The following is a 56080-nucleotide window of genomic DNA, read 5'->3' on the forward strand; positions in this document are numbered from 1 at the left end:
CTGACGCCGGTCTTGCCGGTCAAACGACCGTAGGTGGCAGCCATGAAACCTGCAGACTGCTCATGACGGGTCAGTACCAGCTTGATCTTCGACTTGCGCAGGGATTCGAGCAGGTCGAGGTTTTCCTCACCGGGGATGCCGAATACATACTCGACACCTTCATTTTCCAGGCATTGCACAACGACATCGGCGGCCTTGGCCATTTGGGGTACTACCTCAAAATCTTTGTGGGATTGCAGATTTATTAAGCTGCGTGACTGAGATGTTGCAGGATGTCTCAGTGGCGCGCATCGTAGGCCCTCTGGTTAATAATAATAAATATATTGTTATGATGCTTAGCATCACATTTCGTTATGAATGCATCCCGCATGAAAGGTAGCACCCCTCAATGAACCTCAAGGCATTGCGTTGCTGTGTCGAAATCGTCCGCCAAGGCAGCTTCACCAAGGCCGCGCAGCACCTGCACATCGCCCAGCCAGCGCTGAGCATGGCCGTTACCCGGCTGGAAGAAGAACTGGGGGTCACCCTGTTCAACCGCACCACGCGCAAAGTGATCCTCACGGCAGAGGGCGAGCAGTTCTTGCCGCGAATTGCCTCCGCCCTGCGCGAAATGGACATTGCCCGGCAAGAACTGCGCGACATGGCCGATCTCAAGCGTGGTGAAGTTCGCCTGGGTATTCCGCCGATGTTCGGCCTGCACTACGTCCCCGGGTTGATGAACGCCTTCCGCCAGTTGTACCCGGGCATTGCCATGACCGTGTTCGAAGGCAGTGCCGAAGACATTGGCCACCGCCTGGAGCAACGGGAAATCGACCTGGCGCTGCTGGAGTCCCGGCGTGTGCCGCCCGACAAGGAGTCGATCCTGCTGGGCAGCGACGAGATGCTGGCGTGCATGCACCCTGATCATCCCTATGCCGGCAAAGCCTTCCTCACCGCCGAAGACCTGCGCAATACCGACATGGTGGTGTTCGATCGCACCTTCGTTCAACGCCATCTTCTGGATGCGTTCTTCGCCGAACATGGGATCACTTACCAGGTGGCGCTACAGAGCAACTTCGTCTCGCTGGTGGTGCAGGCCGCGCTGGACAACATGGGGGTGGCGACCCTGTTGCGCTCAGTGCAGCAACGTACGCCAGGTATCGTCGGTGTGCCCTTCCGGCCGGCACAGCAAATGAGTTTCCGCTTGTGCTGGCGCTCGGGGGAATACCTGTCGCTGGCGAGCAAGCGGTTCATCGACTTTGCTGCACAGACGCATTACCTGGAGCGCTGAGGGCCAATCGGGGGCTGCATCCTCGACGTTGCAGCCATCGATTGACTATTATCCCGCCTTGAACGTTTCAGCATGTTTCAATAGGGATACAGATGTCAGTCCAGGAACGCCCCCCGCTACCCAGTAAAAGCACCGTCGCCAAGATGGAAGCTGCCATGGCACTGGGCAGCTTTGCCATCGGCACCGGCGAATTCGCCATCATGGGCCTGATGCCCGACATTGCCAGCAATTTGCAGTTGAGCGAGCCGCAGGTGGGTCATGCCATCAGCGCTTATGCGCTGGGGGTGATGGTTGGCGCTCCGACACTGGCCATTCTCGGTGCCAAACTGCTGCGCAAGCACATGCTGCTGCTGTTGATGCTGCTGTATGCCGTGGGCAACCTGGCCACTGCCTTTGCCCCCTCGTTCGGTGGCCTGGTCACATTTCGTTTCATCAGCGGCCTGCCCCACGGTGCCTACTTCGGCATTGCCGCAGTGGTGGCCTCGAGCATGGTGGCCAAGGATCAGCGCGCGGGGGCCGTTGCCCGGGTGATGATGGGCCTGACCTTGGCCATGTTGCTCGGCAACCCGGTTGCCACCTTCCTGGGCCAGTACTTCGGTTGGCGTTCGGCATTCGTGCTGGTCGGCGCGATCGCCCTGTGCACCATCGCCCTGGTCTGGCGTTTCGTGCCCCAGCGCCACGACGAAACACGCAGCGATCCGCGCAAGGAGCTACAGGCCTTTGCCCTCCCACAGGTCTGGATGGCGCTGGCCATTGCTTCGATCGGTTTTGCCGGCATGTTCTGCGTGTTCAGCTACCTGGCACCGACCATGCTGCAAGTGACCCAGGTGTCGCCACAGTGGATTCCGTTCGGGCTGGCGGCGTTCGGCGTGGGCGGCATCGTCGGCAACATCGCGGGCGGCAAGCTGTTCGACCGCCTGCAGTTCCGCGCCGTGGGGCTGGTACTGATGTGGTCGATTGCCGTATTGCTGTTCTTTACCTTCGCCGCCCAGGCGCTGTGGAGCCTGCTACTCGGCATCGGCCTGGTGGGTACCATGATCGCCCTGGCGGCACCACTACAAATTCGCCTCATGGACATTGCCCATGAAGCGCCAAGCCTGGCAGCGGCGTCGAACCATGCGGCGTTCAACCTGGCCAATGCCCTGGGGCCATGGCTGGGAGGCATGGCGATTACTGCGGGTATGGGCTGGACCAGCACCGGGTACATCGGCGCCGCGACTGCGCTGGTTGGTCTGGGCATCTACCTGGTGGCGCGGCGGATGAAAGGCGGGCATTGAAGCCGGCCTGGTCATAAAGGGTTACCCTACCCCGTTATGCACCCGCCACTGCCGAGTCATTCATGTTCGATTGGGAAGACCTGCGCCATTTCTCCGCCTTCAGCTCGGCCGGCTCGCTGTCGGCCGCCGCCAAGACCCTGGGTGTCGACCACGCCACCGTGGCTCGGCGCATCGCCTCGCTCGAAGCTTCGCTCAAGCTCAAGCTGGTCGACCGGCGCCCCCGCGCCTATGCCCTCACCCACGAAGGCCAGCGTGTGGCGGAACTGGCCGAGCAGATGGCCATGTCCTCTTTTGCCCTGGAGCATTTCGCCAGCGCCGGCCAACAGGCAGTGGAAGGCGAAGTGGTGCTCTCGGCACCACCGGCGCTGCTGGGCAGTATCGTCGCCCGACGCCTGGGCGAACTGTACCAGCGCTACCCACAACTGCGCCTGAAGCTGGTAGGCAGCAAATCCAGGGCATCCCTGGCCCGCCGCGAAGCTGACATCAGCATCGCCCTGGCCAGGCCGACAGAGCCAACCCTGGTGGTCAGCCTGCTGGGGCACCTGGATTACCGGCTGTACGCGTCGCCCGGTTACCTGGCCAGCGCAACGGCAAGGCGCTACATCGGCTACGACGAGTCCCAGGCCCGTTCACCACAACAGCAATGGCTCAACCTCCAGGCCGGCCAGCAGCCGTTCGCATTGCACAGCAATGACCTGCGCATCCAGGCCCAAGCCTGTGCCGGCGGCATCGGTATCGCCTGCCTCCCCGCGTTCATGGCACAGGAACACGGCCTGAAGCAAGCAGGCAGCGCCGAACAGACCATGAGCATCGAAATCTGGCTGGCCGTGCATGAAGACGTACGCGCCACACCGCGGATCAAGGCGGTTACCGACTTCCTCCAGCAGCAGGTCCGGCCGCTGCTGCGCTTGTGAATTCTTGCAGATGGCAAATGCATCAATACGGAATTTTCGCCCAAGCCTGCCAACGTTAGGCTAACTCCATCACTCACGCCTTTGAAGGAGACGACGATGCAGTACGTAAAGCTGGGTAGCACCGGGCTGGACATTTCAAGGCTGTGCCTGGGCTGCATGACCTTCGGCGAACCCGACGCCGGCACTCATCCCTGGACCTTGGGCGAAGACGCCAGCCGGCCAATCATTCGCCACGCCGTCGAGCAAGGCATCAACTTCTTCGACACTGCCAACAGCTATTCCGCCGGCACCTCGGAAATCATCCTCGGCAAACTCCTGAAGGAGTTTACCCGCCGCGAAGAAACCGTGATCGCCACCAAGGTGTTCTTCCCTGCCAACATGTGGGAAGGCGCCAGCCGGCCCAATGAGCAAGGCTTGTCACGCAAGGCGATCATGGCCAACATCGACGCCAGCCTCAGCCGCCTGGGCACAGACTACGTCGACCTGTACCAGATCCACCGCTGGGACTACCACACTCCCATCGAGGAAACCATGGAAGCCCTGCATGATGTGGTCAAGGCCGGAAAGGCGCGCTACATCGGCGCATCGTCGATGTATGCCTGGCAGTTCGCCAAGGCCCAGCAGGTAGCCGCCAGCCACGGCTGGAGCCGCTTCGTGTCGATGCAGAACTACCTCAACCTGATCTACCGCGAAGAAGAGCGAGAGATGATTCCGCTGTGCCTGGATCAAGGCATCGGCCTGATGCCCTGGAGCCCGATGGCGCGCGGCCGCCTGACCCGGCCGCATGGGCAGCAGACCGAGCGCACGCGCACCGATGTGTCCGGGCAGTCGTTCTATGAAAAGACCGAGGTGGAGGATGGCCGGGTAATCGATGTGGTCGAACAGATCGCCAGCGAACGGGGGGTGCCGATGGCCCAGGTTGCTCTGGCCTGGGTGCTGGGTAAGGCCGGTGTTAGCGCCCCTATCGTCGGCGCCTCGAAGCCCGCCCACCTGGACGATGCCCTGGGTGCACTGTCACTGCAGCTGAGCGAAGACGAGGTGGTGCGCTTGCAGGCCCCTTACGTTCCCCACGCGGTCACCGGCTTCAAGTAGCGCGGGCTTGCGGCAGTTGGTATGGGTCCGCGAGCTGGTCAGCCTCGCGGAAACCATTACAATGCGCGGCCCAACCTGAAATATGTTTTCCCCATGAAATCACTGCTTTACGCCATAACCTTATTATTTTCCTTTACCCTCCCCGCCTTGGCCAACCCGCCGGCCACCTTCACCGAAGCCAAGGTGGTGGCCAAGCAGAAGGTTTATCTGGACCAGGCCAGCAGTGCCATGGGTGACCTGTACTGCGGTTGCAAATGGACCTGGGTGGGCAAGTCTGGCGGGCGCATCGATGCCGCCTCGTGTGGTTACCAGACGCGCAAGCAGCAGAACCGCGCCGAGCGCACCGAGTGGGAACACATCGTGCCCGCCCACACCTTCGGCAACCAGCGCCAGTGCTGGAAGAACGGCGGCCGTGAGCACTGCGTGGACAACGACCCGGTGTTCCGCGCAATGGAGGCCGACCTGTTCAACCTTTATCCCGCCGTGGGTGAGGTCAACGGTGACCGCAGCAACTTCAACTACGGCATGGTCACTGGCAATGCCGGCGAATACGGCCAATGCACCACCAAGGTCGATTTCGTCCAGCGCACCGCCGAACCGCGTGACGAAGTCAAAGGCCTGGTGGCCCGCACCACCTTCTACATGTTCGACCGCTACAAGCTGAACATGTCGCGCCAACAGCAACAGTTGCTGATGGCCTGGGACAAGCAACACCCGGTGTCGGCCTGGGAGAAAGAACGCGACCGGCGCATTGCCGCGATCATGGGCCATGGCAACCCGTTTGTAAGCGGCGAACGCAAGTGGACTGCCGGCTACAAGCCGGTTGGCAGCGGCGTGGCACAGACGGTGCCGGTAAAAGCGGCCAAGCCTGAGGCCAAACCAAGCCTGGCCAGCGCCGGTTCGGTCGGCGCCGTGCTTGGCAACCGCAACAGCCACGTCTATCACCTGTCAGTCGGCTGCCCGAGCTACAACCAGGTTGCAGCGAAGAATCAGGTCACCTTCGCTAACGAAGGTGAAGCGCAGGCAGCAGGCTATCGCAAGGCAGGTAACTGCCGCTGATCGTTTCAAAGGCTGCGCGGCCCCTGTGGGAACGGGGTCGCGTCAGCCGTTGACCAGGTTTACCGGCCGCTCACCGGCCAGCGCGCTGAGCAGGTTGTCCACCGCGCAACGCGCCATGGCCTGGCGGGTGTCCTCGGTCGCCGAGCCGATGTGCGGGGTCGCTACCACGTTATCCAGCTGCAACAGCGGCGAGTCGGCCGGCAGCGGCTCATGCACGAACACGTCCAGCCCCGCACCGCGGATGCGCCTGGCCCGCAGCGCATCGATCAGCGCCTGCTCATCCACCACGCGACCGCGTGAGATGTTCACCAGAATTGCCTCTGGCTTCATCAACGCAAGTTCCCGTGCGCCTATCAGCCCTTCGGTGCTGGCGCTCAACGGCACCGTCAGGCAAACGAAATCTGCCTGCTGCAACAGCTTATCCAGGCTGCACTGGCATGCGCCATAGCGTGCTTCCACCTCGGGCTTGGCACGCTGGCTGTGATACAGCACGCGCATGCCAAAGCCCGCGGCCGCGCGCCGGGCCAGGGCCTCGCCAATGCGGCCCATGCCGACGATGCCCAGCGTCTTGCCGTGTACATCACTGCCAAAATGCGCTGGCCCCAGGTTGGCCTGCCAGCGGCCGTCACGCACCCAGTTCGCCAGCTCCACCACCCGCCTGGCGGTAGCCAGGATCAAGGCAAAGCCTGTGTCCGCGGTGGTTTCGGTCAACACGTCGGGCGTGTTGGTGAGCATCACACCACGCCTGCTGAGTTCAGCAATGTCGTAGTTGTCCACGCCTACCGAAACGCTCGACACCACTTCCAGTTGCGGGGCAAGGTCGAGCAGGCTGGCATCCAGGCGCAGGCTGGCCCCCAGCAACCCGTGCGCCCCCGGTAACGCATCGCGCAGGCGGGCCAGGCCATCGGGCTGGGTAGTATCCACCCAGGTCACCTCGACGCGATCTTGCAGGCGTGCCATCAGGTCGCCGGACAGGCGTTTATACAGGACGATTCGCTTCTTCATTGCGGGTTTCCTAATGGTTCATGGCCAGACGCGAGCTATCGCGCTTTGCCCGGCCAGAGGTCTGGGAAGTATTGAGCGCAGCGGTAAGCGCCACTGCCGTCAGCAGCGCACCGCACATGAACAGATAAGAGGCGCCGGGCCCGCCCGTAGCCCCATTGAGGTAACCCACCAGCCACGAACCGCCAAACGAGCCCAGCGCCCCCATGCTGTTGATCAGCGCCATGGCGCCGCCTGCGACGTTGGCCGGCAGGATTTCGGGCACGATCGCGAAGAACGGGCCATAAGGTGCGTACATGCAGGCACCAGCAAGCACCAGCAATGCATAAGACAGCCAGAAATGCTCGCTGCCCAAGGCGTAAGAGCTATAGAACGCCACGGCGGCAATCAGCAGCGGCGGCCAGACGAAGCGCTTGCGCTTTTGCAGGCGGTCCGACGCCCAGGACACGCCCACCATCGCCAGCACCGCCGCCAGGTAGGGCACCGAGGCCAGCCAGCCGGCCTGCACGATATCGACGTTCGCCGCCTGCTTGAGAATCGATGGCAGCCACAGCACGAAGCCATACACGCCGATGCTCCAGCAGAAGTACTGCAGCGCCAGGATGATCACCTGCGGCGAGCGAAACGCTTCGCGGTAGTTCTTCACAGGCTTGATACCCTGCTGCTCGGCAGCCAGCGCCTGCGCCAGGGCGGCCTTCTCCTGCTCGCTCAGCCACTTCACCTGGGCCGGGCGGTCATCCACCAGGCGCCACCAGAAGAACGCCCAGATCACAGCGGGCAAGCCTTCGATGATGAACATCCAGCGCCAGTCGTAATGCTTGATCAGGTAACCCGACACCACCGACATCCACAGAATGGTCACCGGGTTGCCCAGCATCAGGAAAGTGTTGGCGCGCGAACGCTCGGCCCGGGTGAACCAATGGCACAGGTACACCAGCATGGCCGGCATGACCGCAGCCTCCACCACCCCGAGCAGGAAGCGGATGCCAATCAGCATGTAGACGTTGCTGACCATGCCGGTAAGCGTGGCAAGGCCGCCCCACAGGATCAGGCAGACGAAGATGAGCTTCTTCACGCTGCGCTTTTCAGCGTAGATGGCACCAGGCACCTGGAAGAAGAAGTAACCGAGAAAGAACAGCGCCCCCAACAGCGAAGACATCACCGGGGTGATATGCAGGTCTTCGGCCATGCCGGAGGCAGCGGCGAAGCCGTAATTGGCGCGGTCCAGGTACGCCAGGCTGTAGGTGACGAACACAATCGGGATGATGTACCACCAGCGGCGAGGTGCCAGGCTTTGGCTTTGCATGGTTTGTTTCTCCTGAGCTTGTTGTTTTTGTTGCAACAGGTGATTCGGGGTCGGCTCATGCGCTTCTGCGCAGGTCGTAGGCCTCCAGTTCATGGCGCAGCGGCAACCCTTCCATGTCGCCCCGCGATTGCACGGCACGGCTGCCGCACCAGTTGCCACGCGCTACCGCCTCGACTATCGGACGGCCCTCCAGTAGCGCGCTAAGCACACCGACGGCAAAGGCATCACCTGCACCGACGGTGTCCACCACGCGGCTGACTGGCACGGCGGCTACCTGCCCTTCGCCCTTGGCGCTGCGGAAGTAGGCGCCAGCGTCGCCCAGCTTGATCACCACGAGCTCCACCCCTTGGTCCAGATAGAACGCGGCGATATCAGCCGGGGTGTGCTGACCGGTCAACAACCGCCCCTCTTCCAACCCCGGTAAAACCCAGTCGGTCTTGGCCGCCAGGGCATTGATTTCACGCACCATGCTGCTTTGATCGGGCCACAGCGAGGGACGCAGGTTGGGGTCGAACGATAGGCTTCGCCCGGCTGCGCGCATCTCGTCCAGCAGCGCGTGGGAAAGCGCCCGACAGCTGTCCGACAACGCCAGCGGAATACCGGTAGCGTGCACGTGGCGAGCCTGCAGCCAAACGGGGCTCAACATCGCAGGTGACAGCCTGCTGGCCGCCGAACCGCGGCGAAAGTACTCCACTGCCGGGTCGCTGCCATCATCGCTGCGGGCCTTGAGCTGAAAACCCGTCGGGTAGTTGGCATCCACCTCGACGCCGGAACAGTCCAGGCCTTCGCCGCGCAAGCTGTCGAGCACGAAACGGCCCAGCGAATCGTCACCAACCCGGCTCAGCCAGCGTACCTTGAAACCCAGCCGCGCCAGGCCGATCGCCACGTTGCTGTCGGCGCCGGCGATGCGTTTGCCGAACTGGCCGACAGCGGCCAGGTCGCCGGCCTGCTCGGCAACGAACATGGCCATGGTCTCGCCAAAACACAGCACGTCATGTTCATGCATGGTCCAACTCCTGCGCCGCGCCCAGTGCAGACAGGTGACGTACCTGGACCCGGGTCAGCGCCAGCAGGTCGTCGCCCACCAGTGGGTACTCGACAGCGCGCACCACGCCCGGCGCGAACTCGGCCATCAGCGCTGCCCACTCCTGCAGGTCCGCCGCTTGCGGCGGTATGGCAACCAGACGGCCATCGGCCCGACGTTGCACGGCCTTGCAATGCACATAGCGCACCCAACGGCCTAGCTGCCTTGCAGCTTGCCGCGCAGGCTCACCCTGCCACTGCCAGTTACCGATATCGAACGTCATACCCAGGCGCAGCCCAAGCGGGTCGACGCGCTGGAAGAACTGCAGCATCGGTTCGAGCCTGCCACCTTGTGCGGTCTGATCGTTTTCCACCAGCAACAGAGGCCCATGCGCAGGCAGCAGCGACGCCAGGGCCGTCACATCGCAGTGCTCATCGAAGTGCCCCAGGGAAACCTTCAGCGCCACCGCGCCAAGCGACCGGGCAATTTCCAGCTTCTGCACCAGTAGCGGGTCGGGCACGCCTTGCGCGGTCCACAGTTCAAGGGGGGTGGAGTACAGGCATTCCAGGCGCAGCGCGGCAATGACCCTACCCAGCGCAGCGGCGTCCGGTGCACTGGCGAACAATTCTTCGCGCAGTTCGACGCGGCTGACGCCAGCGGCGGCCAGCAGGTCCAGAAACTGCTCCTGGCCACGTTGGCGCACAAAGTCGGCGCCGTAGCTGGAGAGACTGATGGAAACGGGGTTCGCGTGCATTGTTCTTGTCCTTATGAAACCGGTTTCATTTTTTGATCAACAGCAGCAGGCACAAACCTGCTGTTTCTTACTGGGGTTGGGTTGAACCGCGAATGATCAGGTTGGCTTTGAAGTCGATGCGCCGGGCTGCGCCGCTATCGCCGCGCAAGCGACCGAGCAGGCTTTCGAATGCCGCCACGCCGATACGCTCGGTGGGCTGGGCCAGTGCGGTAATGCCTTTGCCAACCAAGGGGTACCAGTCGAGGTCGTCGAGGGCGATCAGCCCGACATCGGCAACCAGGTTGCGCCCGGCCTCGAGCAGGGCCCGGGTCACCGCCAAGGTGGCAACGCCGTTGAAGGTGAAGATGGCTTGCGGACCATGGCCACTGTGGGCAAGAAACGAAGCCAACTGGCCCTGCAGCCCAGCGCTGATTTCAAGTACCTGCTGACGCATGCCTGGCCGGCGGCTGATCGACGCGCCGAACGCCTGCACCCGCTCCAGGCGTGAACTGGTGCCATCGAGGGGTTCGCTGACCGCCAGGATGTCGCGGTAGCCCTGGGCCTGCAGGTGGTCGAGGGCCTGCTCGACTGCGTCGGCATTGTCCAGGCCGACAAGGTCCACATTCAGCTCGGGCAATTGGCGGTCGACCAGCACCATGGGGATGTCACGCTGCAGGTTGAGCAGTTCGCCGGGGTGGTGACCGAGCGTGTTCACGATCAACCCTTCGACGTTGTAGCTCTGCAGGGCCACCAGGTGGTGACGCTCCTGCTCGTCGTCGCGGTTGGTGTTGCACACCACCAGGCTGTAACCATGTTGACGGCAGGCGGTTTCCACGCCGTGCATCACGGCCACTGAATAGGGGTTGAGGATATCGGCCACCAGCATGCCGATCAGTCGCGTCTGGCCGCGCTTGAGGCCGCGAGCCATCTGGTTGGGGCGATAGCCGAGGCGTTCGATGACCTCTTCCAGCCGCTTGGCCGTGGCTTCGGCCAGCAATTGGCGGTCGCCACCAATGTAACGGGAGACGGTGGCTTTGGAAACGCCAGCAACACGCGCCACTTCGCTGATGGTGACCCGTTCGCGGGTATGGGCAGGCGCGTCGGTCATGGGTTTTCCTTATGATTGTTTTAATGGGGATGAAACCGGTTTCAATACAGCAAAAATGCGCGGGTTCGTCAACAGGCCGTTGGTCGGGCGCGAATTCAGTAAATGTTAAATCGCATTAATAATATTGCATAAATTATTGATATTTTTAGATTTATATCTATGGAACAGGGCTTACCCTGGAATCTGATTACGTTAGGGGATGGCACGGGCTTCGCCCGTGTTCGCGGGTAAACCCGCTCCTACGGGCGAGGGCGCAGAAAAACACGTCAGCGAAGCGACTTCACGTCACCGGCCGTGACGGCACTGCCTTGGTTACCCCAACTGCTGCGAATGAAATTCACCACCTCGGCAACCTCCTGGTCGCTCAGGCGCCAGCCGAAAGCCGGCATGGTGAAGTTCGACGGCGCAGTGTGCGTTGCCGGTACCGTGCCACCGGCAAGCACCACATGGATCAGCGACGTGGCATCCGCCGTCTGCACCACCGGGTTGCCGGCCAAGGCCGGGAACACGCGGGTGTAGCCCTGCCCGTCGGTGCGGTGGCAGGCCGCGCAGTTGTCGATGTACACCGCCGCCCCAGGCTTGCTGTCGTCACCCTTCCATAGCGCATCCGCGACCTGCTTGTCGTAGACATGCGGCTGGTCATCCGGATTGCTCGGCGGCAGGGTTTTCAGGTAGCGGGCGATCGCGGTCAAGTCGGCATCACTCATGTGCTGCATGCTGTGCTCGACCACATCGCTCATGCCGCCGAACACGGCGCTGCGATCACTGCGCCCAGTCTTGAGAAACTGCACCAACTGCGCTTCGCTCCAACTGCCCAGGCCGTCCTTGTGATCGCCACGCAGGTTCTTGGCAACCCAGCCTTCCAGCGGCGCGCTGCCGGCCAGAAACTGCTCGCCATCGGCCGCGCTCAGGGCCTTTTCCTGCATGGTCAGTGCCCGCGGCGTATGACAAGCGCCACAATGCCCAAGGCCCTCGACCAGGTACGCCCCGCGGTTCACCACAGGGTCGGCTGTCGCGGATGCCTGCCAGGGCTTGGCCTCTGGCGCGAACAGACCGCGCCAGATTGCCAGCGGCCAGCGCATGCTCAGCGGCCAGGGAATGTCAGAGGCCTTGTTCGCCTGCTCGACAGGCTCCACGCCCTTCATGAAATAGGCGTAGAGCGCCTGCATGTCCTGCTCGCTGACCCGCGCATACGACGGGTATGGCATGGCCGGATAGAGCGTACTGCCGTCCTTGCCGATCCCCCTGCGCACGGCCTTGTCGAAGTCTTCGAAGCTGTACTGGCCAATGCCACTGGCCGCCGGGGTGATGTTGGTGGAGTACACCGTGCCAATCGGCGTTTCCATCGGCAACCCGCCGGCAAAGGGTTTTCCGCCTTTGGCGGTATGGCAGGCCACGCAGTCACCGGCGCGGGCCAGGTACTCGCCCAGGCGTACCTGCGCATCGTCATTCGCTACGGCCTGTGCAGCCGCACCGGCACCCAGCACCAGGGTGGCGATCAACAGTGTCTTCATGCTCATCGCTCCTCAAGCCTGGACCAACGGACCGGGGTTTTTCAGGTACTGCTCACGGATGGCGCGGGCCGACCAGTACGTGAGCGCGGCCACCAACCCGGTCGGGTTGTAACCCAGCCCCTGCGGGAACGCCGAAGCCCCCGGAACGAACACGTTGTGTACGTCCCAGCTTTGCAGGTAGCGATTCAGTGCACTGGTTTTGGGGTCGGTGCCCATGATTGCCCCGCCGTTCAGGTGGGTGGTCTGGTAACGGGTGGTGTTGAAGTGGTCCTTGACCTGCTTGCCCAGCACGGCAATGGCCTTGGGGTTCATCGCTTGGGCGATCTTGCTCAGCTTGTCGACCATGAACTGGTTCATCTTGATGTCGTTTTCCTGCCAGTCGAACGTCATGCGCAGCAGCGGCTGGCCGTAGGCATCGCGGTAGGTGGGGTCCAGGTCCAGGTAATTGCCACGGTAGGACTGATGGGCGCCGTGGGCGTCCATTGACACCTGGTGGGTGTAGTAATCGGCCGTGGCTTTCTTCCAGGCACTGCCCCAGGCCGGTGTGCCCGGCGGGTTGGAGGTACCGGCAATCGGCCGGCTGCCGGCCTGGTTCACCCACATTGGCGAACCGCCGACGAAGCCGTGCGGGCCATGGTCGAAGTTGTCGGCGTTGAAATCGTCGATGGCAATGCCATTGCCACCCGCGCCGATGAAGTTGTTGGTGTAGGTGTCCTTGTCGAAGAACGCCTTGACTGTCCCCATGTTCTGATAGGCGAAGTTACGCCCGACCACACCCTCGTTCTTCACCGGATCATAAGGTTTGCCAATGCCGGAAAGCAGCATCAGACGCACGTTGTTGAACTGGAAAGCCGCCAGAATCACCAGCTCTGCCGGCTGCTCCACCTCGCGCCCCTGGGCATCGATGTAGGTCACGCCGGTGGCCTTGCGCTTGCGGTCGTCCAGGTTCACCCGCAGCACATGGGCATTGGGCCGCAACTCGAAGTTGGGCACCTGACGCAGCGCCGGCAGGATGTTCACGTTGGGCGAGGCCTTGGAGTACATGTAGCACACGTAGCCACTGCAAAAACCGCAGAAGTTGCACGGCCCCATCTGCGCCCCGTAGGGGTTGGTGTATGGCCCTGAGGTGTTGGCTGACGGCAGGTTGTAAGGTTTGTAGCCCAGGTTGGTGGCAGCCTTTTCAAACAGCCTTGCCGATACAACGTTCTTCTGCGCGGGCAGCGGGAACGGGTTGGAACGGTCCGGCGCATAGGGGTTGCCGCCCTTCCCTTCACCGACCACCTGGCCTTTGACGGTCCAGGCCTGGCCTGAAGTGCCAAAGACCTTTTCGGCAAAGTCAAAATAGGGCTCCAGCTCTTCATAACTGACGCCGAAGTCCTGGATGGTCATGCCTTCGGGAATGAACGTACGCCCGTAGCGCTCTTCATAGTGGCTGCGCAGGCGCAGCTCGACGGGGTCGACCCGGAAGTGCACACCCGACCAGTGCAGGCCCGCGCCCCCCACGCCCTTGCCCGGCAGGAATGCGCCCAGCTGGCGATTGGGCAATGCCACATCATGCACGCTATGACGGACAGTGACGGTTTCTTTCGATACATCGACGAACAGCTTCTTGCGCACGCTATAGGTCAGCTCATCGATCACCTGCGGGTAGCTGCCTTCGGGGTAGGTATCCTGCATCGGCCCCCGCTCCAGGGCTACCACGTGCAGCCCGGCCTCGGTCAGCTCCTTGGCCATGATCGCACCGGCCCAGCCGAAGCCGACGATCACCGCATCCACTTTGTTCAACACAGTCGCCATGCCTCAGGCCCTCTCGCCGCGAATCGATACAGCCGGGAACGGGTAAGGCTCGTTGCGCTCGACCCAGTCCATGAAGTCGGCGCGGGCGCCGGGGAAGCCGATCTGGGTCCAGCCGACCATGCCTTTGTTGCCGCCATGAATCGGGTCGCAGAAGAACCCTTCGCGCGTGTTTTGCACCAGCAGGCTGAAGAACACCTTGGCCGGAACGGTTTCGAAAACCACCTCTCCTGCCTCCAACGTACTGAGAATGCGGTCCTGGGTAGCGCTATCTTGCGCAGCAAAAACCTGTCCGCCATTGGCCTTGCACCAGCCGTCCACGGCAGCGATGCCCAGGCGGTAGATTTGTTGCGGGCTGAGCTGCAACTGGTAGCCCAGCTCGGGCGGGGCGTCGGCGTTGAACGGCCCTTGCATGTACCACTGTGCGCCAGTCGCGTAGGGGGTGTTCATTTGCCTGTCGATAAATTCGGCGGCGCCCGCTTCGAGTGCCCCTGGGCCAAGCTCATCGGCCGGGATGATGCGGGAAACGGCAGCTTGTAAAAAAGCCCATTCTTCGGCGCTGAAGAATGTCGGTTGATAGTTGCCCGCAGGCGGCGTGGCCGGCACTTTCGGTTGCTGATGCGGTTGCGGGGCCGCAAGCAGTTGGCTGGCGCCCACGCCAAGCCCTGTACTGGCCACTGTAACGACAGGGATCAGGGTCAAGGTCTTGCGCAGAAAATCCCTGCGCGGGTTGTCTGGGGCATGCTCAGGCATTGCGAATCCTCATCGGCTTTGGGGTGGCCTTGATAAGCGCCATCTGATTTTCAATTGAGAGGTGATCTTGATAGGCCATCAAGAAGACAGCCGAATAATCTAGCGCGTTCAGAAAGGTTTTGAAACCGGTTTCATTCTTACCTTCCCACCCGGCTTAACCTCCAAGGACGCGGTTCCAGATTGCAAGAATAACCGGCCGCGCCTACTGCATGATCTGAGTTCAGAACTCGACTTTGCGCCGCAAATCGGGTTGAAATTACCGCCCCCCAATCCCCCAACCTTGGGGGAACGCAGCCCACCGCCAGCCGCTCGCAAAATCCCCAGCTGAGAGGTTCGAACCCTTGCCCCACAAGGCCTGCAACGCAGACCTCAGATATTGGCACAGCTCTTGCCGATCTCCTCCCAGACGCCCCAAGTCCATGGGCCCGTTTGCAGGAGGAATTGACTCATGCACCGACCGATACCCCACCCGCTGGCAGTGGCGATTTTCGCCAGCATGCTCCAGCTCCCGGCGCAGGCCGCCTTGAACGCTGTCGATCCAGGCGCTTACGTTCCTGCCAACGGCGGCTTCCCCGCCTGGTACCAGGACAGCCACGGTCGAACCCTCGACCTGTGCCTGACCAAGGCCGTCAGCTCCCGGGTCGCCGGCGCGCCTGACGCACCCTCATACATGTGCACGCTGCTGCCCACGCCTGGTGTGTTCGACGATACCCAACCCATCGTCTTCCCCACCAACTTCCCTGACGAAGCGTTCTGGTTCACTGCCGACGCTGCAATCGTCGACGCCGCCCGTGGCATCGACCTCAGCTACGGCACGGCGATCGAAGCGGCATTCGCCGCCGAGGAACCTGTCGAGGGTGACCAGGTCAGCTTTGCCCGAGTCCGTATTCGGGTCGACGTCCCCACCGCGGGCACCTACGTGGTCACCCACCCCTATGGCGTTGAAGTGTTCGATGTACCCGCTGCAGGACGCCGGGCGATCAACATGACCCGCGACATCGGCATCGCCGGCGCAGGCGACTTCACCGGCGCACTCAAGGGCGATGTCGGGCCGTTCCTGCGCAGTGTCAACGGCCCCTACACCGAAGGCAACGAGCGCTTCATCGGCGACCCGAACCTGGAAGAGCAGGTCACCGGCAGCCCATTCAACACCAATTACGTACGCATCGAAGGCCCTGGTGGCATCGACCTGCGCACCGAGCTGTTCGCTGTCTCCGGCAAGCTTTCCGAAGTGGCCCTGCCAACCCCGCTGATGCCACAACGCAGCACTTACTCAAGGCATACCGAGAACGGCGACCTGATCGCCCAGCAAGACATATTCGTGTTGGCCCCGCCGCCACCGGCAAGCGTCACCCTGACCAGCCAAACGCCCAACCTTGGCCTCACCGAGGCCAACGGCACCGGCGCCTGGTACGCACAGTCAGCCCTCAACCCGGCGGCCGGAACCATCGTGACACTGTCCGCTGACAACAGCGTGGCGGTCCCCACCAGCAGCCTGACCACCAGCAACATGCCACTGACCGACCTGGTCACCATCACACAGGCCCAGTACCGCTTGTCCACCGGCGAGCTGACCTTGGTGGCCAACACGAGTGACGAAACCACCCCTCCAGTACTTACCGCACATACCGGCAACGGCACGTTGATCGGCAACCTGGGCGGTACCGGCGCCGTGAAGACGTTGAGCATGACCTTCTCGCCCATTCCGCCGGCCAAGGTGCAGGTCACCAGCGCCAACGGTGGCAGCGACACCGAAGACGTGGTGCTGGTGCCATGAACAGACAAAGGCTCAGCCTTCAAGGAGGCAGCATGAACACTTGGTCGCGCCGTGCGCTGTTGGCCGCCGGTTTCTCTCTTACCGTTACCAGCGCCGCATTCGCCGCGCTGTCTGATGTCGACCCGGGGCCCTACACCTTCGCCACAGGTGGCTATCCGATGTGGTACAAGGACAGCCTCGACCAATCCCTGGAGCTGTGCCAGTCACGTGCCACCAGCACCCGTGCGCCAGGCGCGCCAGGGGCGCCGGCCTACATGTGCACCTTGTTGCCCGAGCCCGGTGTCTATGACGATGCCCTGCCGCTGGTATTTCCAGATAACTGGCCACCGGAGATGTTCTGGTTCCTGGCCGAAACCTCGATACCACAAGTAGGTAACAGCGGTTATGAGCTGGAGGTCTACGTTGCCGGTTTAGAGGCAGCCTTCGCTGCTGAAAACCCGGTAGACGGTGATCAGCAAAGTTTCGCGCGCATCCGTATCCGTGCTTCGGTCCCACGCACCGGCACCTACACCATCACGCACCCTTACGGGGTGGAGACGGTCAACGTCACCACGGCAGGACGTCGCGCGATCAACATCACGCGGGACATAGGCATTGGCGCTCCGGGCAACTTCCAGGGGGCGCTGGAGGGTGCGATCGGCCCTTGGCTGAAGGGGGTTGGCGGGCCGTATACAGAGGTCAACCCTGACACTGGTACCACCGAAACCTACATCGGCGACCCCAATATCACCGAAGCGGTAACCGGTAGCCCCTTCAATACCAACTTCGTGCGCATCGAAGGGCCCGCTGGCACCATTCAGACCAACACGTTCACAGTGTCTGGCAAGGTGCTGGACCAGCGGGCACAAACCCCGGTCACCCTGGAGCGAGCCACGTACTCGCGCAACGGCAGCGGCACCCGCGTGGAAGTGTTCGCCAAGGCCCCGAATGAGGCCAGCCTGTGTATGCGCAATGGCCTGGCACTGATCGGCACGCCGCCTTCGCCGTGTCAGTTCACCCTGACTTCGGACAACAACGGTTTGTTCTTCAGCCAGCAGTTCAACCAGTCGGTGCCGCCAGCGGTGGTGGTTGTCACCGCCAGCAATGCAGTCGGCGGCACCCAGCCGACTGCACTCTCGAGCAAGCTCAGCGACGTGGTCAAAGTCAGCACCGCACGCTATGACTGGGCCAACAAACGTCTGTTGATCGAGGCCAGCTCCAGTGATGAAGTCGTGGTCCCCGACCTGCTCGCCCAAGGCTACGGCCGCATGTCGAAATCGGGCACGCTGCAAAGCATCACGGTCAACGACCTGGCTCAACCGCCCGCCACCGTCACGGTCAAGTCTGCCCATGGCGGTAGCGATGTGGAGCCGGTGATCGTGGTCGGCAACGCCCCGGTCGAGGCCGCCAACCAGCCACCGCTGGCCCAGGCCGATGTCGGCAACACCAGTGTCGGTGTCCCGATCACACTCAACCTGCTACTGAACGACAGCGACCCGGATGGCGACGTGCCGCTGACCATCAGCGACCTGACCCAACCCGGGACCGGCCTTGGCGGCGTCGTGATGAACGGCACCACCTCGGTGACCTACACGCCGCCGAGCGGGGCCACACAACCGCTGGTAGCCACCTTCAGCTACCGGGCGATGGATGCCAAGGGCCTGAAGTCGGAACCGGCCACGGTCACCATCAACGTCGCGCCTAACCAGGCACCGACTGCCAACCCGGAGACCGTCGCCACCCTGGGCGTGCCATTGACCATCAACGTGCTGGCCAACGACACCGACCCGGAAGGCAACGTACCGCTGAGCGTGGCCAACATCACCCAGCCAGCCGCCGGCCGCGGCACGGTCAGCACCGACGGCACGACCGTAACCTATACCCCACCGGCCACTGTAACCACAGCCTTCACCACCACCTTCACCTACCAGGCACGTGACTCGCTGGGGGGGCTGTCCACCCCAGGTACGGTCACCGTCAACGTGTCGCCTCGGCCTGCCGCTGAAACCTTCGCTGTCACGACAGCCACAGTAACGGCGCGCTCCAACAACCGTTACAACTGGGACATCAGTGGCACCTCGTCGGTGACTACCGGCAATACCGTGACCGTGCAGGTAACCACAACTACCGGTGTCCAGACCTTGGGTACGGCCACGGTAGCGCTGACCGGGCGCTGGCGCCTGGTGGTCAGCAATAGCACCACGATCATCCCGACTGCGGCACCGACGGCGACGATCACCACCAGCCAAGGCACCACGCGCACCGTCAACGTCATCGTGCAGTAAAAGCCGGAGGCTTCGATGAAACGGCTGTACTCCCTGTTGCTCTGCCTGGCCCTGGCGGGCCAGGCCTGCTGGGCAGAGGACCTGATGGACAATGCCGACCTCGCACCCGGCAACGACCTCGGTGAACCAGTGATCATCCGCCTGCTGCCGGCCGGTGCCGGCCAGGCTGCGGTGATCGAGCAACAAGGGTCAGGCAACCGCGCCGCCCTCGACCAGAACGGTCAGGCTCTGCTGGGCCGTATCGTCCAGTCTGGCGGTGCTCAGGAAGCGTACATCTTGCAGGAAGGCAGTGACCTGATGGCCATCATCAGCCAACAGGGAAATGGCAACAGCGCGTCGATTCGCCAGAGCGGCAGCAGCAACAGCGCCGCCATCGAGCAGATCGGCAACGACAACAGCGCCAGCATCGTGCAGTCCGGCTCGGGGCTCAACAGCTCCGTTACCCAGGCTGGCAATGGCCAGCATGTTCAGATCACCCAATACCGATAGACCTGGAGGCACCACCATGTACAAGCTCGCTCCGCTCAGTGCCGCTATCGTCCTGGCCCTCGCAGGTCAGGCCATGGCTGCTGACAGCACCTCGTCCCAGACCCAGGACGGCAAGGAAAACATCGCCGAAGTCTTTCAGGCTCAGGCCCCCTTCGCCTCGGCCACCCAGCACCAGACTGGCAAGGGCCACAACCACCTCGCCGTGCAAGCCGAAAGCACCAGCGATATTCAGCAGAGCGCCACCGGCCAGTACAACGCCGGCTACGCTGAGCAACTGTTCGAGAACGGCAGCCAGATCACCCAGCAGGCCGCAGGCAGTTACAACGATGCCTTCGCCAGCCAGTCGATAGGGGCGAACAACGAATCGCTGCAAACCCAGCAAGGCGTCGGCAATAGATCCACCGTGTGGCAGGACAGCCAGGAAGGCAGCAAAGCCACCAGCTGGCAATCCGGCCAGCGCAATGAGGCGTTCATCGAGCAGACCTTCGGTGGCAGCAACAATCGCAGCACCGTCAACCAGACCGGCCAGGACAACTATGGCACCACCGAGCACCTGAACCATGTCGATGGCGATATCCAGATCTACCAGGATGGCCACGACAACTGGGCCTATGGCGACCAGCGTGACGGCACCGGTGGCACCATTGCCATTGGTCAATACGGGGGTGGCAACTCGGTGGAAGTGTGGCAGGACACACAGGTGGGTAGCCAGGCCTCCGTGGTCCAGACCGGCCAGCTGAACGAAGGCTATATCGACCAGAGCTTCGGCGTCAGCAACAAGGTCAGCCTGTCGCAGCAAGGCAATGCCAACGCCAGTTGGTCGGACCAGTTCGAGACCAACAATTCAACCACCAGCATCACCCAGACCGGCAACAACAACCTGCATTTCACCTATCAGAATGGTGAAAACCTCAACCTCACCATCAACACCCAAGGCAATGGCAACAGCATCACCGCCAGTAACTGGAAAGGCGCCAAGATGGGTGGCCAGTTCGGTACCAACCAGAACGCCACCATCAACCAGACCGGCAATGGCAACGGCGTAAACCTGACCCAGAAGGGCGCTGACCAGCTGGCCACGCTGACCCAGACAGGTAAAGGCAACCAGATGTCGACCAAGCAGGATGACGTCAGCAACGAGCTGTACTTCGAACAGAACGGCACTGACAACATTCTGATCGCCGACCAGCGTGGTACCGACAACTATGCCTACGGCAGCAGCCAGGGCACCGGCAATACCATCACCCTCGACCAGTCCGGCTATAGCAACCAGAGCTACACCAACCAACTTTACGGAAGCGGCAACGAAGCCACCATCAAACAGACTGACAACATCAACGTCGCCTACGTGACCCAGGGAGGCCAGGGCAACATGGCGTTCGTCGACCAGAGCGGTGTCGCCCAATCCGCCACCATCACCCAGCTGGGCAGCGCGAACCTGGCCACTGTGACCCAGCAGTAAACCGCTCCCCCTTGAACCGCGGTGCTCCTCTCCCTGGTGCCGCGGTTCCTTTTTCTGTTGCCCCTCCCTCTGCAGTCTTTCGATCCGGTCGGCATGTGCAAGCCCTTGGAGTGTATCTGTCGGGGTACAATGGCAAACCGATCAAAGATGTGCAGCAGCATGATCCAGTCCGACCTCGACCTGTTCGGCCCCCAGCCGCAACGCCTGGCCAGCCATACCGTGCTGCTGCCCGGCTTCGCCCTGGCCGAAACCGAGGCGCTGCTCGATGCCCTGCGCCCGGTGCTACGTGCCGCGCCGTTCCGGCACATGTACACCCCAGGAGGGCTGCGCATGGCGGTAGGGCTGACCAACTGCGGTACGTTGGGGTGGGTGAGTGATCAACACGGCTACCGATACAGCCCCAGCGACCCACTCAGTGGCCAGCCCTGGCCTGCCCTGCCCCCGGTCCTGCTCGCCTTGGCCGCCCACGCGGCAGCCATAGCCGGGTTTGACGGTTTCGAGCCGGATGCCTGCCTGGTCAACCATTACCTGCCAGGCACACGCCTGAGCCTCCACCAGGACCGCGACGAGCAGGATTTCGGCCAACCGATCGTGTCGGTGTCGCTGGGTTTACCGGCGGTGTTCCTGTTTGGCGGCCTGCAGCGTGCCGACAAGGCTCAGCGCATTGCACTGAGCCACGGCGATGTGCTGGTCTGGGGCGGCGAAGACCGCTTGCGCTTCCACGGCGTGCTACCGATCAAGCCCGGTGTTCATCCGCGCCTGGGCGAACGGCGGATCAACCTGACCTTGCGTAAGGCAGGTGCCTGAACAGGGTCAGTCCTCTGCCGCCCAGTGCAGAACAAGATGAACCCACATGAAACACATTGAACATCTTGGCCAGGCAAGCTTCGAATGATAAGCCGCCTACTTCTGTCTGGAGCCTGCCATGCCAAACCCGCCTGGTTCTTCGAGCCGTTGCACCGGAGCCATGTACCGATGAAGATGCCTGGCCGCGCCCCCAATGCCTCGCTGCAGCTCGATTACGTACGCGACACCCTGTTCGGCCCCGTGGCGCAAAGTGTGGAATGCCAATGCCAGCTGGCCGCCCTCAACCTGCAAGGCCGCCCAGGGCTGCGCTTGCACATTTGCCCCCCACTGCCCGACAAGATCGACCGCGCTCACAGTGTGGCCTTTGTCTGGGATGGGCAGAGTTACCATGGCGTGGTCCGCGACAAGGGTAAATGCGGCGACGGTGGCCTGAACCTGCTGCTGGAACTGCAATAAGCCGATCAGCGGCAGCTGCGGCCGCACTTAAGGCTGCCAGGGCTGATACCTGCGCATTGCTAGTCAGCGGCTAGAATGCATGAACCCGGCCAGCCTGGGCTGACCGGGGCACGACAGGTGCGCTCAGGCAATCGCCTTGAGCGGCGCCGGGTGGCTGTCACGCAGCGCATGCAGCTGCTCCACCAGGTTGACCAGATCACGACAACTGTTGAGATTTTGCAGGGCGACCCCGCTGAGGGTCACGCCTTGATCGAGATCCTGGCCCTGGCCCAGGCGGATGGTCAGGTTGGCGCCGTCCGGGCAGCTGACCTCACAGCGATCTGGCAAGCAGGCCTGTTCGATCATTTGCCGCATCTCTAGTATCGAAACGCCTATCAACGACATGGTACGACCCTCTCTGTGGGATGGCCTGTTGTTTGGAAGTACGCCTTTGTCGGGCGGGGCGCCAATTGATATTGCGCATGCTCGGGCAGCAGTCCATGCGCCCGGGCAATGAGCTTGCGGGGAATCCTCTAGCACCTTAGTGGAAGATTCCCTGCGTGGGCCGAGCGTTCGAATGCATTAGCAGACTTGACGACGAGTGGTCTTGGACAGCAAGGCCACCCAATCAACAGGATCAGTGCGCGGCACCTCCCCTCTCATTCTGCATCTGCCCAAACCGCCCGGCATGGAAATCATCGAACGATTCGGCAATCTCCGCCTGGCTGTTCATCACGAACGGACCGTAGCCGACGATCGGCTCATCGATTGGCTCACCGCTGAGCAGCAGCACACTGGCGCCTTCCAGCGCCTCGACCGCTACGTCTACACCCTCCCGGTCGAGCAGCACCAGGCTGGACGGACCTGCTTCGCGTTCGCTGTTGATTCGAACGTTTCCACGCAACACCACCAGCGCCGCAGTGCGACCGGCAGCAATGGGCAACTGCAAGACAGCGCCGGCGTTGAGCCGCAGATCCCACACATCCATCACGGTGAAGGTCCGAGCCGGCCCCTGGTGCCCATGATAGTCACCGGCAATTACCCGCAAGCTCCCGGCATCACCGTCCAGCGCTAGCACCGGAATGTCGCCGGCCAGCAGCGTCTGGTAGCCGGCCGCTGCACGCTTGTCCCGCGCCGGCAGGTTCACCCACAGCTGGACCATTTCCAGTGTGCCACCACTGCGTGCAAAGTCCGGGGAATGAAACTCCTCATGGAGGATGCCGTTGGCAGCCGTCATCCACTGCACGTCACCTGGGCCGATCAAGCCGCCGGCACCCGTGGAGTCGCGGTGCTCCAGCTCACCTTGGTAGACGATGGTCACGGTTTCGAAGCCGCGATGCGGATGCTGGCCTACGCCGCGTCGTGCTGGGGTCGGGGCGAAATCATGCGGCCCGGCGTAGTCCAGCAGCAGGAATGGGCTGATCCGGCTGGCCAGGTTGTCGTAGGTGAACAGGCTGCGCACCGGGAAACCATCCCCCACCCAATGGGCGTGAGGGCTGTGGTGGATACCCAGAATCTTTTTCATGAGAAGGCTCCTCTCTTGGTTGAGATAACCTTATCAATGATGCCAATCAAGCGGTAGACGGCTGAAATGGCATGCATCGTCCCACCTGCAGAACAGTCAGCCCTGCAAGAAACCGAGCACCTGCTCGGCCGCCATGGCCGGGTCTTCCTGCATGAAACAGTGCCCACCGGGCACTTGCAGTGCGGTCACATTGCGGTTTAGCAGCGCCAGGCGATTCACCGAATGAGGCACAAAGGGATAGGTGTCTTCTCCATACAAGACCCGTGTCGGCGTCCTGATTGCGGCCAGACTGGCCCACATGCGTTTAGGGAATGAACTGAAGATCTCCACTTCACGGCTGGGCCGGCACTTGAGCACCACGGCCTCGCCACAATCCCCGATGGCATGCTCGACATAGGCCTGCAGCGCCGCATGGGTCCAGCCTTTGAAGATGCCACGCCCTTGCAGCGAGGCCAACGCTGACTCGCGATCGGGCCAGTGGCTGCGACGACTGGCAGCCTTGCGGGCCAGGGCGTGGCGCTGATGCAGGCCGACCAAGGCTGCTGCCCCCATCACGCCGATCATGCGTCGGCTGAACAACACCGGGTCGAGCAGCACGGCGCGTGCAAACAGTTGCGGTTCACTGCTCAGGATCAGCCCTGTGAGCACGCCACCAAAGCTGTGCCCTGCGGCAAACCGCTGTACGTCGCCATACTCGCCACGTCCGCCCTGAAAGGCCTCCACCGCCAAGGCGGCGGTGCGGTTCCAGCCGCGAAACACCCCGCCATGGTCACTGTCGCCATGGCCTTGAACGTCGCAGAGCCACAAGTCGAAATGCTTGCCCAGGTGCATCAACAGCGGTTGGTAGGTCAGGCAACAGAAGCCATTGCCATGCAGGAAGTGCAGCAGCGGTTTGCCACTGGCCGGGGTTCGCCAGCCACGCAGGGTGAAACCTTCGGCGCATTCGTGGGACCAGGGAATCAACTGCATCGGCTTACTGTACTCTCGGGGTCAGGAAAACGCTGATTCTACAAACAGCAGCGGGTACAGTGAAATCACCAGCAACAGGGCCATCACGACATTGAACAGCATCAGCCAGCGTGAATGCTGCAACAGGTTGCGCAGGGCGCTGCCGAACATCACCCATACCCCCACGCTCGGCAAGTTGACCAAAGCGAACAAGGCCGCAATGACGATCACGTTGGTTACATAACCTTGCGCGGGCGTGTAGGTGGTAATCGCCCCCACCGCCATCACCCAGGCCTTGGGGTTGACCCACTGGAACGCCGCTGCTCCCCAGAAGCCCAGCGGTTTGCGGGCACTGGACGAGGCCGTGCCGACCGGCCCGGAAGTGGCGATCTTCCAGGCCAGGTACAGCAGGTAGGCGGCGCCAGTGTAGCGCAGGACCGTATACAGTGGTGGCCAGGCCTTGAATACCTCACCCAGCCCCAGGCCGACGGCCAGCACCATCATCATGAAACCAAAGCTGATACCCAAGGCATGAGGGACCGAGCGGCGCACGCCGAAGTTCACCCCCGAGGCCAGCAACATGGTGTTGTTGGGGCCAGGCGTGATGGAAGACACGAAGGCAAACAGCACAAAGGCGGTCAGCAGGTCGGCAGAGGCAAGCATGGCGGGCATTCCACTTTCTTTATAGGTGCTGTCACACTACCGGAGTCGCCTTCCCCAGCGACCGGTACAGTTTGATTAAATTATGCAGATACACATCACTGTATCGCCAATCCGGACCAAGGAAGCTGTCACCATGAGCCTCACCATTCGCCCTGCCGTGCGTACCGATGCCGAGCAGATCCTCACCTTCGTCACCGAACTGGCCGAGTACGAACGCGCCCGCCACGAGGTGGTCGCTACCCTTGCCGACATCGAGCACAGCCTGTTCGACGAAGGCAGCACCGTGCGCGCCCTGATGTGCGAGCGTGATGGCCGTGCAATCGGCTTTGCCGTGTACTTCTACAGCTACTCGACCTGGCTCGGGCGCAATGGCATCTATCTGGAAGACCTGTACGTGACCCCCGAACAACGCGGCGATGGCGCCGGCCGGCAGTTGTTGCAGCACATTGCCCGCGAAGCGGTGGCGAACAACTGCGGGCGCCTGGAATGGAGCGTGCTGGACTGGAACGAGCCAGCGATCGGCTTCTACCAGAAGCTAGGGGCCGAAGCACAGGATGAGTGGGTGCGCTACCGGCTGGATGGCGACAAGCTGGCGGCATTCGCCCGCGGGTGATCGCCCGGCGCCTGCACTTCTGCCTGCTGGACGAACACCGCAGGCGCGAGGCGGTGGTACCTGCTGTTCGACAGCCTCGCGCTCTGTATGACATTGACGCCAAGCCCGCCCCATGCTCTCCTTATGCCTCGCGTTCAGGTGCCCCTCAGGGGGTGAAACGGGAAACCGGTGCGTCCCAGGCCCTTCAGCAGGGCCGGACAATGCCGGTGCTGCCCCCGCAACGGTAAGCGAGTGAAGCGTCTGTACCACTGTGCCTTGTAGTACGGCATGGGAAGGTGACGCGTTCCAGGAGCCCAGCTCTTCCTCGCAAGCCCGGAGACCGGCCTGACGTTCATGAACACCCCGCGGTGGGCGGGCGCTGTTGCATTCCCTTGGGCGGCCACGCCCGGGGCTGCCGCGCTCGCCCATTGCCCACAAGAAGCAGAGGACCGCGTCATGCCCGTCACCAGCGCCAAACAACACAGCCTTGCGACCCCCGTTACCCTCAGCCAGCGTGTAACCATCGCCATCGGTGCCAGCTTGCTGGGCCTGTGCCTGGTGTACTTTGCCGGTTTCTCGCACATCGAGGCCGTGCACAACGCCGCCCACGACACCCGCCACAGCGCCGCCTTCCCCTGCCACTGAGTACGCCTGATGATCACGCGCATTGCCCGTACTGCGGGCTTCAGCGGGCTTCTTGCAGCCCTGTTGCTGACCTTGCTGCAAAGCTTCTGGGTTGCCCCGCTGATTCTTGAGGCGGAAACCTACGAGTCCTCGGCCCCGGCCGCACACCACGAACACGGTAGCGAAGTGGTCGCTCATGAACACAGCGCCGAAGCCTGGTCGCCGGAAGACGGCTGGCAACGCGTGCTGTCCACCACAGGCGGCAATCTGGTGGTCGCGGTCGGCTTCGCCCTGATCCTCGCCGCCCTGTACAGCCTTCGCGAGCCCAAACGCGCCGCCACTGGCGCATTGTGGGGGTTGGCTGGCTTCGCCGTGTTCTGCCTGGCCCCAACCCTGGGCTTGCCACCAGAACTGCCAGGTACTGCAGCCGCCGACCTGGGGCAACGCCAGACCTGGTGGGTCGGTACAGCCAGTGCCACAGCGCTGGGCCTGGCCTTGCTGGTGTTCGCTCGCCACTGGCTGCTGAAGGCACTGGGCGCCGTGCTGCTGGTCATTCCTCATGTGATCGGTGCACCGCAACCTGAGGTGCACGAAAGCCTCGCCCCCGAAGCACTGGAAACCCAGTTCAAAGTAGCCTCCTGGCTGACCAACGCCGCCTTCTGGCTGGCCTTGGGCCTGCTCAGCGCCTGGCTGTTCCGCCGTTCCAGCCAGGCTTGATGCCTGCCTTCTACGCCGGTTTTGGCTGCCGCCGGGGTTGCCCGGCGGATACCTTGCAACGCTTGCTGTGCCAGGCACTGGACAACCAGGGCCTGGCGTTGGCCGACCTGCGCGGCATCGCAAGCATCAGCCTGAAGGCCGACGAACCGGGTTTGCAACAACTGGCAGAGCACCTCGGCTTGCCCTTGGTGCTGTACCATGGCGCGCAACTGCAACCCTATGAACCACTGCTCAGCCACCGTTCCGCCGCTGCCCACCAACACAGTGGCTGCTGGGGCGTCGCCGAGAGCGCGGCACTGGCCCTGGCCAGCCAGCGGCAGGGTACGGCCAGGTTGCTGCTGACGCGCCAGGTACTGGGCCCGGCGACGCTCGCCCTGGCCTGCTGAGCGTTTCGTACCCTCTTTCTTGCCAGGACTTAGCATGACCATCTACTTTATCGGTGCCGGCCCCGGCGACCCGGAACTGATCACGGTCAAGGGCCAACGGCTGATTCGTCAGTGCCCGGTGATCATTTATGCCGGTTCACTGGTACCCGCCGCCGTGCTCGAAGGCCACCAGGCCGAAACCGTGATCAACAGCGCCGAACTGCATCTGGAGCAGATCATCGCCGCCATGCGCAGCGCGCACGAACAAGGGCAGGATGTGGCGCGGGTGCACAGCGGCGACCCCAGCCTTTACGGTGCCATCGGTGAGCAGATCCGCCACCTGCAGGCGCTGGGCATCGATTACCAGATCATCCCCGGCGTTACCGCCACGGCAGCGAGCGCCGCCCTGCTCGGCTGTGAGCTGACCTTGCCTCAAGTGGCGCAGACGGTGATCCTCACCCGCTATGGCGACAGCTCGCCCATGCCGCCTGGTGAGCAGTTGGATGACCTGGCGCGCCATGGCAGCACCCTGGCAATCCATCTGGGGGTCAAGCACCTGTCGCGCATTGTCGATGAGTTGGTGCCGCACTACGGCGCGAGCTGCCCGGTTGCGGTGGTGCATCGGGCCACCTGGCCAGACCAGGACTGGGTGCGCGGCAACCTCGGTGATATTGTCGAACGCGTAGCGGCCAAGGATTTCCGCCGCACGGCGCTGATCCTGGTAGGCCACGTACTGGGGGATACGCCGTTCGCCGAGTCGGCCTTGTACCGAGCCGGGCATGCCCACCTGTACCGTCCTGGCGACTGAGCATTGCCAGCCTTGCCTCGGGCATAGCAGACTCCGGGTTCCCGCCTGCGAACAGGAGCCATGCCCATGCTGGAGTTACGCCCCAACTGCGAGTGCTGTGATGCCGACCTGCCGGGTGACAGCCCCGACGCCCTGATCTGCTCCTTCGAATGCACGTTCTGCCGTGCCTGTGCCGAAACCCGCTTTCAAGGCCGCTGCCCGAATTGTACCGGGCAGTTGGTGGCCCGCCCGACGCGGGTCGGGCAGGCATTGACCAACAACCCTGCCTCCACACTGCGTATACACAAACCGCACGCTGCCTGCGCCTGAATAACTGCAAAGAACCGGCATCACCGCTGTTTCAGGGTGATGCCTTTCCTGTTTCTTGTAGGATTTCTCAACAATAAGTAATAGGGATTTCAACACTTCTATACTCGGCATTACCAAACCTCGGGAATGGTCGTATCGTGCAGCGCTTCCGATAACCCCACTTGCAGACGTATTCCTGAGTGTTCCAGGAAGCGGACCACATCCCTACAGGAGTTTTCCCCATGACAACCGTGCTGATCGTCGACGACCACCCTATTGTCCGGCTGTCCCTGCGCCTACTGCTCGAGCGCGAGCGCTTCCATGTCGTCGGCGAGGTCGGCAATGGCAGTGAAGTGGCTCAGGTAGCCCGTGAACTGCGCCCGGACGTGGTCATTCTCGACATCGGCCTGCCTGGCCTGGACGGTATGGAAGTCATCAAGCGATTGCAGAGCCTGGAGCCGGCACCGAAGATCATGGTGCTGACCGGCCAGGCCACCGATCTGTATGTGCGCCGCTGCCTGGATGCCGGGATAGGCGCCTTCGTCACCAAGGAAGAGGACCACGAGGCACTGCTGTTCGCTCTCAAGGCCCTGATCAAGGGTTATTCGACCTTTCCGCAAATGTCGGTCAACAGCAACTCGCTGGAGAGCGAGCCAGTGCGCCTGGCCAGTCTCTCCAACCGGGAAATGGAGGTGCTGCGGCGCCTCGCGCGCGGCGAGAACAACAAGAACATCGGCACTTGCATGAACCTCAGCGCCAAGACCATCAGCACCTACCGGGGCCGTATCATGGAAAAGCTCAAGACCGAGTCGCTGGTGGAAATGGTCGACCTGGCCAAGCGTAACAACGTCTATTGAGCGCTCGGCTGCCATGAAACAGTTGCTGGCGAGCGTCCTTCTGGCTATTGCTCTAGCCAAGTCCCCGGTGCTGCAGGCCAGCAGCGAGCCACGCCATCTGCTGGCGCGCTCAATCAGCGCCTCTGCCCCGCTGACGTTGTCCAGCGATGATCGCCACTGGCTGAAACAACGCCAACACCTGGTACTGGGCAGTGCGCGCCCCGACTACCCCCCGTTTGAAATCAATGTGAGTCAGCATGACTATGAGGGGTTAAGCGCAGACTACGCCGGCATCATCGGCGAACAGCTTGACATACCTATTGAAGTTCGCCGCTTTAACAGCCGTCACGAGGCCATCACTGCCTTGCGTGATGGCCGTATTGACCTGCTGGGTAGCTCCAACGCCTTCGAAGCGGCGGACGCCCAGCTTAGCCTCAGCACCCCTTATGCCGACGACCTGCCCGTAATCGTCACCCGTGAGGGGCACAGCTTGAAAAGTACGCCCGACCTCGCCGGCCTGCGCCTGGCGATGGTCGATCACTACCTGCCGGCCGTCAGCGTTCGTACCCAGTACCCCAAGGCGCAACTGAGCCTGTACCGCTCGACCCTGGCCGGGCTCGCTGCCGTGGTGCTGGGCGAGGCAGACGCCTATCTGGGCGATGCCATCAGCACCGACTACATGATCGGCAAAAGTTTTCAGGGCACGTTGAAAATCGACCATTTCTCCCAACTGGCCCCAGAGGCTTTTGCCTTCGCCATCGCCAGCGACAACCCGCGCTTGCATCGGCTGGTGGACAAGGCGCTGTCACGCATAAGCGAAAGTGAACGTCTGAACATTCTGCGCCGCTGGAGCAGTGGTAATACCAGCCTGCTGCTGCAGCGCCACCTCACTGCCTTGAGCGAAGAAGAAGAATCCTGGATCACCGACCACCCCACTATCAGTGTACTGGTCAATACCTCGCTGGCACCTCTGACGTTCAACGATGCTCAACACCGCCCTAGCGGTATCACCCTGGACCTGCTCAAGCAGATCTCATTGCGCACGGGGCTGCAGTTCAAACCCGTCGAGAGTGCTTCATCGCAGGTCATGATCGACCGCCTGTTACACGGCGAGGCACAGATGATCGGGGCGCTGGGCTATGGCGCCGACCGTTTGAAGCAACTGCGCTACACCCGCCCCTACCTGGTCAGCCCGCGCGTGCTTGTCACCCGCAACGAAGGCGAATCATCTGCACAGTCCAAGGCCCTGGATGGCAAGCGCATCGCCTTGGTGCGCGGCTCACCGCAGCAGGCCGTTTTGCAACAGCGATACCCGCAGGCCGAGATAGTCGAAGTTGACAACCCACTCGGTCAGATGGAGGCCGTGGCCAACGGTGTTGCAGACGTAGCCCTGAGCAGCCATATCAATGCTACCTATTACATCAGCCATGTATTCAAGGAACGTTTGCGCATCGCCGGCGTGCTCGACGACGCCCCGGCCATTGCCGCCTTTGCCGTAGCCGCCGACCAGCCCCAGTTGCAGGCCATTCTCGACAAGGCGCTGCTAAGCATTCCACCTGAAGAACTCGACCAGCTGATCAACCGCTGGCGTACCAGCACACTGGTGAGCGACAGCCCATGGCGCGACTACCGCACCCTGGCCTTGCAGGTACTGGTGCTGTCGGCCCTGCTGCTGGCCGGGGTGGTGTTCTGGAACAGCTACCTGCGCAAGCTGATCAACCAGCGAACCGAGGCACAGCACGCGCTGCAGGCACAGCTTGCGCTCAGTCGCGGGCTGCTGGAGCAGTTACGCCAGGCCAAGGACGATGCCGAACAGGCCAGCCAGACCAAAAGCACCTTCCTGGCCACCATGAGCCATGAGATCCGGACCCCGATGAATGCCGTGATCGGTCTGCTGGAACTGGGCCTGGAAGATAGCCGCAGCGGCCGCAGCGACGCCCAGACCCTACAGACCGCCCATGATTCAGCCATTGGCCTGCTTGAGCTGATTGGCGATATTCTCGACATTTCCCGCATCGAGTCCGGGCACATCAGCCTACAGCCTGTGCCTACCAACTTGGTCGAACTGGTGCGCGCCACGCTGCGGGTGTTCGAAGGCAATGCCCGGGCCAAAGGGTTGCATCTGCACGGCGAGCTGCCTGCGGAGCCGGTATGGGTGCTGGCCGATCCACTGCGACTCAAGCAAATTCTGTCCAACCTGATCAGCAACGCCATCAAGTTCACCGACCGTGGTGAAGTGCAGGCATGCCTGCTGCTGCCCAAAGTTGCCGGCCAGGGCGTTCTGGCTATCGAGCTGAATGTGCGCGACACCGGCATCGGCATCAGCCCCGCCGACCAGGCGAGGCTGTTCAGTGCCTTCGTTCAGGCCGATGGCCCAAGGGCACGTCAGGGCGCAGGCCTGGGGTTGGTCATCAGCCGCACCCTGGCCGAACTGATGGGCGGCTCCTTGACCCTTCAGAGCGTCGAGGGCGTTGGCACCCGGGTACAAGTCAACCTGCAGTTGCCCGTCTGCGCAGCACCGACACAAGCGGAAGAGCAACTCACGACACATGAAACCAGCAGCGGCCCGCTCAATATCCTGGTGGTCGACGACTACCCGGCCAACCTGTTATTGCTGGAAAGGCAACTGCAAACCCTGGGGCACCATGTGACACTGGCGGAGAATGGCGAAATCGCCCTTGCGCGCTGGCAGGACGCGCGCTTCGACCTGGTGATCACCGATTGCAGCATGCCGGTCATGGACGGACATGAGCTCACCCGGCGCATTCGCAGCCTGGAGTGCGAGGGCGGCCTGCCGGCAGGCCGTATTCTTGGGGTGACCGCCAACGCCCAGGCCGAGGAGCGTACTCGCTGCCTGGCCAGTGGTATGGACGAATGCCTGTTCAAGCCGATTGGCCTGCGCACGCTCAAGGCCCATCTGCCACAGGTACGCCCTCAGCAGCCGTCACCGGGCCCCTGCCATAGTGGGTTCGACCTGGCCGAATTGCGCCACCTGACCCAAGACGACGAACAGTTGACGCGGCATTTGCTGGAGCAATTGTCGATCAGCGTCGGTGAAGACCTGGCCGCCCTGCGCGCCTTGGCAACAGACGCCCCTGATGACGCAGTGCGTGCCTTGGCCCACCGCATCAAGGGTGGCGCCAAAATGATCAGGGTGCGCACCGTGGTCAAAGACTGTGAAGCTATCGAACACGCCCACGCGAAAGGACTGCCGACCGCCGAACAACGCGCGCAATTGCAAGTCAGCCTGCAGGCACTGCTTGACGAGATGCGCGAGGCGCTCAATGCAATTGCAGCGTCGAGCTGATCTGGCTGATGGCATCCACGACGTGCCGTGAGCCTTGCTGGATTTCCATGATCACCGTGCCCGCCTCATTGGCCAGCGCCACGCCGTGACCGGTGCGGTTGAGGCTCGATTGCATACTGGCCACTGCCAATAGCGACAGGTCGTGGTTCTGCCGCACCACATCGACAATTTCCAGGGTGGCCTTGCTGGTTCGCGCGGCAAGGTTGCGCACCTCATCGGCCACCACGGCAAAGCCGCGCCCGTGCTCGCCGGCACGCGCTGCCTCGATGGCTGCATTAAGGGCCAACAGGTTGGTCTGGTCGGCGATGCCACGGATGGTCAGCACAATCTGCCCGATCACATCCGACTGCTTGTTTACCGCATCGATGCTGCGCGCTGCGTCGTTAAGCTCCTGGGAAATCTGCTCGATTACCTGTACTGCCTGCTGCACCACTTCGGTACCCTTGCGCGCGCAGGCATCGGTCTGCACCGAACTGGCATGGGCAGCATGGGCGGCGCTTTGCTGGGTGCAGACCTGCTGGGTGATGTCGCTGGCAAACTTGACCACTTTGCACAGGCGGCCTTTGCTGTCGAAGATCGGGTTGTAGGAGGCCTCCAGGAAAACGGTCTGGCCTTGCTTGTTGACGCGTTCGAAGCGGTGTGAATGGTACTCGCCACGGTTCAGAGAAGCCCAGAACTCACGGTACTGGGCCGATTCGCGTTCATGCGCCAGGCAGAACAACCCGTGGTGGCGGCCAACCACTTCATCGAGGCGGTAGCCCATGGTGTCGAGAAAATTCTGGTTGGCCTTGATCACCCGGCCTTGCGGGGTGAACTCGATCACCGCCATGGAGCGGCTGATGGCCTTGAGCAGGCTTTCGCTCTCGTGCTCCAGCATTACCCGCTGGGTGATGTCCGATGCCACCTTGATTACGCTGGTGACTTGCCGGTGCTCGTCCAGCACAGGCATGTAGCTGGCTTCCAGCCAGACCTCGCGCCCTGCCTTGTCGATGCGCTCGAACGTACCACTGATTGCCTTGCCCTGCCCCAACTCGCGCCACAGTTGCTGGTACTCGGCGCTTTTTGCATAGTCCGGCTCACAGAACAGCCGGTGGTGCTTGCCACGCAGCTCGTCGGCGCTGTAGCCCATGGCCTGGCAGAAACGCTCGTTAGCGTCGAGGATAGTACCGTCGGGGGCGAACTCGATCATCGCCATGGCACGGCTGATAGCAGCCAGTTTGCTTTGCGCATCGGCCAACGCCTGGCGGCTGCGCTGGATTTCTGCCAAATCAGACTTGCGATGGAAATCGAACATGACACGGGGCTCCCTATGCGCGGTTTTCTGAGCATAGATCGCCGTTTGCAAGTCGTGGCATTTGTGGCGCCTGATAGATCCAGCGCCGTTCGCGCGGCGCATCGCGAACAAGCTCGCTCTTACACCTACAGCGCCTGTCTTTAGGCAGGCCGGTTTCCTTGCGATCACTTGCAAGGCGAAAAATCCGCAGCGCCCGGGGAGCTCACCTTCCGGACTCCAGCATTAAGGGCGATGGTGTCTGCGTCTTTTTAAGCGGACGCGATCACCCTTGAGGCGTCAGTGATCATCGAGTTACCCATGGCCGAGCAAATGATCACGGTGAAATGGCCAGCCTCAGATCCCGAAGGCTGCTCGGTGCAGGCGGTGTGATCAGCATGCTGTAAACGCCGGCCATTTGGCCGCTCTACATGTCGTCGTCCAGTACCTGCTCTGGGACAATCGGCGGCATGACTTCCTTGCCCAACCTCGACCAGATGACCCCGGAACAGCTTCGTGCCTAGGTAGCACAGGCGTTGCAGTTGCAGTCTCAGGTCGAGGCGATGAGCAAGAAGATTCAGGCAGTTGCCGCGTAACCTAATTCGTCACGACCCTGAAAACACCCTGTGCGCCTGTGGCTACCGACTTCAACGCATTGGTGAAGACGTCAGCAAGAAGCTGGACTACACGCCGGGCGTATTTACCGTCGAGCAACATAAGCGTGGTAAGTAGGCCCGCCGTCAGTGCGAAACCCTAATTCATTCGCCAGTGCCAGCGCAGGTCATCGACAAAGGTATCCCGACCTAGAAACTTGCGATGGGCATGATCCGTATGCCTATCTCAAAGATGTGCTGACGCGGCTGCCCACGCAGTGGGCCAGTATGATCGGGCAACCGCTGCCTCACCAGTGGAGGCTGGCCTGATTCATCTATGCCTGCCCCATTGAAATTAGTTCATGGAACTACATCCAAACGCGAGCCTCGCCACTTGGCCAGCAGCCACCCTCCTTGGTTTTTGAAGTCAGCATCGAGGAGTACTAGGGATTGAATTCGATTTAATAGAAAGTGCCTGAAGTCCCTGCGAGATTCACACCATGCAGCTAGGATTTCCATATCTTCAAAATATCCAATTCCCAGCGGCCAAACGGTACGCTCCGTCTCTACGGATTTTTCACTCACATAGACTAAGCGAATTTTCGTCTCCAGCCGTATGGCATCGCGTAAGCACTTGGCGTCAAACCCATATGCACCACGAGATTGAGAGGATGCAGCGAATAATGGCGTCTTGAACAATCTACCAGCAACAGCTGATGGTAGTACCGCTTCTGCCTTTGACAATACGTCGAGCGCTGCTTGAGCCAACGACGCGTCAGGTTGCTGTGCTACCCAACGCATGCCAAGCATCAGTGCATCAAGCTCTTGCTCATTGAACATAAGAGGTGGGAGAACGAATCCTGGACGGAGTATGTAGCCGATACCAGCCTCACCCCGAATGTCGGCGCCTTGAGCCTGCAATGTAGCAATATCGCGATACACAGTGCGCAGACTTACTGACATCTCCTCCGCAAGCCTCTGTCCAGTCACTGGATGACGGCGCGCGCGCAGAATTTGTACGAGAGAAAGAAGTCGTTGAGTACGGGTCATGCGTCAATGCTGACATTTTTTGTCAGCAGAGTCGAATAGCATCTGAGCCTCAATGTTCGAGGATATTTCATGGCAAGCCCAAACCTATTCCTGTTGTACGTAGAAGACCCTCAGAAAAGCTGTGACTTTTATGAAAAGTTGCTTGAACGGAAGCCGCAGTCGGCATTCCCCAGTTATGTTTCGTTCTTGCTTGATAATGGTACGGCCTTGGGCCTCTGGTCGACCAATGCCAAGGATTACAAAAGCGGAGGTAGCGGTCATCGTACCGAGGTTGCCTTTCTGGTTGAGACGGAAACGCAGGTAGAAGATCTTCATCAAAAATGGACGGCTGAAGGCGTCCACATTGAGCAGGCGCTTCACCACGCAGTGTTTGGTCTGACATTCGTGGCACTCGATCCGGATGGCCATCGACTACGAGTGTGCATGCCTGATTGACTTGATTCTTGGCATGGATTCGAAAAATGTTCATGCCTCGCATTCCTTCAGTCATGCCAAAGCACGCGAAACTGACTCACGTGTACACTATGCGTCAGGTTCCGCTCTGCTGAGTGTTCGCCGGACGCTTACCAAAATCCATCCGTTAGCGCCCCCGTAGGAGCGGGTTCACCCGCGAACACCGGCACAGCCGGTGCCATGCCCCGCGTCGCCGGCTTCGCGGGTAAACCCGCTCCACATCTGTTTTGGGCCAATCATTCCTGTGGAAGTCGCGCGAGAAGGCCTTGGCGGGCACTCTCAGGTGCTCTCGCGCACCATCAACTCAAAGCCCAGATCCTGCTGCGCATTCGTCACCCGCTTGCCATCCAGCAACGCCAGCAGCGCTTGCGCTGCGCCCCGACCCACCGCAGCCCGTGGTGTACGAATCGAGGTCAGGCGCGGCACCATGTGCGCCGAGGCCGGCAAATCGTTGAAACCGACCATCGCCACCTGACGTGGCACCTCCACCCCTTGACGCAAGGCCTGCAGCACCGCGCCCTGGGCCAGGTCGTCGTTACAGAAGAAGATGCCGTCGACATCCGGCGCCTGCTGCATCAGCTGGCTGAACAGCGCGCTGCCCAGGGCAATCGACGATGGCTCCGGCGCCAACACTTCTAGCTCGGAGGCCTGCAAACCGGCCTCTGCCAGCGCCTGACGGAAGCCCTCGGCGCGCTGCATCACCCTTGGATCCAGCTGAGCGGCAATGAATGCCAGACGCTTGCGCCCGCGCTCGATCAGGTGCCGTGCAGCAGCACGTCCGGCCTGATGCTGCGAGAAGCCGACCGACAAAGCCCCTGGCTCGCCATTGAGCTCCATCATGTGCACACACGGCACGCCGCTGGCAGCCAGCATCTGCCGCGCAGCTTCGCTACGCTCGAAGCCGGTCAACAAAATGCCGCAGGGCTGATAGGCCAGGTAATTGCGGATCAGGTTCTCTTCTTCGGCGAGGTCGTAGTGATAGTTGCCGATCAGCACCTCGAGCCCACGCGGACGCATGACCTCGTGAATGGCCTCAAGGGTGTCGATGAACAGTTGGTTGGACAACGACGGGATCAATACCACCACCGACTGGCTGCGTGCCGAGGCCAACGCCCGGGCGGCCGGGTTGGCCACATAGCCGAGGCTCGCCGCCGCGGCGATGACCTTTTCCACCAGGGCGGGCGCAACCGTGCTGACCCCACGCAAAGCGCGCGAAGCGGTAATTGGGGAAACCCCAGAAAGCCTGGCAACTTCAGCCAGGGTGGGACGACCTGTAGTACGGGAGCCGATGCGGGACATGAATGTTGTAATTTTACTACTTGCAAGGATAGGGAACGGCCACTAAGGTAGCGCTGTCTCAGGATGCAGGCAATGTAATCTTTGGTAGCAGCCACCACGCGCTTGCCACCAGGCGTCCATACTGCGTAAGGACAAGACCAATAACACCGGGGAGGTGGCTGTTCGTCAATGGCGAGACAGCGCTATCTCACCCGCAGGAGGTACTGATGAATTCTCCCCTGTCCGCCATTGTGGTGATGGGCGTGGCCGGTTGCGGCAAAAGCTGCATCGGCGCCGCCATCGCTGCCAGAAGCGGCGGCCGCCTGATCGAAGGCGACGCTTTCCACCCTGCCGAAAACATCCGCAAGATGAGCGCTGGCATCCCGCTGGACGACAGCGACCGTGCCGGCTGGCTGGTCCGCCTTGGTGAAGAGTTGCAAACCACCACCCAGGCCGGGGAACGCCCGATCCTGACCTGCTCGGCACTCAAGCGCCGCTACCGCGATACCCTGCGCGATGCCATGCCCGGGCTGGTGTTCGTGTTCCTCGAACTGTCGCCTGCCGAGGCTGAAAAACGCGTGCTGGCTCGCCCAGGGCACTTCATGCCGGCCAGCCTCATCGACAGCCAGTTCGCTGCCCTGGAATCGCCACGCGGCGAACCACTGACACTTGCACTGGACGCCACCCAACCGATCGAAGCACTGGCCGAAGCGGTGGACCGCTGGCTAAAGCGCTGCGGTGAGTCGGGCCTGGCGCAAACCGCCTGACCTCGGCGGTTTTTCCGTCTCACCAAAGACAGCGCTACCCCGACCCGTAAAGCGGGCAAAGACTCCATAAAGCTACGCCCAAAACAACGATAAGACCGAGGCCTTCAAACCATGTTCGGACTGGCTACTGATACCTTCCTGCTACTCGACGCGCTGGTTACCATCGTCGGGCTGATCCTGCTGATCACCCACTTCAAGGTTCACCCCTTCGTCGCCCTCACCCTCGCGGCCGGCTTCCTGGGCCTGACCTCCGGCATGCCGGTGGCCAAGGTCATGAAATCGTTCCAGGACGGTTTTGGCGGCGTATTGGGCTTCGTCGGGATCGTGCTCGCCCTCGGCACCATGCTCGGCAAACTGATGGCCGACTCCGGCGGTGCCGACCAGATCGCGCAAACCCTCATCCGCGCCTTCGGCAAGAAGAACGTGCATTGGGCGATGATGTTCGCCGCCTTCCTGGTGGGCATCCCGCTGTTCTTCGAAATCGGCTTTGTGCTGCTGATTCCACTGGTGTTCATCGTCGCCCGGCGCTCAGGCGTCTCGCTGGTGAAAATCGGCATTCCGCTGCTGGCCGGCCTGTCGGTGGTGCACGGTCTGGTGCCACCACACCCGGGCCCCTTGCTGGCGATCGGCATTTTCCACGCTGACATTGGCAAAACCATCTTCTACGGCCTGCTCGTTGCACTGCCCACCGCGATCATCGCCGGTCCTCTGTTCGGTAACTTCATTTCCCGCTACATCCCGGGCAACCCGTCCCAGGAACTGATGGACCAGATCGCCAAGGATTCTGACCAGGGCAACCTGCCAAGCTTCAGCATCACACTGATCACCGTGCTGCTGCCGGTCGCGTTGATGCTGCTGAAAACGTTCGCCGACGTGGTGCTGCCTGCCGAGCACATCGTGCGCCAGTGGATGGACCTGATCGGCCACCCGATCACCGCCCTGCTCGCCGCCCTGCTGCTGGCCTTCTACACCTTCGGCTCGGCCCGCGGCTTCAATCGCCAACAGATCATGAAGATGCTCGACCAGAGCCTGGCACCGACTGCCGCCATCGTGCTGATCGTCGGCGCTGGCGGTGGCTTCAAGCAAATGCTGGTGGACACCGGTGTGGGTAGCGTGATTGGGCAAATGGCCGTGCAGGCGGAAATTTCGCCGATCATGCTGGCTTGGCTGGTGGCGGCGGTGATCCGCATCGCAACCGGCTCCGCCACGGTCGCCACCATTACCGGCGCGGGCATCGTGGCCCCGGTGATCGACCTGGTGCCGGGGGTGAACCGTGAGCTGTTGGTACTGGCCACCGGTGCCGGCTCGCTGATCCTGTCCCATGTGAACGACGCCGGCTTCTGGCTGGTGAAGCAGTACTTCAACATGACCGTTGCAGAAACCTTCAAAACCTGGAGCATGATGGAGACGATCCTGTCCATCGTCGGCATCATTTTCATCATGTTGCTGTCACTGGTGGTGTGACCGTTGATCGGGGTAATGGCACCTTCACGTTTCGGGTAAGGCCAAAGGGATGTATGAGCCCTACCCGTATAGCAAAGGAGCCTGCCATGCCCCGCTCAATCATCCTGTCGATCGCCCTGCTCACCTCGCCGCTGGCCTTTGCTGCCGGTACAGGTCCGACCTACCCCGACGACCCGCACAATACGGCGCCACAGCCGGGCGTGGACAGCACCCTCAACCCGATCGAGAAGCCCTTGCCGCGGGACACCGACCCGCGCATACAGGGCAATGACCCGCAAAGCCCGCCGGCGCAGCAGCATGACAACCGCGATCTGCCGGGGATGGATGGCAGTAGGTCGGAAGGTACCGGGCGGCAAGGAGAAGGCAGCACGGGCACAGGTAACCCCTGACAACCCTGCCTGTACTACCACTGACGTTTGTCAGGCCGGGTCAGTCCCAGCTTCTCGATCCGGTAACGCAGCATATCCCGCGACAACCCAAGCATCCGTGCCGACTTGGTCACGTTCCAGTCGGTACGGTCCAGGGTCTTGCAGACAAGGTCACGCTCCATGTCAGGCAGACTTGTACCCGGCTCTGGTTCGTGCCGCGGCATTTCAAACATGGCCGCCATCGGCTGTTGCGCCAACGGCTCGTCAACCAAGGTCATGCACAGGTTCAACTGATGCGCCTGCACGACCTCGTTCGGCGCCAGCAACACGGTCTGCTCCAGCATGTTGCGCAATTCTCGTACATTGCCAGGCCAGCTATAACCGAGCATCAGGCTTTCGGCCTCGGCCGAAAAGCGCAGGTTCGGCTTGCCATAACGGCGGCTATGGTGGGCAAGGAAATGCCGCGCCAATAGCAGTATGTCCTGCCCACGCGAATACAGGCGCGGCACCTTCAGGGCGATAATGCGCAGGCGGAAGAACAGGTCACGGCGGAATTTGCCCTGCTGCACCATTTGTTCCAGGTTACAGTTGGTGGCGCTGATCACCCGCAGATCGACCTTGCGTTCCTTCACAGCACCAATCCGGCGGATGCTGCGGTCTTCCAGCAACTTGAGCAATTTGGCCTGTAGCACCAGGTCCATTTCGCCGATCTCGTCAAGGAACAAGGTGCCGCCATCGGCAGCCTCCACCAGCCCCACCCGGCGCTCCTTGGCATCGGTGAAAGCGCCCTTCTCATGACCAAACAGTTCGGCCTCAAGCAGGTTGGCAGGGATCGAAGCGCAATTGAACTCGATGAACGGCCCTTTGCTGCGCGAACCATCAAAATGCAGGGCACGAGCCACCAGCTCCTTGCCAGTACCGGTCTCGCCTTCGATCAGCACCGGTGGCAGGTCGTCACTGGCCATGCGCCGCTCGGCATCGAGCACCTGGCGCAGGGTGTGCTTGAGGGTGAGCATCACCGGCGACTCGCCGATCAATGCCTGCAACCCGGACTTCTGCGCCTCGCGTTCCTGGTAGAACGACAGCGTGCGCTCCATACGCTCGGTTGCCAGGGCCTTGTCCAGGGTCAGCTTGAGCTCGGCCAGTACCACCGGTTTGGTCAGGTAATGAAAGGCGCCCTCCTTCATCGCCTGCACGGCATCTTCGACATTGCCGTAGCCGGTCATCATGATCACCTTCAGGTCCGGTGCCTGGGCCACCAGGGTACGCAGCAGGTCATGCCCGCTCATGCCTGGCAGCGAGTTGTCGGTCAGCACCGCGTCAGGTTGCGCCCGCTTGATCTGCTCCAGCGCCAGTTCCGCGCTGTGGCACACGATGACATCGTAGCCCTTGAGGCTGAGGTAAGTGCGAATGTTGTCGGCAAGGATTTCATCATCCTCGACGACCAGGATGCTGTGCTCCATGTTCCCCTCCCGCTGCAATATTGAATGTAAGGCTGACGCGGGTTCCTTCCTCTTCGCGGCTGCGAAGGCTGACCGAGCCGCCAAAACGTTCCATGATGCGCTTGACCAGGGCCAGCCCCACGCCAAGGCCACCCTGTTTGGTCGTGAAGAACGGCTTGAACACCATCCGTTCCTGCTGTTGGCTCATGCCTTTGCCCGTGTCGGTCAGCACGAACTCGGCGCGCAGGCCTTCTTGCACATTGACCTGGGCATTGAGCATCCCGCCAGCGGGCATGGCCTCCAGGGCATTGGAAAACAGGCTGTTGAGAATCTGCGTGAGCTGCAGCGGCTGGCTGACCACCCACTGCACGTCAGGCCCTTCGAAATGGAAGCGCACGCCGTTGCGTTCGATCTGCTGGGCGAAGGCCAGGTGGGTGTCTTCGATGGCCGCCACCAGATCCACGGCCTCGGGTTCTTCACTGGACGGACGCAACGACACCAGCAGGTCGCGCACCCAACGCGACATGCGGTCGACCTGGCTGATGATGTCAGTGATGTTCTTCTGCGCAGCAGGGTTGGCGGTTTCCTGGGCAAGTTCGGCGCTGGAGAGGATATTGGCCAGCGGGTTGCGCATGCTGTGAGCCACTGCCGAAGACATCTCACCCAGCGCCACATAGGTTTCGCTTGCCACCAGCCGCTCCTGCTGCAGGTGCAGCATGTGCGCCGCACGGCGCACGATCCAGAACAGCCCGAAGTAAATTAACGCGCCACCTACCAGAGTCGAGGCCCAGATCAGCAAATAGCCGCGCTGGATGCGCCGGATCAGATCCTGCGGTTCCTTGTAGATTTCCACCATGGCCAGTACCTGCTCACCCTGGCTATCGAACAGCGGGATGTAGTTCTCGATAAACAGGTAGCGTGGTTCGCGCTGGAACTTCTGCTCTTCGCGATCATCCGCAACCTTGTGATAGCTGGCCGACACCGCCTTGCGCGAGCGGAAGGCGCGCTCAAGATCACCATCAACTTCTATCCGCTTGCCAATCAGCTCTGCGTTGGTGGACCAGACAATGGTGCGGTCGCGGGCATAAACGTTGGCCAGCAAGGTGTCCGGCAGGTGCTCGACATGATCGAGGAACTCGACCCGGGTCGACTCGGCCAAGGCCGGGGTGAACTGCCGATGCTGCAGGTCCAGTCGCGGGTCCAGCAACTCGCCCATGGTGGTGCCAGGCGGTAATTGCGAATGACGCACTTCGGCCTGGGCCATTGCCTGAATGAACTGCGCGGTGAGCATGGCATCGCGCTCTACACTGTCGCGCACCACGAAGCGCGTCGAAACGTACCCCAGCCCACCTGCCACCGAGGTAATGATCAACAGGCTGATAACCGAGAACCAGCGCAGCAAGTTGAATTCACGCAAAGGTAAGACCCGTCCGCTGGCGGTCGCACTGACCTTGTCGGGCGCTTCGTTTTCCAGCATCTGCATCGCGTGGTTCCCGCGCTGGGCGTACGTTCAGAACTGCATCAAGGCCAATGGCAGTAGCCACTGGGTAGCAATCCACCCGGGCAGTCGCAGCTGCCATTTGTAGCGTATTGCGCTTCACACATTTCACTGCAAAAACTTAGCCAGCAGAATATGAAAAACTAAAACTGTTATTTTTTAGTAGGTTACAAGTACTTATTAATCCCAATCAGAAGGATATCCCCCACAACTGGGGCATTTTCACCCACAAAAAGTTAATTTCTTTAATATCAATATCTTACAACACTTAAGTAATGTCGTTTGACGAGTTCAAGCCAGTCGAAAACTTAACGAGACCCTCGTGCCATGGCCCTCGCTGCTGCTGAGCCGAACCGCACCGCCGAAGCGTTCCATGATGCGTTTCACCAGCACCAGCCCCACCCCCAGCCCACCCTGTTTGGTGGTGAAGAATGGCCGGAAGGCCATGCGCTGCTGCGCGTCGTTCATGCCCTTGCCATTGTCGGACAGGCGCAAGGTCAGGCTGCGTCGGTTATGACGCACCACTTCGATACGCAACCGCCCGCCCTGCTCCATCGCCTCCAGGGCATTGGCGATCAGGCTACTGAATACCTGGCGCAGCAATACCGGGTGCCCCAACACCTGCACGCTCGGTAACGGTTGCAAGTCCAGGCTTACTCCACCGCGCGCCAGCGGCACAGCGTAGGTCTGCAGGCTTTCCTGCAACGCCTGCGGCAAGTCCACCGCCAATGCCTCGTCGTTCAGCGGGCGCAGTGACTGCAGCATCTGGCGGATCCACTGCGACATCCGGTCGACCTGGCTGATGATATCGTTGACCTGGCGTTGCGCCGGGCCTTCGTCGAACGCCTGTGCCAGTTCGGCACTTGAGCGGATACTGGCCAGCGGGTTGCGCAGGCTATGGGCCACCGCCGACGACACCTCACCCAGTGCCACGTAGGTTTCGCTGTTGATCAGCCGCTTCTGCTGCACCGCCAGCAGCCGGGCGGCGCGGTGCATGATGCCGTAAAGGCCGACATAGACCAGTGCAGCGCCGACGGTGATGGCCAACCAGATCAGGATCAGGCCATGCTCGATGCGTGCGATCAGGTCATGGGGTTCTTTATAGATCTCGACCATCGCTGTGACCTGCTCGCCATCGGCATCGAACAGCGGAATGTAGTTCTCGATCAATAGCTGCTTGGGCGGGGTGATGAACTTCTGCTCGGAGCGGGCATGTTCGAAACTGTGGTAGCTGGCCGAAACGCGCATCTTGTACTCGAAAGCCCGATTCAGGTCTTCATCGCCTTCGATCAACTGGCCGATCAGTGCCGGGTTGCTGGACCAGATCACAGTGCGGTCCAAGGCATAAATATTGGCCAGCAGCATATCGGGCAGGTGAGCGATATGGTCAAGAAACTCGCCGCGGGCCTTGCGCCGGGCATCCGGGTCGACGTCGGGCAAGTTATTGCGGTCGGTGCGCGGATCGAGCAGTTCGCCCATGGTACGCACATTGGGGATCGACACATGGCGCACTTCGGCATCGGCGATGGAGGTGATGAACTGTGCGGTGAGTAACGCGTCACGCTCGACGCTCTCGTCGATGATGAAGCGGCTGGAAATCAGCCCCAGCCCGGCAGCCACCGAGAGAATGATGGCTAGACTGACCCAGGCATACCAGCGCAGAAGGTTGAATGGCCTGCGCGGGGCGGCCAACTCGCTACCGGCAGGCACGTCAATAGTGTCGGAACGAGGGGCGACGTCCATAACGGACACCTCAGCTGGGCACCTTTAGAAGGTTATAGCCCAGAGTTGGGGAAACCATAGTATTAAATTGATGGCATCCGCCGAAGGGTATTTATTCCCTCCCCACTTCACCTGCCCGATACAGCCTGAGGATGGTGTGGCCCCTGTGGGAATGCGTGAGCTGCAAGCCAGTTGTTACAAAGGCGAGTCGTCATTCAACCCTTGCAACTTGCGATACTCGCGCAGCACCGTGGGCACATAACGCCGGGTCTCGGCAAACGGCGGCACGGCACCGCGCCGCAATACAGCATCCGGGCCGGCATTGTAGGCCGCTACGGCCAAGGTGATGTCGTTGTCGAACAGGGTGAGCATCTGCTTGAGGTAGCGCGCCCCTCCGTGCACATTGTCTTCAGGGTCCAGCCGGTCTTGCACCCCCATCTCGCGGGCGGTGTCCGGCATCAGTTGCATCAACCCCACTGCCCCCGCCCGCGAACGGGCTTTGGGGTTGTAGCCAGACTCGGCCTTGATCACCGCGTGCAGCAGCGCCGGCGGCACATTGTGGATGCGCGCAGCCGTGGCGACTACCTCGGCGTAAGGGCGGCCAGTGATCATTTGCGCCTTGACCGGCCCACCCTGGGCCAGCGGCTCGTTGATCACCCTCTCATAGTGGCGCCCTGGTCTATGGACATTGCTCAGCACGTAGCCCCCCTTGGCATCGATTGAGATGTACACATCGGCGTGGGCAACACCTGCCGCCAGCCAGATCAAACCGAGGATGAGTCCACGCATGCCGGTCGCCTCTTCGTCGTGGCCCCGAAGTGGGGGAAATGCCCCGGAAAACCCGAGGACAGTCACCACGACGCAAGCACTGTGCCGCTTCCTGTGCCCCATGGCGCAAGGCCCCGGGGCAGACGTGCACGGCTGTTGCATGGTGCATGTCAACGCGTGTCCCCATAGCAGTGGAGGGCTTCACCATGCAGCGCAGAACCAACCCGCAACGTGGCTTCACTCTGCTTGAACTCCTGGTGGTACTGGTGGTACTCGGCCTGCTGGCGGGCATCGTCGCGCCCAAGTACTTCAGTCAGCTCGGCCGCTCCGAGGCCAAGGTTGCGCGGGCGCAGATCGAGGGGCTGAGCAAGGCCCTGGACTTGTACCGCCTGGAGGTCGGCCACTACCCCAACAGCGAACAAGGCTTGCAGGCGTTGGTGGTCGCCCCCAGTGGCGAGGCTCGCTGGACCGGCCCGTACCTGCAGAAGGCCGTGCCACAAGACCCGTGGGGCCGCCCTTACATCTACCGGCAACCTGGCGAGAACGGCGGTGAGTACGACCTGCTGTCGATGGGCAAGGACGGCCAGCCGGGTGGTGATGGGGAAAACGCCGAAATCACCAGTTGGCAGTAAGGAGAGCGGCCATGCGCTACAGCCTCAAGGCCCTGGGTAGGCAGGGCGTGGTGCAGTTGCAGATCGACGCCGAGGACGCCGACCACGCCCGCCGCCAGGCCGAAGACCAAGGCCTGCGTGTACTCAGCCTGCGCAGCAGCGGCGGCGCCTTGCGCGGCATGGCCTGGCGCCGTGAAGCGGCGTTCGACCTGGTGCTGTTCAGCCAGGAACTGTCAACCTTGCTCAATGCCGGCCTGCCGCTGATCGACGCACTGGAAAGCCTGGCAGAGAAGAGCCCGGCAGCGACAGCGCGCAAGGTGCTCGCCGAGTTGGTACGCCAGCTGTACGAGGGCCGCTCGCTGTCCCAGGCTCTGGGCCAGCAACCGAGGGTATTCCCGCCGTTGTATGTGGCGCTGGTGCAGTCCAGTGAACGCACCGGTGCTCTGGGCGACGCCCTCACCCGCTATATCAGCTATCGCCAGCGCCTGGACCTGGTCCGCCAGAAGCTGGTGGGTGCCTCAGTCTACCCGTTGCTGCTGTTGCTGGTGGGGGGGGGTGTGGTGCTGTTCCTGCTCGGCTATGTGGTACCGCGTTTCAGCCAGGTGTTCGAGGGCATGGGCACCGAGCTACCCTGGCTGTCACGGGTGCTGATGCAGGTCGGCCTGTTTCTGCATGCCCAGCAATTGCCGCTGGCGCTGGGCACCGTCGTCGGGGTGGCGACACTTTGGCTGCTGCGCCGGCACCCGCGTGTACGGCACTGGGCCTCCTGCCAACTGCGGCGTCTGCCAGCACTGCATCAGCGCCTGATGATGTACGAGTTGGCGCGTTTCTATCGCTCGCTGGGTATCCTGCTGCAAGGCGGAATTCCCATCCTTACCGCCATGGGGATGGCCCGTGGCCTGCTCGGCAACGCAGCAGCGCAGGGCCTGGAGCAGGCCAGCCTGCGGGTGGGCGAAGGGCTGCCCCTCTCGGATGCACTGGCGGCCGGGCACCTGGTGACGCCGGTATCACTGCGCCTGCTGCGGGCTGGCGAGCAGTCTGGCAACCTGGGCGAGATGCTGGAGCGCTGCGCCGACTTCCATGACCAGGAAATCGGCCGCTGGGTGGAGTGGTTCGTCAAACTGTTCGAGCCGCTGCTGATGACCTTCATCGGCCTGCTGATCGGCCTGATCGTGATCCTCATGTACATGCCGATCTTCGAACTGGCCTCAAGCATTCACTGAATGGCCAGGCCCAGGCTCTCGCGTAACGGGGTGCCTGCACAGGCAGTGCGCTGTGCCCAACCATGGCCGCCATCGATAACTGATCCCCACTTATCATTCGGCGTGATAGTAACCTTCGCCCTGTTCGATTCGTACCTCACGCGCAACACACTCACACTCCGCCCACTACTAATACATTGGCGGAGTTCTCCATGGAACAATCACTCAAACCCTTGCGCTTCCCCCTCGCTGCCCTGGCAGTGGTGGTGATCAGCGCTTGCGGTCGAACCCCCGACGCCGTGCAGGCTCCCGCCGCGCCGAAGGTAAGTGTGGCCAAGGTGATCGAGCAACCGATCACCGAATGGGACGAGTTCACCGGCCGCCTCGAAGCCCCGGAAACCGTCGAAGTGCGCCCGCGGGTCTCCGGCCAGATCGACCGGGTGGCTTTCACTGAAGGTGCCCAGGTCAAGAAAGGCGACCTGCTGTTCCAGATCGACCCGCGCCCGTTCCAGGCAGAAGTCCGCCGCCTCGAAGCCCAGTTGCAACAGGCCAAGGCCACCGCCATCCGCAGCGCCAACGAAGCCCGCCGTGGCGAGCGCCTGCGTGACAGCAACGCCATCTCCGCCGAGCTGGCCGAATCGCGCAGCAGTGCCGCTGCCGAGGCCCGTGCCGGGGTCGATGCAATCCAGGCCCAGCTCGATCTGGCGCGCCTGAACCTCAGCTTCACCCGCGTCACTGCGCCCATCAGCGGCCGTGTCAGCCGCGCCGAGTTCACCGCCGGCAACATCGTCACAGCCGATGTCACCCCGCTGACCAGCGTGGTGTCCACCGACAAGGTCTACGCCTACTTCGACGCCGACGAGCGCGTGTACCTCAAGTACACCCAGCTGGCCCGTGAAGGCCAGCGTGGCCAGAGCACCCCGGTATACCTGGGGCTGACCAACGAAAGCGGCAACCCGCACCTGGGCCACATGAACTTCGTCGACAACCAGGTCAACCCGCGCACCGGCACCATCCGCGGCCGCGCGGTATTCGACAACAGCGACGGCGAGTTCACACCAGGCTTGTATGCGCGCCTGAAACTGGTCGGCAGCGCCCAGTACGACGCCATGCTGATCAACGACGAAGCCGTGGGTACTGACCTTGGCAAGAAGTTTGTGCTGGTCATGGGCAAGGACAACAAAGCCACCTACCGCACCGTGGAACTGGGGCCGAAACTTGAAGGCTTGCGCATCGTACGCAGCGGCCTGGACAAGGGCGAACGCATCGTGGTGAAGGGCCTGCAGCGCGTGCGCCCTGGTTCGCCGGTAACCCCGGAAGAAACACCGATGGCCAGCGAGCAAACCCTCGCCGCCCTCGCACGGCAGCGTCAGGCCCTGGAGGCCAGCAACCCGGCGCCGAAAATGGCGGGCAATCACGTGAAAGTCGCCGGCGCCCAGGCGCCACGCGGTTAAGGGACCCCTACCGATGAACTTCTCGAAATTCTTCATTACCCGGCCGATCTTCGCCGCGGTGCTGTCGCTGTTGCTGCTGATTGCGGGTTCTATCTCGCTGTTCCAGTTGCCGATCAGCGAATACCCCGAAGTGGTGCCGCCCACCGTTGTGGTGCGCGCCAACTTCCCCGGCGCCAACCCCAAAGTCATCGGCGAAACCGTCGCCGCGCCGCTGGAACAGGCCATTACCGGTGTGGAGAACATGCTGTACATGTCCTCCCAGTCCACTGCCGATGGCAAGCTGACGCTGACCATCACCTTCGCCCTGGGTACCGACCTGGACAACGCCCAGGTGCAGGTACAGAACCGCGTCACCCGTACCCAGCCCAAGCTGCCCGAGGAAGTGACCCGTATCGGTATCACCGTCGACAAGGCCTCGCCTGACCTGACCATGGTCGTGCACCTGACCTCGCCGGACAACCGCTACGACATGCTCTATCTGTCCAACTACGCCATCCTCAACATCAAGGACGAACTGGCGCGCCTGGGCGGCGTCGGCGACGTACAACTGTTCGGCATGGGCGACTACTCGCTGCGCGTATGGCTGGACCCGAACAAGACCGCTTCGCGCAACCTGACAGCCAGTGATGTGGTCGCCGCAATCCGCGAGCAGAACCGCCAGGTGGCTGCCGGCCAGCTGGGCGCACCGCCTGCCCCAGGGTCGACCAGCTTCCAGCTGTCGATCAATACCCAGGGCCGTCTGGTCAACGAGGAAGAGTTCGAGAACATCATCATCCGCGCCGGGGCCGATGGCGAAATCACCCGCCTGAAGGACATCGCCCGGGTCGAACTCGGCTCCAGCCAGTACGCCCTGCGCTCGCTGCTGAACAACCAGCCGGCGGTGGCCATCCCGATCTTCCAGCGCCCAGGCTCCAACGCCATCGAGATCTCCGACGAGGTGCGGGCGAAAATGGCCGAGCTGAAAAAGGACTTCCCTGAAGGGATGGACTACAGCATCGTCTATGACCCGACCATCTTCGTGCGCGGCTCCATCGAAGCGGTGGTGCACACCCTGTTCGAAGCCCTGGTGCTGGTGGTGCTGGTGGTGATCCTGTTCCTGCAGACCTGGCGCGCCTCGATCATCCCGCTGCTGGCTGTGCCGGTCTCGCTGATCGGTACCTTCGCGGTCATGCACCTGTTCGGCTTTTCACTCAACGCGCTGTCGTTGTTCGGGCTGGTGCTCGCCATCGGTATCGTGGTTGACGATGCCATCGTCGTGGTGGAGAACGTCGAACGTAACATCGGGCTGGGCCTGAAACCGCTGGAAGCCACGCAAAAGGCCATGAGCGAAGTGACCGGGCCGATCATCGCCACCGCCCTGGTGCTGTGCGCGGTGTTCGTACCTGCAGCGTTCATTTCCGGCCTGACCGGGCAGTTCTACAAGCAGTTCGCCCTGACCATCGCCATTTCGACCGTCATTTCGGCGTTCAATTCGCTGACCCTGTCGCCAGCCTTGGCCGCGGTGCTGCTCAAGGAGCACCACGCCCCCAAGGACCGTTTCTCGCGGTTCCTCGACAAACTGCTGGGCAGCTGGCTGTTCTCTCCGTTCAACCGATTCTTCGACCGTGCGTCCAACCGCTACGTCGGTGGCGTGCGCCGGGTCATCCGCTCAAGTGGCATCGCCCTGTTCGTGTATGCCGGCCTGATGGGCCTGACCTACCTGGGCTTCTCGTCCACCCCGACCGGTTTCGTGCCGGCCCAGGACAAGCAGTACCTGGTGGCCTTCGCCCAACTGCCGGACGCGGCCAGCCTCGACCGTACCGAAGCGGTGATCAAGCGCATGAGCGAAATCGCCCTCAAGCAGCCTGGCGTGGCCGACTCGGTGGCCTTCCCGGGCCTGTCTATCAACGGTTTCACCAACAGCCCGAACAGCGGCATCGTGTTCACCCCGCTCAAGCCATTCGATGAGCGCAAGGACCCGAGCCAGTCGGCGGCAGCCATCGCAGCCGCGCTGAATGCCCAGTTCGCCGACATCCAGGACGCCTACATCGCAATCTTCCCACCGCCGCCGGTACAGGGCCTGGGCACGATTGGCGGCTTCCGTCTGCAAATCGAAGACCGTGGCAATCTGGGTTACGAAGCGCTGTACAAGGAAACCCAGAACATCATCGCCAAGAGCCACAACGTGCCAGAGCTGGCCGGCCTGTTCACCAGCTACCAGGTCAACGTGCCACAAGTCGATGCCGCCATCGACCGGGAAAAGGCCAAGACCCACGGGGTGGCGATCACCGACATCTTCGACACCCTGCAGGTCTACCTGGGCTCGTTGTACACCAACGACTTCAACCGCTTCGGCCGTACCTATCAGGTCAACGTCCAGGCTGAGCAGCAGTTCCGCCTTGATGCCGAGCAGATCGGCCAACTGAAGGTGCGCAACAACCTTGGCGAGATGATCCCGCTGGCGACCTTCCTCAAGGTCAGCGATACCTCGGGGCCGGACCGGGTCATGCACTACAACGGCTTCATCACTGCCGAGATCAACGGTGCCGCCGCACCGGGCTACAGCTCTGGTCAGGCGGAAGCTGCGATCGAGAAACTGCTGAAAGAGGAACTGCCCAACGGCATGACCTTCGAGTGGACCGACCTGACATATCAGCAGATCCTCTCGGGCAATACCGCGCTGCTGGTGTTCCCGCTGTGCGTGCTGCTGGCGTTCCTGGTGCTGGCCGCCCAGTACGAAAGCTGGAGCCTGCCGCTGGCGGTGATCCTGATCGTGCCAATGACCCTGCTGTCGGCCATCACCGGTGTGATCGTATCGGGTGGCGACAACAACATCTTCACCCAGATCGGCCTGATCGTACTGGTGGGCCTGGCGTGCAAGAACGCGATCCTGATCGTCGAATTCGCCAAGGACGAGCAGGCCAAGGGCCTTGACCCGCTGGCTGCGGTACTGGAAGCCTGCCGCCTGCGTCTGCGGCCGATCCTGATGACCTCGATCGCCTTCATCATGGGCGTGGTGCCCCTGGTGTTCAGCTCCGGTGCAGGATCGGAAATGCGCCATGCCATGGGTGTGGCGGTGTTCTCGGGGATGATCGGCGTCACCGTGTTCGGCCTGTTCCTGACCCCGGTGTTCTTCTTCCTGATCCGCCGTTTCGTCGAGCGTCGCCAGGCCCGCAAGGCTGAACACGCTCAAGTGCTGGAGAACCACGCATGAACCTGCTCAAACCCTTGACCCCAAGCCTGCTGGCACTGGCCCTGGCGGCCTGTGCGGTAGGCCCTGACTACCAGGCGCCAGCCACCGAACCTGCACAACTGGGCAGCGACGTGCAGGCCAAGGCCTACGACCGTAGCCGCTTCGAGAGCCTGTGGTGGAAGCAGTTCGACGACCCGGTGCTGAACCAGCTGGTGCAGGCTTCGCTGGACGGCAACCGTGACTTGCGCGTGGCCTTCGCCCGCCTGAAATCGGCCCGTTCGATCCGCGAAGACGCCGAAAACGACCCGTTCCCGGTGGTCACCAGCCGTGCCAGCAGCGATCTTGGCAAAGGCCAGATCCCCGGCCAGACCACGCAGCGGGTGAACAGCGAGCGCTACGACCTGGGCCTGGACATGGCCTGGGAACTTGACCTGTTCGGCCGCATCCAGCGCCAGATCGAAGCCAGCGAAGCCCAGGAAGCGGTGGCCGCCGCCGACCTGCAGCAGTTGCAGGTCAGCCTGATCGCCGAACTGGTCGATGCCTACGGGCAGCTGCGCGGTGCCCAGTTGCGCGAGAAGATCGCCCTGGCCAACCTGAAGACTCAGCAGGAATCACGCACCATTACCGAAACCCTGCGCGATGCGGGCGTGGGCAATGACCTTGACGTGGTGCGTGCCGATGCGCGCCTGGCCGGGGTCGAAGCCACCGTGCCGCAACTGCAAGCCGAACAGGCACGGGCGCGGCATCGCATCGCCACCCTGCTAGGCCAGGGCCCTGACGCGCTCAGCGTAGACCTGTCGCCCAAGGCGCTGCCGGCCATCGCCAAGGCGCTGCCGGTAGGTGACCCAGGTGAGTTGCTGCGCCGCCGCCCGGACATCCGCAGCGCCGAACGCCAACTGGCGGCCGCCACCGCCAACGTTGGCGTGGCCACCGCCGACCTGTTCCCCCGTGTCAGCCTCAGTGGCTTCCTCGGCTTTACCGCCGCCCGCGGCTCGCAGATCGGCTCGTCGGCGGCCAACGCCTGGGCGCTGGGCCCGAGCATTACCTGGGCAGCCTTCGACCTGGGCAGCGTGCGGGCCCGCCTGCGCGGCGCCAAGGCCGATGCCGAAGGGGCACTGGCCAACTACGAACAGCAGGTGCTGCTGGCGCTGGAAGAGTCGGCCAACGCCTTCAGCGATTACGACAAGACCCAGCAGCGTCTGCTGTCGCTGATGCGCCAGAGCGACGCCAGCCGCAAGGCTGCAGAACTGGCCTCGATTCGATATCGCGAGGGTACCGTGGACTACCTGGTACTGCTCGATGCCGAGCGTGAGCGGCTAAGTGCTGAGGATGCACAAGCCCAAGGTGAAGTCGAGCTGTACCGCGGCATCGTCTCGATCTACAAGGCCCTGGGTGGCGGCTGGCAACCGCAGACCTTGGCCAGCGCACACTGACACACCGCATTTCAACGACTCCTTTGGTTGGCTCCTCCCCCAACCGTTTGCCCCGCAGGCCATGGCCCGCGGGGCTTTTTTATGTTTGCCATCGTATTCACCCCAATACGCAGTGCCTGGAATGCCACCGCAGGCCTGGTGCCTGGCCAGCGGCGTGCCCGGTTCGGTTGCATTTACCCCCCGGCTGGCCCAAGCTCTGCCCTTCCCGCCGCCACGGATCGTCCGATGCCCAGACGCAACCGCTACCTGATCGCCCTGCTGTTGTCGATTCTGGTATCGGCCCTGTTCGGCTACCTGTGGCGCGACGCCCCGCCAACCCCGCCGAACTTGCCAGCACACAGCTACGCCAAAGCGCTGCGCCAGGCTCACGACGGCCAGCCCGGCGCCGCACGGGTGCTGTACCAGCAACTGCAGCGCAACGACCTGCCCGCCATCCGCCGTGCGGCGCTCTACGCCGAGTTGCCCAACTACCCTTCACCGCAGGCATTGAAACTGGCCCGCCAGGACCTGGAACACGCCGAGCCGCTGGTGCGTCGAGCGGCCATTGCCAGTATTCGCCGCCTGTTACCGCCGGCACAGCGCAGCCTGGTACTCGGCCCGCTGCTGGACGACAGTGAGCAAAGCGTGCGTTTTGCCGCCGTGGATGCCCTGCTGGGCCTCGATCCCGACGCCATCGGCCTCTATTTCGGCCCGCTGCAGTCAGCCCTGGAGCAATACCAAAAGGCCCTCGAGCAACAACCCGAAGATGCCGACGCCCAGGTGCACCTGGCGCGCCTGTACCTGCACGAAAACGACTACACGCAGGCCGCTGCGGCCCTGCAACGTGCGCTCGAGGTTGCACCTGCCAACCTCGATGCACTGGCGACTCAGGTACGTCTGCTTGAGCGCCAGGGCCACCACGACGCCTCCCGCCAGGTATTGGGCAAAGCCCTGGCGCTGAGCCCCGACTCGGCCTTTCTGCAGTATGAACTAGGGCTTTGGCTGAAGCGCCACGAACAGCGCGAGTATGCCTTGCTGGCCCTGTCCCGCGCGGTGGAACTGGACCCGGACAACGCCGACTACCGCTATACACTGGCGGTCACCCTGCATCAGCTTGACCAGCTCGACGCTGCCCAGAAGCAACTGGAAACCATCCTCAATCGGCAGCCAGCCAATCGCCGGGCACGGGTGCTGCTGATTCAGTACTGGAAAGAGTCCGGACAGTTGCAGAACGTGCAAGTATCGCTAGCCGAACTGGAGCGCCAGAACCCGGACGACCCTGCACTGCAACAGGGCCTGTAGGCAGTACCTGGATTCAGTTGAACCCTGAGGCTGTGCCAGGGTCCAGTGGGTATCAGGCCACCCTAAAGGAGAGTCGTTTTGGCCAGTTCGTTGGCGCTGGATGAACGTGCCTTGATCCTCGCACCGCCACAACTGGCGGCGGATACCTCACGTCTGCTTACCTCCGCCGGCATCAACAGCCTCTGCGCGGTCGACCTGGCAAACCTGCAGACGCGTCTGGCCGAGGGTGCAGGCCTGGCGATCATTGCCGAGCAGATGTTCAGCCAAGGCCCAAGCGCCTTGCTGCAGGCATTCATCGACCAGCAACCGAGTTGGTCGGATTTGCCCATTGTGCTGCTGACCCAGGGCGCCTGGTCGGCCGCTGGCGTGAGTCATCATCCGGTGGGCAATCTTCTATGGCTGGTTGCGCCCTACGAGAATGCCCAGTTGCTGCACATGACCCGGTCCGCGCTGCGCAACCGGCGTCGACAGTACGTTACACGTGACCAGCTCTATGGCATGCAGCAGCGCCTGGACAGCCGCCCTTCAACGCCGGGCCAGGAGCAGGACCGCATTGAATTCGCCCGCTGCCAGGCACGCAAGATGGAGGCCATCGGCCAACTGGCCGGCGGCGTCGCCCATGACTTCAACAACCTGCTCACCAGCATCAGCGGCAGCTTCGAACTCATCCAGCGGCGCCTGCGGCAAGGCCGCGACGACGGCCTGGACGGCGTTCTGGGCATGGGCCGCGAGGCCGTTTCACGCGCCGCACGCCTGACTCACCGCCTGCTTGCCTTCTCTTCCCGCCAATCGCTACACAGCCAACGTATAGACCTGCATCCCTTGCTCGACGCAGAGCGCCTGAAGGCTTGCCTGAGCCCGTCGATAACCTTGCAAGTGCATGCGGCCAAAGACCTGTGGCACGTGGAGGCGGATGACCAGCAGTTGCAAGAAGCCCTCGACAACCTCCTGCTCAATGCCAGCGAGGCCATGCCCAACGGTGGCCTGCTACGCATCGAAGCGAACAATCATCACATCGCCACCGAGCAGTTCGCCGGCAGCGCGCTGCGTACGGGCGATTATGTGCGCCTGCAGATCATCGACAGCGGCCAGGGCATGGCGCAAAGCACGCTGGAGCACGCCTTCGAACCGTTCTTCAGCACCAAGGCGACCGGCCAGGGCATTGGCCTGGGGTTGTCGATGGTGTACGGGTTCAGCAAGCAATCCCATGGGCATATCACCCTCCGCAGCGAGATTGGCCAGGGAACCCAGGTGGAGCTGTATTTGCCTCGCCATGTCGACCAGACCCTGCCATCCAGCGAGCCTGTGGCGCCCAGGCAAGACGGCTGCAGCCGACACGTGCTGATCGTCGAGGACGATCCCCATGTGCGCCAACTGCTTTGCCAGGCGCTGCGCGAAAACGGCTTCCCCTGCCAAAGCGCAGCCGACGCCAACGAGGGCCTGAAGGTGCTGCGCTCGGCACAACCGGTGGATTTGCTGATCACCGATGTGGGCTTGCCCG

At 62.2% G+C, this 56080-nt stretch carries 51 protein-coding genes, 2 pseudogenes and 1 riboswitch (1 of these 54 cut by a window edge); of the genes and pseudogenes, 32 read left to right on the forward strand and 21 right to left on the reverse strand.

The genetic code is table 11. The features are described from left to right. Positions 1-203: thiamine pyrophosphate-binding protein (locus ACF8RA_RS09655; protein ID WP_249226214.1), on the reverse strand; the 203-nt coding region annotated here is incomplete at its 3' end. Positions 204-388: 185 nt separating this feature from the next. Here ACF8RA_RS09655 and ACF8RA_RS09660 point away from each other — a divergent pair. The 5 genes from ACF8RA_RS09660 to ACF8RA_RS09680 all read left to right on the forward strand — a co-directional run bounded on the left by ACF8RA_RS09660 (position 389) and on the right by ACF8RA_RS09680 (position 5612). Beyond that, positions 389-1270 carry a LysR family transcriptional regulator gene (locus ACF8RA_RS09660; RefSeq protein WP_021783794.1) on the forward strand — a complete coding sequence of 294 codons (882 nt, stop codon included), beginning with the start codon at positions 389-391 and terminating at the stop codon, positions 1268-1270. Positions 1271-1362: 92 nt separating this feature from the next. Further along, positions 1363-2547 carry an MFS transporter gene (locus ACF8RA_RS09665; RefSeq protein WP_392519131.1) on the forward strand — a complete coding sequence of 395 codons (1185 nt, stop codon included), beginning with the start codon at positions 1363-1365 and terminating at the stop codon, positions 2545-2547. A gap of 62 nt (positions 2548-2609) precedes the next feature. Beyond that, complete coding sequence (locus ACF8RA_RS09670) at positions 2610-3461, forward strand: LysR family transcriptional regulator (RefSeq protein ID WP_392461140.1); 852 nt, start codon at positions 2610-2612, stop codon at positions 3459-3461. Between the two features lie 96 nt (positions 3462-3557). Next, a complete protein-coding gene (locus ACF8RA_RS09675; RefSeq protein ID WP_176683469.1) occupies positions 3558-4553 on the forward strand; it encodes an aldo/keto reductase in 996 nt (331 codons plus the stop codon). Between the two features lie 93 nt (positions 4554-4646). Then, on the forward strand, positions 4647-5612 hold the full coding sequence (locus tag ACF8RA_RS09680; RefSeq protein ID WP_392519132.1) for an endonuclease: 966 nt from the start codon (positions 4647-4649) through the stop codon (positions 5610-5612). Between the two features lie 42 nt (positions 5613-5654). On the opposite strand, the gene ACF8RA_RS09685 is transcribed toward ACF8RA_RS09680, so the two are convergent. From ACF8RA_RS09685 to ACF8RA_RS09720, 8 genes are all read right to left on the reverse strand, one after another. Beyond that, positions 5655-6617: a 2-hydroxyacid dehydrogenase gene (locus ACF8RA_RS09685; protein ID WP_392461142.1), complete on the reverse strand. Its 963-nt coding sequence runs from the start codon at positions 6615-6617 to the stop codon at positions 5655-5657. A 10-nt stretch (positions 6618-6627) separates the two neighbouring features. Continuing rightward, positions 6628-7920, reverse strand: a complete 1293-nt coding sequence (locus tag ACF8RA_RS09690; RefSeq protein ID WP_392461143.1) for an MFS transporter — start codon at positions 7918-7920, stop codon at positions 6628-6630. A gap of 55 nt (positions 7921-7975) precedes the next feature. Next, positions 7976-8926, reverse strand: coding sequence for a sugar kinase (locus ACF8RA_RS09695; protein ID WP_392461144.1), 951 nt, complete (start codon positions 8924-8926; stop codon positions 7976-7978). Next, complete coding sequence (locus tag ACF8RA_RS09700; RefSeq protein ID WP_392461145.1) at positions 8919-9698, reverse strand: sugar phosphate isomerase/epimerase family protein; 780 nt, start codon at positions 9696-9698, stop codon at positions 8919-8921. The genes ACF8RA_RS09695 and ACF8RA_RS09700 overlap by 8 nt, the downstream gene beginning before the upstream one ends. A gap of 67 nt (positions 9699-9765) precedes the next feature. Beyond that, positions 9766-10785, reverse strand: a complete 1020-nt coding sequence (ptxS, locus tag ACF8RA_RS09705) for a transcriptional regulator PtxS (RefSeq protein WP_064614648.1) — start codon at positions 10783-10785, stop codon at positions 9766-9768. Between the two features lie 266 nt (positions 10786-11051). Further along, the gene (locus tag ACF8RA_RS09710; protein ID WP_392488067.1) at positions 11052-12299 is read right to left on the reverse strand and encodes a c-type cytochrome; all 1248 of its coding nucleotides are present in this window, start codon (positions 12297-12299) and stop codon (positions 11052-11054) included. A gap of 12 nt (positions 12300-12311) precedes the next feature. Further along, entirely contained in the window at positions 12312-14096 is a 1785-nt protein-coding gene (locus tag ACF8RA_RS09715) for a GMC family oxidoreductase (RefSeq protein WP_209965643.1), read from the reverse strand. A 3-nt stretch (positions 14097-14099) separates the two neighbouring features. Beyond that, positions 14100-14846 (reverse strand): gluconate 2-dehydrogenase subunit 3 family protein, encoded by a 747-nt coding sequence (locus tag ACF8RA_RS09720; RefSeq protein ID WP_103444449.1) that lies wholly within the window; start codon positions 14844-14846, stop codon positions 14100-14102. A 448-nt stretch (positions 14847-15294) separates the two neighbouring features. On the opposite strand from ACF8RA_RS09720, the gene ACF8RA_RS09725 reads away from it, so the two are divergent. From ACF8RA_RS09725 to ACF8RA_RS09750, 6 genes are all read left to right on the forward strand, one after another. Then, entirely contained in the window at positions 15295-16623 is a 1329-nt protein-coding gene (locus tag ACF8RA_RS09725; protein ID WP_176683453.1) for a hypothetical protein, read from the forward strand. A 32-nt stretch (positions 16624-16655) separates the two neighbouring features. Further along, positions 16656-18887: an Ig-like domain-containing protein gene (locus ACF8RA_RS09730; protein WP_392519133.1), complete on the forward strand. Its 2232-nt coding sequence runs from the start codon at positions 16656-16658 to the stop codon at positions 18885-18887. 15 nt (positions 18888-18902) lie between these two features. Further along, positions 18903-19376 carry a curlin gene (locus tag ACF8RA_RS09735; RefSeq protein ID WP_176683451.1) on the forward strand — a complete coding sequence of 158 codons (474 nt, stop codon included), beginning with the start codon at positions 18903-18905 and terminating at the stop codon, positions 19374-19376. A gap of 16 nt (positions 19377-19392) precedes the next feature. Beyond that, positions 19393-20838 (forward strand): curlin, encoded by a 1446-nt coding sequence (locus ACF8RA_RS09740; protein ID WP_176683450.1) that lies wholly within the window; start codon positions 19393-19395, stop codon positions 20836-20838. Positions 20839-20997: 159 nt separating this feature from the next. Continuing rightward, entirely contained in the window at positions 20998-21645 is a 648-nt protein-coding gene (gene alkB, locus ACF8RA_RS09745; RefSeq protein ID WP_209965633.1) for a DNA oxidative demethylase AlkB, read from the forward strand. A 168-nt stretch (positions 21646-21813) separates the two neighbouring features. After that, entirely contained in the window at positions 21814-22101 is a 288-nt protein-coding gene (locus ACF8RA_RS09750) for a hypothetical protein (RefSeq protein WP_176683473.1), read from the forward strand. Positions 22102-22224: 123 nt separating this feature from the next. Here ACF8RA_RS09750 and ACF8RA_RS09755 read toward each other — a convergent pair whose 3' ends face one another. The 4 genes from ACF8RA_RS09755 to ACF8RA_RS09770 form a co-directional block, all read right to left on the reverse strand. Continuing rightward, positions 22225-22485: a DUF1652 domain-containing protein gene (locus tag ACF8RA_RS09755; RefSeq protein WP_176683448.1), complete on the reverse strand. Its 261-nt coding sequence runs from the start codon at positions 22483-22485 to the stop codon at positions 22225-22227. Between the two features lie 232 nt (positions 22486-22717). Further along, positions 22718-23605 (reverse strand): pirin family protein, encoded by an 888-nt coding sequence (locus tag ACF8RA_RS09760; protein ID WP_392519134.1) that lies wholly within the window; start codon positions 23603-23605, stop codon positions 22718-22720. A 96-nt stretch (positions 23606-23701) separates the two neighbouring features. Then, a complete protein-coding gene (locus tag ACF8RA_RS09765; protein ID WP_339533490.1) occupies positions 23702-24574 on the reverse strand; it encodes an alpha/beta hydrolase in 873 nt (290 codons plus the stop codon). Positions 24575-24595: 21 nt separating this feature from the next. Then, positions 24596-25225 carry a LysE family translocator gene (locus tag ACF8RA_RS09770; protein ID WP_176683445.1) on the reverse strand — a complete coding sequence of 210 codons (630 nt, stop codon included), beginning with the start codon at positions 25223-25225 and terminating at the stop codon, positions 24596-24598. Between the two features lie 124 nt (positions 25226-25349). Here ACF8RA_RS09770 and ACF8RA_RS09775 point away from each other — a divergent pair, with 124 nt between their 5' ends. The 8 genes from ACF8RA_RS09775 (at position 25350) to ACF8RA_RS09810 (ending at position 32753) form a co-directional block, all read left to right on the forward strand. Then, the gene (locus ACF8RA_RS09775) at positions 25350-25829 is read left to right on the forward strand and encodes a GNAT family N-acetyltransferase (RefSeq protein ID WP_392488072.1); all 480 of its coding nucleotides are present in this window, start codon (positions 25350-25352) and stop codon (positions 25827-25829) included. A 119-nt stretch (positions 25830-25948) separates the two neighbouring features. Next, a riboswitch (cobalamin riboswitch) is annotated at positions 25949-26172 on the forward strand. A 92-nt stretch (positions 26173-26264) separates the two neighbouring features. Beyond that, a complete protein-coding gene (locus ACF8RA_RS09780) occupies positions 26265-26453 on the forward strand; it encodes a CbtB domain-containing protein (RefSeq protein WP_176683443.1) in 189 nt (62 codons plus the stop codon). Between the two features lie 9 nt (positions 26454-26462). Then, complete coding sequence (locus ACF8RA_RS09785; protein WP_176683442.1) at positions 26463-27149, forward strand: CbtA family protein; 687 nt, start codon at positions 26463-26465, stop codon at positions 27147-27149. Next, positions 27149-27535, forward strand: a complete 387-nt coding sequence (locus tag ACF8RA_RS09790; RefSeq protein WP_176683441.1) for a cobalamin biosynthesis protein — start codon at positions 27149-27151, stop codon at positions 27533-27535. Before ACF8RA_RS09785 ends, ACF8RA_RS09790 begins: the two co-directional genes overlap by 1 nt. 34 nt (positions 27536-27569) lie before the next feature. Next, positions 27570-28322 carry a precorrin-4 C(11)-methyltransferase gene (gene cobM, locus ACF8RA_RS09795; protein ID WP_176683440.1) on the forward strand — a complete coding sequence of 251 codons (753 nt, stop codon included), beginning with the start codon at positions 27570-27572 and terminating at the stop codon, positions 28320-28322. A gap of 66 nt (positions 28323-28388) precedes the next feature. Further along, positions 28389-28631 carry a DUF1272 domain-containing protein gene (locus ACF8RA_RS09800; RefSeq protein WP_176683439.1) on the forward strand — a complete coding sequence of 81 codons (243 nt, stop codon included), beginning with the start codon at positions 28389-28391 and terminating at the stop codon, positions 28629-28631. A 221-nt stretch (positions 28632-28852) separates the two neighbouring features. After that, positions 28853-29467 carry a response regulator transcription factor gene (locus tag ACF8RA_RS09805; protein WP_176683438.1) on the forward strand — a complete coding sequence of 205 codons (615 nt, stop codon included), beginning with the start codon at positions 28853-28855 and terminating at the stop codon, positions 29465-29467. A 13-nt stretch (positions 29468-29480) separates the two neighbouring features. Continuing rightward, positions 29481-32753 carry a transporter substrate-binding domain-containing protein gene (locus ACF8RA_RS09810; RefSeq protein WP_392519135.1) on the forward strand — a complete coding sequence of 1091 codons (3273 nt, stop codon included), beginning with the start codon at positions 29481-29483 and terminating at the stop codon, positions 32751-32753. Here the strand turns inward: ACF8RA_RS09810 and ACF8RA_RS09815 are convergent. Beyond that, positions 32728-33222: a methyl-accepting chemotaxis protein gene (locus ACF8RA_RS09815; protein ID WP_373604740.1), complete on the reverse strand. Its 495-nt coding sequence runs from the start codon at positions 33220-33222 to the stop codon at positions 32728-32730. The genes ACF8RA_RS09810 and ACF8RA_RS09815 overlap by 26 nt on opposite strands. 42 nt (positions 33223-33264) lie before the next feature. After that, positions 33265-34149, reverse strand: a pseudogene (locus ACF8RA_RS09820) (PAS domain-containing protein); the annotation flags it as partial. Positions 34150-34493: 344 nt separating this feature from the next. Between ACF8RA_RS09820 and ACF8RA_RS09825 the strand changes: the two are divergent. Together ACF8RA_RS09825 and ACF8RA_RS09830 are read left to right on the forward strand one after the other, a co-directional pair. Beyond that, positions 34494-34827: pseudogene (locus ACF8RA_RS09825) on the forward strand (IS66 family transposase zinc-finger binding domain-containing protein); the annotation flags it as partial. After that, entirely contained in the window at positions 34767-34946 is a 180-nt protein-coding gene (locus tag ACF8RA_RS09830; protein WP_392461153.1) for a transposase domain-containing protein, read from the forward strand. The pseudogene ACF8RA_RS09825 and the gene ACF8RA_RS09830, both read left to right, overlap by 61 nt. Positions 34947-34976: 30 nt before the next feature. On the opposite strand, the gene ACF8RA_RS09835 is transcribed toward ACF8RA_RS09830, so the two are convergent. Beyond that, entirely contained in the window at positions 34977-35666 is a 690-nt protein-coding gene (locus ACF8RA_RS09835) for a YafY family protein (RefSeq protein WP_209965614.1), read from the reverse strand. Positions 35667-35735: 69 nt separating this feature from the next. On the opposite strand from ACF8RA_RS09835, the gene ACF8RA_RS09840 reads away from it, so the two are divergent. Then, positions 35736-36101: a VOC family protein gene (locus tag ACF8RA_RS09840; protein ID WP_176683419.1), complete on the forward strand. Its 366-nt coding sequence runs from the start codon at positions 35736-35738 to the stop codon at positions 36099-36101. Between the two features lie 297 nt (positions 36102-36398). Here the strand turns inward: ACF8RA_RS09840 and ACF8RA_RS09845 are convergent, their stop codons facing one another. After that, positions 36399-37418, reverse strand: a complete 1020-nt coding sequence (locus ACF8RA_RS09845) for a LacI family DNA-binding transcriptional regulator (protein ID WP_392461154.1) — start codon at positions 37416-37418, stop codon at positions 36399-36401. Positions 37419-37624: 206 nt separating this feature from the next. On the opposite strand from ACF8RA_RS09845, the gene ACF8RA_RS09850 reads away from it, so the two are divergent. The 3 genes from ACF8RA_RS09850 to ACF8RA_RS09860 all read left to right on the forward strand — a co-directional run bounded on the left by ACF8RA_RS09850 (position 37625) and on the right by ACF8RA_RS09860 (position 40017). Continuing rightward, positions 37625-38164, forward strand: coding sequence for a gluconokinase (locus ACF8RA_RS09850; protein ID WP_176683417.1), 540 nt, complete (start codon positions 37625-37627; stop codon positions 38162-38164). Between the two features lie 111 nt (positions 38165-38275). Beyond that, positions 38276-39628 (forward strand): GntP family permease, encoded by a 1353-nt coding sequence (locus ACF8RA_RS09855; protein ID WP_176683416.1) that lies wholly within the window; start codon positions 38276-38278, stop codon positions 39626-39628. A gap of 86 nt (positions 39629-39714) precedes the next feature. After that, positions 39715-40017: a hypothetical protein gene (locus ACF8RA_RS09860; protein ID WP_176683415.1), complete on the forward strand. Its 303-nt coding sequence runs from the start codon at positions 39715-39717 to the stop codon at positions 40015-40017. A 14-nt stretch (positions 40018-40031) separates the two neighbouring features. On the opposite strand, the gene ACF8RA_RS09865 is transcribed toward ACF8RA_RS09860, so the two are convergent. From ACF8RA_RS09865 to ACF8RA_RS09880, 4 genes are all read right to left on the reverse strand, one after another. After that, complete coding sequence (locus ACF8RA_RS09865; RefSeq protein ID WP_176683414.1) at positions 40032-41459, reverse strand: sigma-54 dependent transcriptional regulator; 1428 nt, start codon at positions 41457-41459, stop codon at positions 40032-40034. Beyond that, the gene (locus ACF8RA_RS09870) at positions 41428-42921 is read right to left on the reverse strand and encodes a sensor histidine kinase (protein ID WP_392461155.1); all 1494 of its coding nucleotides are present in this window, start codon (positions 42919-42921) and stop codon (positions 41428-41430) included. Before ACF8RA_RS09870 ends, ACF8RA_RS09865 begins: the two co-directional genes overlap by 32 nt. A gap of 306 nt (positions 42922-43227) precedes the next feature. Next, the gene (locus tag ACF8RA_RS09875) at positions 43228-44679 is read right to left on the reverse strand and encodes a HAMP domain-containing sensor histidine kinase (RefSeq protein WP_176683412.1); all 1452 of its coding nucleotides are present in this window, start codon (positions 44677-44679) and stop codon (positions 43228-43230) included. 174 nt (positions 44680-44853) lie between these two features. Next, positions 44854-45447 carry a lytic transglycosylase domain-containing protein gene (locus tag ACF8RA_RS09880; protein ID WP_176683411.1) on the reverse strand — a complete coding sequence of 198 codons (594 nt, stop codon included), beginning with the start codon at positions 45445-45447 and terminating at the stop codon, positions 44854-44856. Between the two features lie 185 nt (positions 45448-45632). Between ACF8RA_RS09880 and gspG the strand changes: the two genes are divergently transcribed. From gspG to ACF8RA_RS09915, 7 genes are all read left to right on the forward strand, one after another. After that, entirely contained in the window at positions 45633-46058 is a 426-nt protein-coding gene (gene gspG, locus ACF8RA_RS09885) for a type II secretion system major pseudopilin GspG (protein ID WP_003253843.1), read from the forward strand. A gap of 11 nt (positions 46059-46069) precedes the next feature. Then, on the forward strand, positions 46070-47260 hold the full coding sequence (locus ACF8RA_RS09890; RefSeq protein ID WP_176683410.1) for a type II secretion system F family protein: 1191 nt from the start codon (positions 46070-46072) through the stop codon (positions 47258-47260). Positions 47261-47451: 191 nt separating this feature from the next. Next, positions 47452-48693: a multidrug efflux RND transporter periplasmic adaptor subunit MexE gene (mexE, locus tag ACF8RA_RS09895; protein ID WP_392461156.1), complete on the forward strand. Its 1242-nt coding sequence runs from the start codon at positions 47452-47454 to the stop codon at positions 48691-48693. Between the two features lie 13 nt (positions 48694-48706). Then, entirely contained in the window at positions 48707-51886 is a 3180-nt protein-coding gene (locus tag ACF8RA_RS09900) for an efflux RND transporter permease subunit (protein ID WP_339533494.1), read from the forward strand. Further along, positions 51883-53298: an efflux transporter outer membrane subunit gene (locus tag ACF8RA_RS09905; RefSeq protein WP_176683407.1), complete on the forward strand. Its 1416-nt coding sequence runs from the start codon at positions 51883-51885 to the stop codon at positions 53296-53298. The genes ACF8RA_RS09900 and ACF8RA_RS09905 overlap by 4 nt, the downstream gene beginning before the upstream one ends. Positions 53299-53523: 225 nt before the next feature. Beyond that, on the forward strand, positions 53524-54579 hold the full coding sequence (locus ACF8RA_RS09910; RefSeq protein WP_176683406.1) for a HEAT repeat domain-containing protein: 1056 nt from the start codon (positions 53524-53526) through the stop codon (positions 54577-54579). Positions 54580-54657: 78 nt separating this feature from the next. Then, positions 54658-56080: the 5' portion of a response regulator gene (locus ACF8RA_RS09915; protein ID WP_392461157.1), read on the forward strand. Its footprint extends 194 nt past the window's final position; 1423 of the gene's 1617 nt are visible here — the first part of the coding sequence; the start codon lies at positions 54658-54660; its stop codon lies off the right edge, out of view.

This window comes from Pseudomonas sp. FYR_5, assembly GCF_043106315.1.
In the GTDB taxonomy this organism is placed as follows: Bacteria; Pseudomonadota; Gammaproteobacteria; order Pseudomonadales; family Pseudomonadaceae; genus Aquipseudomonas; species Aquipseudomonas putida_Y.

Excerpts from the sequence above, each read along its gene's own strand:
- ptxS (WP_064614648.1), bottom strand. The coding sequence starts at position 10,785 with ATGACCGACGCGCCTGCCCATACCCGCGAACGGGTCACCATCAGCGAA.
- ACF8RA_RS09675 (WP_176683469.1), top strand. The coding sequence starts at position 3,558 with ATGCAGTACGTAAAGCTGGGTAGCACCGGGCTGGACATTTCAAGGCTG.
- ACF8RA_RS09845 (WP_392461154.1), bottom strand. The coding sequence starts at position 37,418 with ATGTCCCGCATCGGCTCCCGTACTACAGGTCGTCCCACCCTGGCTGAA.
- ACF8RA_RS09905 (WP_176683407.1), top strand. The coding sequence starts at position 51,883 with ATGAACCTGCTCAAACCCTTGACCCCAAGCCTGCTGGCACTGGCCCTG.
- ACF8RA_RS09810 (WP_392519135.1), top strand. The coding sequence starts at position 29,481 with ATGAAACAGTTGCTGGCGAGCGTCCTTCTGGCTATTGCTCTAGCCAAG.
- ACF8RA_RS09840 (WP_176683419.1), top strand. The coding sequence starts at position 35,736 with ATGGCAAGCCCAAACCTATTCCTGTTGTACGTAGAAGACCCTCAGAAA.
- ACF8RA_RS09855 (WP_176683416.1), top strand. The coding sequence starts at position 38,276 with ATGTTCGGACTGGCTACTGATACCTTCCTGCTACTCGACGCGCTGGTT.
- ACF8RA_RS09775 (WP_392488072.1), top strand. The coding sequence starts at position 25,350 with ATGAGCCTCACCATTCGCCCTGCCGTGCGTACCGATGCCGAGCAGATC.
- ACF8RA_RS09890 (WP_176683410.1), top strand. The coding sequence starts at position 46,070 with ATGCGCTACAGCCTCAAGGCCCTGGGTAGGCAGGGCGTGGTGCAGTTG.
- ACF8RA_RS09755 (WP_176683448.1), bottom strand. The coding sequence starts at position 22,485 with ATGTCGTTGATAGGCGTTTCGATACTAGAGATGCGGCAAATGATCGAA.
- ACF8RA_RS09850 (WP_176683417.1), top strand. The coding sequence starts at position 37,625 with ATGAATTCTCCCCTGTCCGCCATTGTGGTGATGGGCGTGGCCGGTTGC.
- ACF8RA_RS09680 (WP_392519132.1), top strand. The coding sequence starts at position 4,647 with ATGAAATCACTGCTTTACGCCATAACCTTATTATTTTCCTTTACCCTC.
- alkB (WP_209965633.1), top strand. The coding sequence starts at position 20,998 with ATGATCCAGTCCGACCTCGACCTGTTCGGCCCCCAGCCGCAACGCCTG.
- ACF8RA_RS09660 (WP_021783794.1), top strand. The coding sequence starts at position 389 with ATGAACCTCAAGGCATTGCGTTGCTGTGTCGAAATCGTCCGCCAAGGC.
- ACF8RA_RS09710 (WP_392488067.1), bottom strand. The coding sequence starts at position 12,299 with ATGAAGACACTGTTGATCGCCACCCTGGTGCTGGGTGCCGGTGCGGCT.
- ACF8RA_RS09700 (WP_392461145.1), bottom strand. The coding sequence starts at position 9,698 with ATGCACGCGAACCCCGTTTCCATCAGTCTCTCCAGCTACGGCGCCGAC.
- ACF8RA_RS09900 (WP_339533494.1), top strand. The coding sequence starts at position 48,707 with ATGAACTTCTCGAAATTCTTCATTACCCGGCCGATCTTCGCCGCGGTG.
- ACF8RA_RS09880 (WP_176683411.1), bottom strand. The coding sequence starts at position 45,447 with ATGCGTGGACTCATCCTCGGTTTGATCTGGCTGGCGGCAGGTGTTGCC.
- ACF8RA_RS09770 (WP_176683445.1), bottom strand. The coding sequence starts at position 25,225 with ATGCCCGCCATGCTTGCCTCTGCCGACCTGCTGACCGCCTTTGTGCTG.
- ACF8RA_RS09740 (WP_176683450.1), top strand. The coding sequence starts at position 19,393 with ATGTACAAGCTCGCTCCGCTCAGTGCCGCTATCGTCCTGGCCCTCGCA.
- ACF8RA_RS09750 (WP_176683473.1), top strand. The coding sequence starts at position 21,814 with ATGAAGATGCCTGGCCGCGCCCCCAATGCCTCGCTGCAGCTCGATTAC.
- ACF8RA_RS09835 (WP_209965614.1), bottom strand. The coding sequence starts at position 35,666 with ATGACCCGTACTCAACGACTTCTTTCTCTCGTACAAATTCTGCGCGCG.
- ACF8RA_RS09805 (WP_176683438.1), top strand. The coding sequence starts at position 28,853 with ATGACAACCGTGCTGATCGTCGACGACCACCCTATTGTCCGGCTGTCC.
- cobM (WP_176683440.1), top strand. The coding sequence starts at position 27,570 with ATGACCATCTACTTTATCGGTGCCGGCCCCGGCGACCCGGAACTGATC.
- ACF8RA_RS09725 (WP_176683453.1), top strand. The coding sequence starts at position 15,295 with ATGCACCGACCGATACCCCACCCGCTGGCAGTGGCGATTTTCGCCAGC.
- ACF8RA_RS09665 (WP_392519131.1), top strand. The coding sequence starts at position 1,363 with ATGTCAGTCCAGGAACGCCCCCCGCTACCCAGTAAAAGCACCGTCGCC.
- ACF8RA_RS09760 (WP_392519134.1), bottom strand. The coding sequence starts at position 23,605 with ATGAAAAAGATTCTGGGTATCCACCACAGCCCTCACGCCCATTGGGTG.
- ACF8RA_RS09865 (WP_176683414.1), bottom strand. The coding sequence starts at position 41,459 with ATGGAGCACAGCATCCTGGTCGTCGAGGATGATGAAATCCTTGCCGAC.
- ACF8RA_RS09695 (WP_392461144.1), bottom strand. The coding sequence starts at position 8,926 with ATGCATGAACATGACGTGCTGTGTTTTGGCGAGACCATGGCCATGTTC.
- ACF8RA_RS09730 (WP_392519133.1), top strand. The coding sequence starts at position 16,656 with ATGAACACTTGGTCGCGCCGTGCGCTGTTGGCCGCCGGTTTCTCTCTT.
- ACF8RA_RS09765 (WP_339533490.1), bottom strand. The coding sequence starts at position 24,574 with ATGCAGTTGATTCCCTGGTCCCACGAATGCGCCGAAGGTTTCACCCTG.
- ACF8RA_RS09735 (WP_176683451.1), top strand. The coding sequence starts at position 18,903 with ATGAAACGGCTGTACTCCCTGTTGCTCTGCCTGGCCCTGGCGGGCCAG.
- gspG (WP_003253843.1), top strand. The coding sequence starts at position 45,633 with ATGCAGCGCAGAACCAACCCGCAACGTGGCTTCACTCTGCTTGAACTC.
- ACF8RA_RS09790 (WP_176683441.1), top strand. The coding sequence starts at position 27,149 with ATGCCTGCCTTCTACGCCGGTTTTGGCTGCCGCCGGGGTTGCCCGGCG.
- ACF8RA_RS09875 (WP_176683412.1), bottom strand. The coding sequence starts at position 44,679 with ATGGACGTCGCCCCTCGTTCCGACACTATTGACGTGCCTGCCGGTAGC.
- ACF8RA_RS09910 (WP_176683406.1), top strand. The coding sequence starts at position 53,524 with ATGCCCAGACGCAACCGCTACCTGATCGCCCTGCTGTTGTCGATTCTG.
- ACF8RA_RS09800 (WP_176683439.1), top strand. The coding sequence starts at position 28,389 with ATGCTGGAGTTACGCCCCAACTGCGAGTGCTGTGATGCCGACCTGCCG.
- ACF8RA_RS09785 (WP_176683442.1), top strand. The coding sequence starts at position 26,463 with ATGATCACGCGCATTGCCCGTACTGCGGGCTTCAGCGGGCTTCTTGCA.
- ACF8RA_RS09780 (WP_176683443.1), top strand. The coding sequence starts at position 26,265 with ATGCCCGTCACCAGCGCCAAACAACACAGCCTTGCGACCCCCGTTACC.
- mexE (WP_392461156.1), top strand. The coding sequence starts at position 47,452 with ATGGAACAATCACTCAAACCCTTGCGCTTCCCCCTCGCTGCCCTGGCA.
- ACF8RA_RS09870 (WP_392461155.1), bottom strand. The coding sequence starts at position 42,921 with ATGCAGATGCTGGAAAACGAAGCGCCCGACAAGGTCAGTGCGACCGCC.
- ACF8RA_RS09690 (WP_392461143.1), bottom strand. The coding sequence starts at position 7,920 with ATGCAAAGCCAAAGCCTGGCACCTCGCCGCTGGTGGTACATCATCCCG.
- ACF8RA_RS09720 (WP_103444449.1), bottom strand. The coding sequence starts at position 14,846 with ATGCCTGAGCATGCCCCAGACAACCCGCGCAGGGATTTTCTGCGCAAG.
- ACF8RA_RS09685 (WP_392461142.1), bottom strand. The coding sequence starts at position 6,617 with ATGAAGAAGCGAATCGTCCTGTATAAACGCCTGTCCGGCGACCTGATG.
- ACF8RA_RS09860 (WP_176683415.1), top strand. The coding sequence starts at position 39,715 with ATGCCCCGCTCAATCATCCTGTCGATCGCCCTGCTCACCTCGCCGCTG.
- ACF8RA_RS09715 (WP_209965643.1), bottom strand. The coding sequence starts at position 14,096 with ATGGCGACTGTGTTGAACAAAGTGGATGCGGTGATCGTCGGCTTCGGC.
- ACF8RA_RS09670 (WP_392461140.1), top strand. The coding sequence starts at position 2,610 with ATGTTCGATTGGGAAGACCTGCGCCATTTCTCCGCCTTCAGCTCGGCC.